Source organism: Streptomyces sp. NPDC006487 (assembly GCF_042870555.1).
Classification (GTDB): Bacteria; Actinomycetota; Actinomycetes; order Streptomycetales; family Streptomycetaceae; genus Streptomyces.
The window spans coordinates 169,554-226,565 of sequence record NZ_JBIAHN010000005.1; the positions used below are offsets into that span (position 1 = coordinate 169,554).

At 73.5% G+C, this 57,012-nt stretch carries 45 protein-coding genes (2 of these 45 running past the window's edge); 16 read left to right on the plus strand and 29 right to left on the minus strand.

What is annotated here, in order from left to right; all coding sequences use genetic code 11:
* The 3 genes in view from ACFYM0_RS10245 to ACFYM0_RS10255 are tightly spaced (each overlapping or abutting the next) and all read right to left on the minus strand, a layout consistent with a single transcriptional unit that may run on beyond the window.
* Positions 1–151, minus strand: partial view of an NAD(P)-dependent alcohol dehydrogenase gene (locus ACFYM0_RS10245; RefSeq protein WP_388498847.1) — the 5' end (the start) only. The gene continues 821 nt to the left of window position 1, outside the view; only the first 151 of its 972 coding nucleotides appear in the window; its start codon is at positions 149–151; its stop codon lies beyond the left edge, outside the window.
* On the minus strand, positions 148–435 hold the full coding sequence (locus tag ACFYM0_RS10250) for a helix-turn-helix transcriptional regulator (RefSeq protein ID WP_388498849.1): 288 nt from the start codon (positions 433–435) through the stop codon (positions 148–150). Before ACFYM0_RS10250 ends, ACFYM0_RS10245 begins: the two co-directional genes overlap by 4 nt.
* Positions 429–896 (minus strand): hypothetical protein, encoded by a 468-nt coding sequence (locus ACFYM0_RS10255; protein ID WP_388498851.1) that lies wholly within the window; start codon positions 894–896, stop codon positions 429–431. The genes ACFYM0_RS10250 and ACFYM0_RS10255 overlap by 7 nt, the downstream gene beginning before the upstream one ends.
* Positions 897–1,031: 135 nt before the next feature.
* Here ACFYM0_RS10255 and ACFYM0_RS10260 point away from each other — a divergent pair, with 135 nt between their 5' ends.
* The 4 genes from ACFYM0_RS10260 to ACFYM0_RS10275 all read left to right on the plus strand — a co-directional run bounded on the left by ACFYM0_RS10260 (position 1,032) and on the right by ACFYM0_RS10275 (position 4,703).
* Positions 1,032–1,676, plus strand: a complete 645-nt coding sequence (locus tag ACFYM0_RS10260) for a hypothetical protein (RefSeq protein ID WP_388498853.1) — start codon at positions 1,032–1,034, stop codon at positions 1,674–1,676.
* 110 nt (positions 1,677–1,786) lie between these two features.
* Positions 1,787–2,053, plus strand: a complete 267-nt coding sequence (locus ACFYM0_RS10265; RefSeq protein ID WP_388499352.1) for a ferredoxin — start codon at positions 1,787–1,789, stop codon at positions 2,051–2,053.
* On the plus strand, positions 2,046–3,440 hold the full coding sequence (locus ACFYM0_RS10270) for an NAD(P)/FAD-dependent oxidoreductase (RefSeq protein ID WP_388498856.1): 1,395 nt from the start codon (positions 2,046–2,048) through the stop codon (positions 3,438–3,440). The genes ACFYM0_RS10265 and ACFYM0_RS10270 overlap by 8 nt, the downstream gene beginning before the upstream one ends.
* A 24-nt stretch (positions 3,441–3,464) precedes the next feature.
* The gene (locus tag ACFYM0_RS10275) at positions 3,465–4,703 is read left to right on the plus strand and encodes a cytochrome P450 (protein ID WP_388498859.1); all 1,239 of its coding nucleotides are present in this window, start codon (positions 3,465–3,467) and stop codon (positions 4,701–4,703) included.
* A gap of 31 nt (positions 4,704–4,734) precedes the next feature.
* Here the strand turns inward: ACFYM0_RS10275 and ACFYM0_RS10280 are convergent, their stop codons facing one another.
* From ACFYM0_RS10280 to ACFYM0_RS10330, 11 genes are all read right to left on the minus strand, one after another.
* The gene (locus ACFYM0_RS10280) at positions 4,735–4,986 is read right to left on the minus strand and encodes an EF-hand domain-containing protein (protein ID WP_388498861.1); all 252 of its coding nucleotides are present in this window, start codon (positions 4,984–4,986) and stop codon (positions 4,735–4,737) included.
* A 158-nt stretch (positions 4,987–5,144) separates the two neighbouring features.
* Positions 5,145–6,284 carry a mechanosensitive ion channel family protein gene (locus tag ACFYM0_RS10285; protein WP_388498864.1) on the minus strand — a complete coding sequence of 380 codons (1,140 nt, stop codon included), beginning with the start codon at positions 6,282–6,284 and terminating at the stop codon, positions 5,145–5,147.
* A gap of 204 nt (positions 6,285–6,488) precedes the next feature.
* Positions 6,489–7,322, minus strand: coding sequence for an amino acid ABC transporter ATP-binding protein (locus ACFYM0_RS10290; RefSeq protein ID WP_388498867.1), 834 nt, complete (start codon positions 7,320–7,322; stop codon positions 6,489–6,491).
* A 7-nt stretch (positions 7,323–7,329) separates the two neighbouring features.
* A complete protein-coding gene (locus ACFYM0_RS10295) occupies positions 7,330–8,130 on the minus strand; it encodes an amino acid ABC transporter permease (protein ID WP_388498870.1) in 801 nt (266 codons plus the stop codon).
* A complete protein-coding gene (locus ACFYM0_RS10300; protein WP_388498872.1) occupies positions 8,127–8,975 on the minus strand; it encodes an ABC transporter substrate-binding protein in 849 nt (282 codons plus the stop codon). The genes ACFYM0_RS10295 and ACFYM0_RS10300 overlap by 4 nt, the downstream gene beginning before the upstream one ends.
* Positions 8,976–9,155: 180 nt before the next feature.
* The gene (locus ACFYM0_RS10305; protein ID WP_388498875.1) at positions 9,156–10,058 is read right to left on the minus strand and encodes an ABC transporter ATP-binding protein; all 903 of its coding nucleotides are present in this window, start codon (positions 10,056–10,058) and stop codon (positions 9,156–9,158) included.
* Positions 10,055–11,029, minus strand: coding sequence for an ABC transporter ATP-binding protein (locus ACFYM0_RS10310; protein ID WP_388498878.1), 975 nt, complete (start codon positions 11,027–11,029; stop codon positions 10,055–10,057). The genes ACFYM0_RS10305 and ACFYM0_RS10310 overlap by 4 nt, the downstream gene beginning before the upstream one ends.
* Positions 11,026–11,925 carry an ABC transporter permease gene (locus ACFYM0_RS10315; protein WP_388498880.1) on the minus strand — a complete coding sequence of 300 codons (900 nt, stop codon included), beginning with the start codon at positions 11,923–11,925 and terminating at the stop codon, positions 11,026–11,028. Before ACFYM0_RS10315 ends, ACFYM0_RS10310 begins: the two co-directional genes overlap by 4 nt.
* Entirely contained in the window at positions 11,922–12,902 is a 981-nt protein-coding gene (locus ACFYM0_RS10320; protein WP_388498882.1) for an ABC transporter permease, read from the minus strand. Before ACFYM0_RS10320 ends, ACFYM0_RS10315 begins: the two co-directional genes overlap by 4 nt.
* Positions 12,899–14,572 (minus strand): ABC transporter substrate-binding protein, encoded by a 1,674-nt coding sequence (locus ACFYM0_RS10325; protein WP_388498883.1) that lies wholly within the window; start codon positions 14,570–14,572, stop codon positions 12,899–12,901. The genes ACFYM0_RS10320 and ACFYM0_RS10325 overlap by 4 nt, the downstream gene beginning before the upstream one ends.
* A 102-nt stretch (positions 14,573–14,674) precedes the next feature.
* Complete coding sequence (locus ACFYM0_RS10330; RefSeq protein WP_388498886.1) at positions 14,675–16,357, minus strand: amidohydrolase; 1,683 nt, start codon at positions 16,355–16,357, stop codon at positions 14,675–14,677.
* A gap of 129 nt (positions 16,358–16,486) precedes the next feature.
* Here ACFYM0_RS10330 and ACFYM0_RS10335 point away from each other — a divergent pair, with 129 nt between their 5' ends.
* Complete coding sequence (locus tag ACFYM0_RS10335) at positions 16,487–17,182, plus strand: TetR/AcrR family transcriptional regulator (RefSeq protein ID WP_388498889.1); 696 nt, start codon at positions 16,487–16,489, stop codon at positions 17,180–17,182.
* A gap of 152 nt (positions 17,183–17,334) precedes the next feature.
* Positions 17,335–19,041 carry a flavin monoamine oxidase family protein gene (locus tag ACFYM0_RS10340; RefSeq protein WP_388498891.1) on the plus strand — a complete coding sequence of 569 codons (1,707 nt, stop codon included), beginning with the start codon at positions 17,335–17,337 and terminating at the stop codon, positions 19,039–19,041.
* 27 nt (positions 19,042–19,068) lie between these two features.
* Here ACFYM0_RS10340 and ACFYM0_RS10345 read toward each other — a convergent pair whose 3' ends face one another.
* On the minus strand, positions 19,069–21,108 hold the full coding sequence (locus tag ACFYM0_RS10345) for a prolyl oligopeptidase family protein (RefSeq protein ID WP_388498893.1): 2,040 nt from the start codon (positions 21,106–21,108) through the stop codon (positions 19,069–19,071).
* Between the two features lie 153 nt (positions 21,109–21,261).
* On the opposite strand from ACFYM0_RS10345, the gene ACFYM0_RS10350 reads away from it, so the two are divergent.
* On the plus strand, positions 21,262–22,509 hold the full coding sequence (locus tag ACFYM0_RS10350) for an MFS transporter (RefSeq protein WP_388499353.1): 1,248 nt from the start codon (positions 21,262–21,264) through the stop codon (positions 22,507–22,509).
* Positions 22,510–22,519: 10 nt separating this feature from the next.
* Here ACFYM0_RS10350 and ACFYM0_RS10355 read toward each other — a convergent pair whose 3' ends face one another.
* From ACFYM0_RS10355 to ACFYM0_RS10395, 9 genes are all read right to left on the minus strand, one after another.
* Complete coding sequence (locus tag ACFYM0_RS10355; RefSeq protein ID WP_388498896.1) at positions 22,520–23,788, minus strand: MFS transporter; 1,269 nt, start codon at positions 23,786–23,788, stop codon at positions 22,520–22,522.
* A gap of 11 nt (positions 23,789–23,799) precedes the next feature.
* Positions 23,800–25,083, minus strand: coding sequence for an alkaline phosphatase family protein (locus ACFYM0_RS10360; RefSeq protein WP_388498899.1), 1,284 nt, complete (start codon positions 25,081–25,083; stop codon positions 23,800–23,802).
* 81 nt (positions 25,084–25,164) lie between these two features.
* The gene (locus tag ACFYM0_RS10365; RefSeq protein WP_388498902.1) at positions 25,165–26,166 is read right to left on the minus strand and encodes a galactokinase; all 1,002 of its coding nucleotides are present in this window, start codon (positions 26,164–26,166) and stop codon (positions 25,165–25,167) included.
* Positions 26,163–28,181, minus strand: coding sequence for a methyltransferase domain-containing protein (locus tag ACFYM0_RS10370; protein WP_388498904.1), 2,019 nt, complete (start codon positions 28,179–28,181; stop codon positions 26,163–26,165). Before ACFYM0_RS10370 ends, ACFYM0_RS10365 begins: the two co-directional genes overlap by 4 nt.
* On the minus strand, positions 28,178–29,353 hold the full coding sequence (locus ACFYM0_RS10375) for a glycosyltransferase (protein WP_388498907.1): 1,176 nt from the start codon (positions 29,351–29,353) through the stop codon (positions 28,178–28,180). The genes ACFYM0_RS10370 and ACFYM0_RS10375 overlap by 4 nt, the downstream gene beginning before the upstream one ends.
* Complete coding sequence (locus ACFYM0_RS10380; RefSeq protein WP_388498909.1) at positions 29,350–30,252, minus strand: alpha/beta fold hydrolase; 903 nt, start codon at positions 30,250–30,252, stop codon at positions 29,350–29,352. Before ACFYM0_RS10380 ends, ACFYM0_RS10375 begins: the two co-directional genes overlap by 4 nt.
* 7 nt (positions 30,253–30,259) lie before the next feature.
* Positions 30,260–30,610: an acyl carrier protein gene (locus ACFYM0_RS10385; RefSeq protein WP_388498912.1), complete on the minus strand. Its 351-nt coding sequence runs from the start codon at positions 30,608–30,610 to the stop codon at positions 30,260–30,262.
* The gene (locus tag ACFYM0_RS10390; RefSeq protein ID WP_388498914.1) at positions 30,600–35,171 is read right to left on the minus strand and encodes a beta-ketoacyl synthase N-terminal-like domain-containing protein; all 4,572 of its coding nucleotides are present in this window, start codon (positions 35,169–35,171) and stop codon (positions 30,600–30,602) included. The genes ACFYM0_RS10385 and ACFYM0_RS10390 overlap by 11 nt, the downstream gene beginning before the upstream one ends.
* Positions 35,172–35,352: 181 nt before the next feature.
* Positions 35,353–43,323 (minus strand): SDR family NAD(P)-dependent oxidoreductase, encoded by a 7,971-nt coding sequence (locus ACFYM0_RS10395; RefSeq protein ID WP_388498916.1) that lies wholly within the window; start codon positions 43,321–43,323, stop codon positions 35,353–35,355.
* A gap of 954 nt (positions 43,324–44,277) precedes the next feature.
* Here ACFYM0_RS10395 and ACFYM0_RS10400 point away from each other — a divergent pair.
* Positions 44,278–45,171 carry a LysR family transcriptional regulator gene (locus ACFYM0_RS10400; RefSeq protein WP_388498918.1) on the plus strand — a complete coding sequence of 298 codons (894 nt, stop codon included), beginning with the start codon at positions 44,278–44,280 and terminating at the stop codon, positions 45,169–45,171.
* A gap of 149 nt (positions 45,172–45,320) precedes the next feature.
* Positions 45,321–46,619 carry a putative Ig domain-containing protein gene (locus ACFYM0_RS10405; protein ID WP_388498920.1) on the plus strand — a complete coding sequence of 433 codons (1,299 nt, stop codon included), beginning with the start codon at positions 45,321–45,323 and terminating at the stop codon, positions 46,617–46,619.
* 31 nt (positions 46,620–46,650) lie between these two features.
* On the opposite strand, the gene ACFYM0_RS10410 is transcribed toward ACFYM0_RS10405, so the two are convergent.
* On the minus strand, positions 46,651–47,976 hold the full coding sequence (locus ACFYM0_RS10410) for an MFS transporter (RefSeq protein WP_388498922.1): 1,326 nt from the start codon (positions 47,974–47,976) through the stop codon (positions 46,651–46,653).
* Between the two features lie 303 nt (positions 47,977–48,279).
* Between ACFYM0_RS10410 and ACFYM0_RS10415 the strand changes: the two genes are divergently transcribed.
* Together ACFYM0_RS10415 and ACFYM0_RS10420 are read left to right on the plus strand one after the other, a co-directional pair.
* On the plus strand, positions 48,280–48,435 hold the full coding sequence (locus tag ACFYM0_RS10415; RefSeq protein WP_388498924.1) for a DUF6131 family protein: 156 nt from the start codon (positions 48,280–48,282) through the stop codon (positions 48,433–48,435).
* A 47-nt stretch (positions 48,436–48,482) separates the two neighbouring features.
* Entirely contained in the window at positions 48,483–48,719 is a 237-nt protein-coding gene (locus tag ACFYM0_RS10420) for a DUF6213 family protein (RefSeq protein ID WP_388498926.1), read from the plus strand.
* Between the two features lie 119 nt (positions 48,720–48,838).
* On the opposite strand, the gene ACFYM0_RS10425 is transcribed toward ACFYM0_RS10420, so the two are convergent.
* Positions 48,839–49,162, minus strand: coding sequence for a plasmid stabilization protein (locus ACFYM0_RS10425; RefSeq protein ID WP_388498928.1), 324 nt, complete (start codon positions 49,160–49,162; stop codon positions 48,839–48,841).
* Between the two features lie 198 nt (positions 49,163–49,360).
* On the opposite strand from ACFYM0_RS10425, the gene ACFYM0_RS10430 reads away from it, so the two are divergent.
* The 4 genes from ACFYM0_RS10430 to ACFYM0_RS10445 all read left to right on the plus strand — a co-directional run bounded on the left by ACFYM0_RS10430 (position 49,361) and on the right by ACFYM0_RS10445 (position 50,904).
* Positions 49,361–49,540 (plus strand): CsbD family protein, encoded by a 180-nt coding sequence (locus ACFYM0_RS10430; RefSeq protein ID WP_327250800.1) that lies wholly within the window; start codon positions 49,361–49,363, stop codon positions 49,538–49,540.
* A gap of 65 nt (positions 49,541–49,605) precedes the next feature.
* Entirely contained in the window at positions 49,606–49,911 is a 306-nt protein-coding gene (locus ACFYM0_RS10435; protein ID WP_388498930.1) for an STAS domain-containing protein, read from the plus strand.
* A gap of 61 nt (positions 49,912–49,972) precedes the next feature.
* Positions 49,973–50,338, plus strand: coding sequence for an STAS domain-containing protein (locus tag ACFYM0_RS10440; protein ID WP_388498932.1), 366 nt, complete (start codon positions 49,973–49,975; stop codon positions 50,336–50,338).
* A gap of 17 nt (positions 50,339–50,355) precedes the next feature.
* Complete coding sequence (locus ACFYM0_RS10445) at positions 50,356–50,904, plus strand: ATP-binding protein (RefSeq protein ID WP_388498934.1); 549 nt, start codon at positions 50,356–50,358, stop codon at positions 50,902–50,904.
* Between the two features lie 7 nt (positions 50,905–50,911).
* Here the strand turns inward: ACFYM0_RS10445 and ACFYM0_RS10450 are convergent, their stop codons facing one another.
* From ACFYM0_RS10450 to ACFYM0_RS10460, 3 genes are all read right to left on the minus strand, one after another.
* A complete protein-coding gene (locus ACFYM0_RS10450; protein WP_388498936.1) occupies positions 50,912–51,832 on the minus strand; it encodes a SigB/SigF/SigG family RNA polymerase sigma factor in 921 nt (306 codons plus the stop codon).
* Positions 51,833–51,941: 109 nt separating this feature from the next.
* On the minus strand, positions 51,942–54,440 hold the full coding sequence (locus ACFYM0_RS10455; protein WP_388498938.1) for a SpoIIE family protein phosphatase: 2,499 nt from the start codon (positions 54,438–54,440) through the stop codon (positions 51,942–51,944).
* A gap of 50 nt (positions 54,441–54,490) precedes the next feature.
* On the minus strand, positions 54,491–54,721 hold the full coding sequence (locus tag ACFYM0_RS10460; protein WP_388498940.1) for a hypothetical protein: 231 nt from the start codon (positions 54,719–54,721) through the stop codon (positions 54,491–54,493).
* A 958-nt stretch (positions 54,722–55,679) separates the two neighbouring features.
* Here ACFYM0_RS10460 and ACFYM0_RS10465 point away from each other — a divergent pair.
* Positions 55,680–57,012, plus strand: the 5' portion of a protein-coding gene (locus ACFYM0_RS10465; RefSeq protein WP_388498942.1) for a hydrogenase maturation protein. The gene runs 461 nt beyond the window's last position; only the first 1,333 of its 1,794 coding nucleotides appear in the window; its start codon is at positions 55,680–55,682; the stop codon falls past the right edge of the window.

The window sequence follows — 57,012 nt, forward strand, 5'->3', positions numbered from 1 at the left end:
GCTTGCCGCTCATGAGGTGCCAGACCCCCGCGTCGAGCGCGGCGGCCCGGACGGCTATGAGCACCTCCCCCGCGCCCGGTCTCGGCGTTTCGATGTCCCTGAGCTCCAGCACTTCGCTGGAGCCGTACGCGTCCTGCACGATCGCCTTCACGGCGCCGTCCCTTCCTCGTCCGTCTGGTCCGTGTGGTCCGCCTCGCCTGCGCCGTCCGCGCCGTCCGCGCCATCGGCGTACTGGAATACCTGCTCGAGGGGCACCGCGAAGACGCGGGCGATCCTGAACGCGGTCTCCAGCGAAGGCGAGTAGCGGCCCTTCTCGATGGCGATGACGGTCTGGCGGGTCACGCCGATGCGCTCCGCCAGCTCCGCCTGGGTCATCTCCCCGCGCTCGAAGCGCAGGATCCTGATCCGGTTCGTGATGCCGGTCGGCTTCACCACGACTGGAACCCCCAGCGGTAGGCGGCGAGCTTGACGACCGAGCCGAGCACCGCCGAGAGGACGAATCCCAGGTAGAGGGCGTTCGAAATCCAGAAGCGGTCCGCGCCGGCCATCGAGAGGATCAGCGCGGTCACGGCGCCGATGACGAGGAAGGACTGCCCGGCGTGCTCTCCGAGGCGGCCGATCTCCTTGTCCCGCTGGTCCTTGACGTCGGCCTCGCCGGGCCCGGCCACCGCCACCGCGATGTTGAGGAGGATCGCGGCGGCGATGGCTCCCCCGACCGTCCAGAGCAGCGGCGTGACGTACGGGACCTCCGCGAGGGGCACGCCGTCGCCGGACCGGCCCAGCACGAGGGCCAGGTAGACCGCGTACCCGATGACCGCGACCACCCCCGTGATCCATGCGCGCTTCTCTTCGAACGCCACGACCGCACCCGCTCCCATGTAAAAGAACTTTGACATCACAAAGGTAAAAGGATCCATACCTGGTGTCAATAATTTCTTACATACCTTTCTCGGGTCCGGGGACCGCGACCCCTGTCACCCGGGCGCGCGGCCCCGCTGGCACCACGGCCGCACCCGGGGCTTGCTGGACGCATGAGACCAGAAGCTCCGGAGACCGCCCCCCGGCAGAGCCTGAGCACCCCCAGGGCGGCGGGGCTCGCGGGGATCCTCTTCGCCGCCCTCATGGCGGCGGCGATCGTGCTGGCCCGGATCGCCCTCCCGTCGGGGGGCGGCGCGGCCGAGATCGAGATCACCTCCGGGCAGCGGGACGCGGTGACCACGGCGCTGGAGCTCGTGCCCTTCGCGGGCATCGCCTTCCTGTGGTTCATGGGCGCGCTGCGGGAGCACTCCGGCGAGGCCGAGGACCGGTTCGTGACCACCGTCTTCCTGGGCAGCGGGCTGATCTTCGTCGCCAGCCTCTTCGGCGCCGCCGCGGCCGCCGGGACGGTGCTGGACGCCGGTCAGCCCCAGGACTTCGGCCGCCACTTCGCCTACAACCTGCTGACCACGTACGGGATGCGGATGGCCGCCGTGTTCGTGTTCGCGACCTCCACGATCGGCCGCCGGCTCGGTGTCTTTCCGCGCCCGCTGGCCCTGACCGGGTACCTCGCCGGTCTGGTGCTGCTCGTGGCGGGCTCCTCCCTGCCCTGGTCCGAGCTGGTCTTCCCGGCCTGGGCCCTGCTCGTGAGCCTGTACATCCTGCGGTCGGGCCGGGGCCGCCCCAGCCCGGCCCCCTGACGGGCGCCCCCACCCCTCACTCCAATGGCCGCCCCCTGCGAGCTTCCCGGTACCACCGCGCGCACGCTGGTGCGGAAGGCCCAGGGGGGCACCGAAAGGACCACACCTTGCTGAGGCTCGTCGTCGATCTCAACCGGTGCCAGGGATACGCGCAGTGCGCCTTCCTCGCCCCCGACGTCTTCGCGATGCACGGGGACGAAGGGCTGCTCTACGATCCGCAGGCCGAGGAGGCCCAGCGCGAGCGCGTGGCCCAGGCCGCCGCCGCCTGCCCCGTGCAGGCCATCCTCGTGGACGATCTGGACCGGTCGGACGGCGCCGCCCCGCGCACCCCGGCGACCGCGTCCGCCGGAGCCGGAGGGGAGGCCTCCGATGGCTGACACCGCCCTGGACCAGCTCAAGCGCTCCGGCCGGATCGTGGTCGTCGGTGCCTCGCTGGCCGGCCTGCGCGCCGCGGAGGTCATGCGGGAGAAGGGCTTCACCGGCTCACTGACCCTGGTCGGCGACGAGCGCCACGAGCCGTACGACCGCCCGCCGCTGTCCAAGCAGGTGCTGCTGGGCAAGGCCGACGCCGACCACACCCTGCTCCCCCGACGGCTCGACATCGACGCCGAATGGCGCCTGGGCGTCGCGGCCACCGGGCTCGACATGGCGGCCCGTACGGTCAAGCTCGCCGATGGCGAAGAGGTCCCGTACGACCGTCTCCTGATCGCCACCGGCGTCCGGGCCCGGCCCTGGCCGAACGAGGCCGAGGGCGAGCTCGACGGGGTCTTCACCCTGCGCACCCGCGAGGACGGGGCCGGCCTGGCCCGCGCCCTGGCCGCCGGACCGCGCCGGGTCCTGGTCATCGGCGCCGGGTTCACCGGCTCCGAGATCGCCTCGGCATGCCGGGAGCGCGGGCTGGACGTGACCGTCGCCGAACGCGGCGACGGTCCCCTGGTCGGCGCCCTGGGCGGGGTGATCGGGGCGGTCGCCGCCGAACTCCACCGGGAGAACGGCGTGGACCTGCGGACCGGGATCATGGTGACCGGACTGGAGGGCGACGCCACCGGACGCGTGCGGGCCGCACACCTCTCCGACGGCACCACCCTGGAATGCGACGTGGTGGTCGTCTCGCTCGGCGCCCAGCGCAACACCGAGTGGCTGACCGGCTCCGGACTCGGCGCGGGTCCGCGCGGCATCGCCTGCGACGCGGGCTGCCGGGCCTTCGACCTCCGCGGGATCGTCACCGACGACATCTACGTGGCGGGCGACGTGGCCCGCTCCCCGCACGCGCTGTTCGGCTACCAGTTCCTCTCCCTGGAGCACTGGGGCAATGCGGTGGCGCAGGCCGAGACCGCCGCCCACAACATGCTGAGCGAGGGCACCGACCGCCGGCCGCACCTGTGGGTGCCCGCGTTCTGGTCCTCGCAGTTCGGGGTGAACATCAAGTCCGTGGGCGTGCCCTCCATGGGCAGCGAGATCATGATCACCCAGGGGTCTCGGTCAGAGCGCCGGTTCACCGCGGTCTACGGCTACCAGGGCCGGGTGATCGGCGCGGTCACCTTCGACAACGGGCGCTGGCTGCAGTTCTACGAGAAGCAGATCGAGGCCTGCGCGCCCTTCCCGCCGCCGTTCACCACGGTGGACCGGCGCTCCGACGGGCACCGGCCGATCCCGGCCGACTTCCCGGACCCCTCCGTGCCCACGCACGGCCCGACCATCACCCTCAGCGGGTACTCGCCGGCCGACCGCCGGATCGCCACCTTCACCCCCGCCGGGCACTGACCCGCACGTACCCGGAGGACCCCCATGGCCCACGGCATCCTGAGCCAGATCCTGGACTATTCCAGCCGCGCGAACCCGTACCCGCTGTACGAGGAGCTGCGCAAGACCCCCGTCTTCCACGACGGGACCGGACCGTACGTCATCAGCACCTACTACGACATCCAGAGCCTGCTGCACGATCCGCGGCTCAGCTCCGACGCCCGCAACCTGGCCGCCACGGCCGGGGACCCACTGGCCGAGGGCGGGGAGGCGGAGGAGACCGCGCTGCCGCCGAGCTTCCTGAAGCTGGACCCGCCGGAGCACGACCGGCTGCGCCGGATGACCAACCGGCCCTTCGGGCCGCCGCACTCCCCGCGCCGCGTCGACGGAATGCGCGGCGGGCTGAAGGACATCGTCACCGGTCTCATCGACAACCTCGGGGACACCGAGAACATCGACCTCGTCGACCAGTTCGCGTACCCGTTCCCGGTGACGATGATCTGCCAGCTGCTCGGCGTACCGCGCGAGGACGAGCCCAAGTTCCACGTCTGGGCCGACACCCTCGCCGCGAGCCTGGACCCCGATCCGGACGCCGATCCCGCCGAACGGCAGCGCAAGACCCACGACTCCCGCATGGAGCTGGGCATGTACCTGGCCGGGCTGATCGAGCAGCGCCGCAAGGATCCCGGCGAGGACATGCTCTCCCAACTGGCCGTGGGTCACGGCCCGGACGAGTCCATGTCCACCATGGAGCTGCTGAGCACGGCGGCCCTGCTGCTGATCGCCGGCCACGAGACCACGGTCAACCTGATCACCAACGGGATGCTGACCCTGCTGCGCAACCCGGACGTGCTGGCGCAGTTGCGGCAGGAGCCCGGACTGGCCGTGCCGCTGGTGGAGGAACTGCTGCGGTTCGAGCCGCCGGTGCAGTTGCTGCCGCAGCGCACCCCGCTCGTGGACATCGAGGTCGGCGGGGTCACCATCCCGAAGGGCTCCTCGATGTGGCTGATCCTGGCCTCCGGCAACCGGGACCCCAACCGCTTCGAGAACCCGGACCGCTTCGACCCGTACCGCAAGGACATCCAGCACCTGGGCCTGGGCAGCGGAATCCACAGCTGCTTCGGCGCCCCGCTGGCACGGCTGGAGGCCCAGCTCGCGCTGAGCGAGCTCGCCCGGCGGCTGGAGAACCCGCGGCTGCTGGAGGATCCGCCGCCCTACCGGCAGAACGCGGTCCTGCGCGGACCCCGGCACCTGCGGATCGCCTGCGACGGGGTCCGCGACTGAGCCGGAACTGATCTCGGGGCCCGCCCCGCGGCTACCAGCCGAAGCGCCGGTCGACCTCGCGCTCGAACTCCTCGAAGGTCAGGACGCCGTCACCGTCCAGGTTCGCCTGGTCGAAGAGGGCCGAGGAGGCATCCGCGTCACCCACGGCCCAGAAGGGAAGGTCCCCGTGGGCGGCGAGGGTGGGGCCCTTGCTGCGCAGGGCCGTGATCACCTCGACGCGGGTCAGCACCCCGTCGCTGTTCAGGTCGAGCGCGTCGAAGAGCTTGCGGGCCTTCTCACTCATGAGGTGGTCCTTTCGATGGGCGGCGAGGTGCGGGAGACGAGGGGGCGCGAGCCCCCGGGCCGTCAGCTTATGACTCGCCCCCGCGCCACCCGCCTCCGGTGTCCCCCACTCCCCGCAGGCGGGTGGCGGCGCGGCGGGGTCCCGTCCCGCTCGCTCCGCTACCGCGCACCGTCCGCCAGGGCCGGGACCGGCGCCTCGCGCTGCTGCGGGACCGCCGCGACCGGCGGAGCCGGCTGTGCCGCGGCCGCGGTGAGCGGCACGGACCGGGAGTCCTCCTGGTGGAGCGCGACCGTCCGCGTGGGGGCCGGGATCGAGATGCCCTCCGTCCGGAACCGGCTGTGCAGGCGCTTGATGAACTCGTGCTTGATCCGGTACTGGTCACTGAACTCGCCGACGCCGAGGATCACCGTGAAGTTGATCCTGGAGTCCGCGAAGGTGTGGAAGCGTACGGCTCCTTCGTGGTCGGGGACCGCGCCGTTGATGTCCGCCATCACCCCGTCGACCACCTCGAGGGTCACCCGCTCGACGTGCTCCAGGTCGCTCTCGTAGCCCACTCCCACCTGGACCATGATCGACAACTGCTGTTCCGGCTGGGTGAAGTTGGTCATGTTCGTGCGCGCGAGCCGCCCGTTGGGGATGATCACCAGGTTGTTCGACAGGTTGCGGACCACGGTGTTGCGCCAGTTGATGTCGACGACGTACCCCTCCTCACCGCTCGTCAGACGGATGTAGTCACCGGGCTGCACGGTCTTCGAGGCGAGGATGTGCACGCCCGCGAAGAGGTTGGCCAGGGTGTCCTGCAGAGCCAGGGCCACCGCCAGACCGCCCACGCCGAGGGCGGTGAGCAAGGGAGCGATGGACACGCCCACGGATTCGAGGGCGACGAGCACGCCCATCGCGAGCACCAGGACGCGCGTGATGTTGACGAATATGGTGGCCGATCCGGCCACTCCGGTCCGCGCCTGGGCCACGGACTGGACGAGGCCGGCGATGACGCGCGCCACGCCGACCGTGGCGACGAGGATCAGCAGCGCGGTCAGCGAGTGGTTCACCCACCCGGAGACGCGTGCACTGAGCGGCAGCGTCGAGGCGGCCACGGCGGCGCCGGCGATGACGGCCGCCGCAGGTGCGAGGGTGCGCAGCGCGTCGACCATGATGTCGTCGCCGCTCCACCGGGTCCTGAGGGCGTGCTTGGACAGCCACCGCACGAGGGCGCGCAGCAGCAGCCCGGCGAGACCGCCCGCGACCAGCGCGATGCCGGCGATCAGCCAGTCGTGCAGGACGAGGTCCCGGCTCAACGGACGTCCTCCGCTACTCGCCGGACCAGGGAGGCGGGGGCCGGCCCGGCGGGCCGCCCGATGAGGGGTGTGGTCACCTTGTCACCTGTCAGTTCGTCGTGCGTGGGGCCGCGTTCGCGCATGCGTGCGCATCCGGAACGGACTGCCATCCTGCCCCATGGGCAGCGCGGCGCCGAGCTCGGGCCCGGCGGGTGCACGACTCGCTCAGGCGTCCGCGGCCCGGCCCCCTTCCTCGCCCCGGGGCCCGGGCGGCTCGGCCGCCGCCGGGTCCAGGATCCGGTTGAGGAAGCTCCTGGTCCGCTCCTGCCGGGGATTCCCGACCACTTGGGCCGCCGGGCCGTGCTCGACGATGACCCCGCCGTCCATGAACACGACCCGGTCCGCGACCTCGCGGGCGAAGCTCATCTCGTGGGTGACCACCATCATCGTCATGCCCTCGCCCGCCAGGACCCGCATCACCGCGAGTACCTCGCCGACGAGTTCGGGGTCCAGCGCCGAGGTCGGCTCGTCGAAGAGCATCACTTCCGGGCCCATCGACAGGGCCCTGGCGATCGCCACCCGCTGCTGCTGGCCGCCGGACAACTGGGCCGGGTACGCCTCGGACTTGTCGGAGAGGCCGACGCGGGCGAGGTTCTCCCGGGCCACGGCCTCCGCCTCGGCCTTGCTCCGGCCCAGGACGCGGCGCTGGGGCAGGGTGAGGTTCTCGCGCACGCTGACGTGCGGGAAGAGGTTGAACTGCTGGAAGACCATCCCGATGCGGCGGCGCACGGCGTCGATGTCGACGTCCAGGTCCGTGACCTCGGTCCCGCCGACGAAGACCCGGCCCTCGCTGGGCTCTTCGAGCAGGTTCACACAGCGCAGCAGCGTCGATTTGCCCGAGCCGGAGGGCCCGATGACGCACACCACCTCGCCGCGGGCGATGTCGAGGTCGATGCCGCGCAGGACGTGGTTGGCGCCGAAGGACTTGTGCAGTCCGCGGATCTCGATCTCCGGGCCGTCCGTGGCCGTCGTGTCCACCGCTGGGGTCTTCTGTGGCATGTCTTCCTCACACGGCCTTGTCCGCGCGGGCCTCCAGGCGGCGCACCACGAAGCTCAGCGGCACGGTCACCAGGAGGTAGCACAGGCCCGCGACCAGGATCGGGGTGGAGTTTGCGGTCTGGCTGGCGAGGTCCCGTCCGAACTTCGTCAGTTCGCGCTCGGACAGCGTCACGCCGAGGAACAGCACGAGCGAGGAGTCCTTGAAGAGCAGGACGAGCTCGTTGGTGAGGGGCGGGATGACGATGCGGAAGGCCTGCGGGATGACGACCGAGACCATGGCCCGGGCGTGCGAGAAGCCCAGCGAGCGGGCGGCTTCCATCTGCCCCTTGGGTACCGCCTGGATGCCGGCCCGAATCGTTTCCGCCATGTAGGCGGCGGCCACCAGTCCCAGGCCGATCGCGACCTTGCCGTACGTGCCGCCCGGGATCTCCGTACCGGGGAACGCCAGGGGCACCGCCACGCCCACGAAGATGAAGATCAGCAGGGCCGGGAGCCCCCGGAACAGCTCGATGTAGACGCTGGCGACCCACCGGTACGGGGCCACGGAGGAGAGCCTCATCATGGCGATGACCAGGCCGAGGACCAGGCCGAGGAGGAACCCGGACATCGTGTAGACGACCGTGTTGCGCAGGGCCGTGGTGATGATCTCCGGGAAGAGCCGCAGCGCCAGGTCCTTCTGGGCGAACTGGTTCTGCAGCCTCCCCCAGTCCGCGGAGACGGCGATCAGCACCAGCACCGCGGCGAAGAGCGCGTACTGCAGTCCCTGCGAGACCCGGCGGCGCTGGCGCCGGGTCAGCCGGGAGGTCACGGGGTGGTCTGGGGCAGCGGGCCGATCCACTGCTCGTAGAGCTTCTTGTAGGTGCCGTCGGCCTTGGCGTCGGTGATCGCCTTGTCGATCGCGGCCACCAGGGCGGTGTTGCCCTTCTTCACCGAGAAGCCGTACTGCTCGCCCGTCTCGATGTTCTGTCCGAGGGTGAACTCCGCCGCGTTCTTGGGGTCCTTGAGCCAGCCCTGGACCACGGGGTAGTCGATGACGACGGCGTCCACCTGGCCGGTGCGCAGTCCGTTGATGACCGCGTCCGAGCTCTCGAAGGCGACCGGGTCGAAGCCCTGGGCCTTGGCGTAGCTCTCGCCGGTGGTCCCGGCCTGCACGCCCAGCTTCTTCGCCTTCGCCTTGAGGTCGGCCAGCGAGGTGACGCCGCTCTTCTTGGTGGCGAGCAGTGCCTGGGTGGCGTCGAAATAGGGGACGGAGAAGTCGACGTTCTTCTTGCGCTCGTCGGTGATCGTCATTCCGGCGGCCGCGAGGTCGCACTCGCCGGAGTTCAGGAAGGCTCCGGTCTTGAAGTTTTCGAAAGGCGTGTCGAGGATCTTCTGCTCGACCTTGAGCCGGGTCGCCACCAGGTCGACCAGCGCCACGTCGAATCCGACGACCTTGCCGTCCTGCTCGAACTGGAACGGCGGATAGGGCAGGTGGGTGCAGGTCGTCAGTTTGCCCTTCTCCACGACGGGCACTCCGCCGGCCGCCTCGCTCGGGCCGTCATCGCCCGAGGAGCATCCCGCGACGAGGAAAGCGCCCGCCGCCGCGGCCGCGGCGGCGACACGGATTCGGGGACCTGCGGGGCGCTTGCGGTTTCCTCTGGCCGTCCGGAACACGGTTGACCTCCACGAGTGCGGGTCGAGCGGCGATCACGGGCGGGACCGTCCGCGGCGATCGTAAGCCACGGGCGGCGCCCGCTGAGGGATCTTCCGCCATGCGTTCCGGGGGCGCCAGGGCGGATCCCGGCCATGATCACCCGACTGCCCGGGGCGGGCTCGTACGAACCCGCCCCGGCGTCACGCCCCTGCTGCCGCCGCCTTCACCGCAGGAGCCGTCGCCGTCAGCGGGTCCAGCTCCCGGCGGCGCCGGCTGATCGAGTCGGGGTCCCAGCCCGGACGGGGTACGGAGGCCAGCAGCAGCCGGGTGTAGGGGTGCTCGGGGTCGGTGAGGAGCTCGCCCACCGGGCGGTGCTCCATCGTGCGGCCGCGGTACATGACGAGCGCCTCGTCGCAGACGTAGCGGACGACGGCGAGGTCGTGGCTGACGAAGACCAGGCCGATCCCGGTGTCGCGCCGGATGTCGGAGAGCAGGTTGAGCACCTGCGCCTGGACGGAGACGTCGAGGGCGGACACCGCTTCGTCGAGCACCAGGACGGCGGGTTCGACAGCCAGCGCCCGTGCGATCGCGGCGCGCTGGCGCTGGCCGCCGGAGAGCCTGCGGGGCAGGGCGGCGGCCTCGCGGTCGCCGAGGCCGACTTGGGCCAGCAGTTCCCGTACCCGTGCGGCCCGGGCCGTCCGGTCGGACATGCCGTGCAGCCTGAGCACGCCGTCGACGGTCTCACCGATGCTGATCCGCGCGTCCAGGGAGAGGTAGGGGTCCTGGAAGACGATCTGCACGGCCTTGGCGCGGGCCAGCCGGGCCGGCCTCCCCCGTACGGAAGCCGCCAGCGGCCGGCCCTGGACCAGGATCTCGCCCGCATCGGGGCGTTCCAGGCCGATCAGCATCCGGGCCGTGGTGGTCTTGCCCGAACCGGATTCGCCGACGATGCCGAGCGCCCCGCCGGCCCGCACGGAGAACGTCAGGTCGTCGACGGCGACGACCTCCGTCCCGCCCGTCCGGTAGGTCTTGCGCAGGCCGCTCACCCGGAGGAGTTCCGGAGAGAGGTCCGGGGTGGCGTCCTTGCTCGGAAGGTTGCTCAACTGTCCTCCTTCAGGCCGATTTCGGCGGCGCGGTGGCAGGCGACTTCGGCCGGTCCGTGCCGCACGAGCTCCGGCGCGGACCGGTCGCAGCGGCCCGGTTCGGCGAACCGGCAGCGGGGTGCGAACGCGCAGCCGGGGGCCGATTCCAGCAGGCCCATCGGGGCGCCGGGGATGGGAGTGAGGCGGGCCAGGGGGCCCGCGAGGGGCGGGGAGGATCCGAGCAGCCCCGCGGTGTAGGGGTGCCGGGGAGAGGCGAAGAGTTCCGCGACGGGCGCCGTTTCGACGATCCGGCCCGCGTACATGACGTAGATCCGGTCGCTGACGGAGGCGGCGAGCTCGATGTCGTGGGTGATGAGGAGGAGCCCGAGGCCGCGTTCGCGCTGGAGCCGGCCCAGGACCGCCAGGATCTCGGCCTGGGTGCTGACGTCGAGCGCGGTGGTCGGCTCGTCGCAGAGCAGGAGCCGGGGTTCGGCGGTGAGGGCCGCGGCGATCACGACGCGCTGGAGCATGCCGCCGGAGAGCTCGTGCGGGAACTGGTTCAAGTGGCGGACGGGGTCGGGCAGGCCGACCGCGTCGAGCAGTTCGGCGGCCCTGACGTTCGCCCGGGCCTTGGACCAGCCGTGCACCAGGCGCAGCGGTTCGGTGAGGAAGTCCCCGACCCGGCGTACCGGGTTGATGGCGGCCCGGGGGTCCTGGTAGATCATCGCCGCTTTGTCGGTGCGCACCTCGCGCAGGCTCGCGGGGGTGGCGCCGACGAGGTCGGTGCCGTCCACCCGGACCCGGCCGCCGATCTCGGCGCCCTGCGGGAACAGGCCGAGGGCGGCGCGGGCGGTGACGGATTTGCCTGAGCCGGATTCGCCGACCAGGGCGACGACCTCGCCGGCCGCGACGGTGAGGCTGACTCCGTCGAGGAGGGGGCGGGCCATCGCGGGAAGGGTGACGCGCAGGGCTTGGTAGTCGAGCAGTGTCATCGGGAGTCCCTCCCCGCGAGCCGGTCGCCGAGGTCTTCCCCGACGACGTTGAAGGCGACCACGACCAGGACGACCGCCACGGCCGGCGCGATCGCGGAGAGCGGCTGGCCCTGCAGGACGGCCGCCTGCCCCTGGTTGATCATGGCTCCCCAGTCGGGGGTGGGCGGCTGCACGCCGAGTCCGAGGAAGGAGAGGGCGGCGAGGTCGAGCAGCGCGTAGCCGAAGTTCACCGTCGACTGTGCGAGCAGCGTCGGGGCGATGTTGGGCAGCAGCCTGCGGACGGTGACGTAGAGGGGCGAGTGGCCCTGCACCTGGTAGGCGGCGATGTAGGGCCGGGACTTCTCCCGGACGGCCAGGCCCCGTACGAGGCGTGCGGTGTACGGCATGTAGGCGATGGCCATGGCGATCACCGGAGCCGTCATCCCCTTGCCGAACAGGGCCACCGCGAGGATCGCGAGGAGCAGCGCGGGGAAGGCGAACAGGACGTCGAGGACCCGGCCGACGGCGGTGTCGATCCAGCCTCCGCGCCAGGCGGTGAAGAGGCCGACGGCGACACCGAGGATCGTCGAGAACAGCACGACCGCAAGCGGTCCGGCCAGGCTGGTCCGGGTGCCGACGACGAGCGCCGAGAGGGTGTCGTGGCCGCCCTGGTCGGTGCCCAGCCAGTGCTGGGCGCTCGGCCCGAGGAGGGTGTCGCCGAGCTGTCCGAAGGTGGGGTCGTACGGGGCGATCCAGGGGCCCAGGATCGCGAGGAGCACGAACAGGACGAGGAGCGCCAGGCAGGTCCGCTGGAGCCGGCCGCCGCCGAGGCGTCGCAGCCGGGCCAGCGGATCGCGCCGGGCGCGGGGGGTACGGGGGGTGCGGGTCGTGACCCCCGTTTCGGGAAGGGTGCTCATCGGGCGCTCCCCGCCGCGGCCGTGCGCGGATCGATCAGCGGGTGGACCAGGTCCACGAGGGCGTTGACGACGACGAAGGCGCCCACCACGAGCAGCACGATGGCCTGGACGACCTGGAAGTCGAGCTGGTCGACGGACTGCACCAGCAGGGAGCCCACGCCGGACATTCCGAAGGCGGTCTCGACGATCGCGGTGCTGACCAGCATGCCGGAGACCAGGAGCGCGGAGACGGTGACGATCGGTCCGAGCGCGTTGCGCAGGACGTGCCGCCTGATGACGGTGCGCCGTGGAGCTCCGCGGCTCAGCGCGACCTCCACGTGGTCGCGGCTCAGCTCGTCGAGCATGGCCGAGCGGGTCACGCGGGTCACCAGGGCGGTGAAGGTGACGGAAAGGGCCGCCGCCGGGAGGATCACGTGGTGCAGCCGGTCCATGAGGCCTTCGCCGTTGCCGATGGTGGGGAACCAGCCCAGCTCCACCCCGAACACCGACCTGAGCAGCAGGGCGGCGACGAAGGCGGGGGCGGCCGCGCCCACCGTGACGAGCAGCATCAGGGAGCGGTCGGTGCGCGAACCCCGGCGCAGCGCCCCGATGATGCCGGAGCCTATGCCGAACACGGCGATCATCAGGCCGGATACGGCGATCAGCAGCATGGAGGAGGGCAGCCGCGACCAGATGACCGCGGAGACGTCCTGGTGGAAGAGGTAGGAGCGGCCGAAGTCGCCGTGCAGCACCCCTTCGAGCCAGTTCCAGTACCGGACCAGGAAGGGTTCGTCGAAGCCGTACTGGCTGCGGAGCGCGGCCAGGTCCTCCGGGCTGGGGCTCCGTCCCTTGACGAGGAAGCTCGCCGGGTCCCCGGGTGCCAGGAAGAGGGAGGAGAAGACGAGGAAGGAGGTGACGAGCAGGGTCGCCGCCATGCCGGCGAGCTTGCGCAGCACCCGTACGGCGCGTGTCTTCGCGGCCGTCGCCGCGGCCGTCATCCCTTGGCTCCGATCTCGGCCGCCCACGGGTAGTAGAGGTAGGCGATGGAGGGCTGGACGCCGGTGATCTTCTTGCCCATGAAGACGCTGACGGGGAGGGTGTAGAGGGGCAGCCAGGGCAGTTCGCGCGAGGCGATCTTCTGCGCCTCGGCGTTGGCTGCCGCGTGCCCGGCCGGGTCGTAGGACCCGACGGCCTTCTCGACGGCCGCGTCGAAGGCCGGGTCGGACCAGTTGCCGTAGTTGCTGAAGGCGCCGGTCTCCAGCGAGGCGAACATGTCGAGCGGGTCGGTGATGGACGTGTACCAGAAGGTGAGGAAGAGGTCGATGCCCTCGCGGGCCGCGGGGTCGGTGAAGAGGGTCGTGTACTTGTCCCCGGAGAGGGATTCGATCCGCGGCTTGAGCCCGATGGCGGTGGCGGCCTGGGCGACGCCCTGGGTGATGATCGTGGTCTGCGAGTCCAGCGGGCTGGTGGCGATCACGACCTCCTGGCCGTTCACTCCCGCCTCGGCGGCGAGCGCCTTGGCCTTGGCCGGGTCGTACGGGTACTTCTGCAGGTCCTTCAGGAGGGCTTCGCGGGCCGCGGGGGGTGCGTCGGCCCACAGGTTGTCGGTGACGAGCGAGTCGGAGACCTCGCCGACCCCGCCGGCCCCGGCCTTGACGATGCCCTTGCGGTCGATGGCCATGAGGAGGGCCTGGCGGACCTTGGGGTTGCCGAGGGGGCCCTTGAGGTTGGCGACGACCTCGTCGGCGACGGTGGTGTTGCGGCCGAAGTAGAGCTTTCCGGCCTCGGTGGAGCCGAGTTGGGCGTAGGCGTTCGGCGGGACCATCCAGCCGCCGTCGACCTCGCCGCTCTGGAAGGCGTTGACGCGGGTGGTGGTATCGCCGAGGAAGACGAACTTCACCTCGCCGGACTTGGCCTTGAGCTCCTGGTTCCAGTACCCGTCGAACCGCTTGAGGGTGAGGGACTGGCCGGAGGTCCAGGATCCGAAGGAGAAGGGGCCGGTGCAGTTCACTCCGGTCTGCGGATTGCCGTAGTCCTTGCCGGACTTGGCCAGGGTGGCGGCTGATTCCACGGTGCCGGGGCTCGCGGCCAGGTACTTGTTGAAGGTGGAGTCCGGCTTGGTCAGCGTGACGGTGACCTCCATCGGGCCGGTCTTGTCGATGGACTTGACGTTCTTGTACTGGTTCGCCCAGACGCTGCCGGTCCCGGGGTCGAGGTTGCGGCTCAGGGAGGCGACGACGTCGTCGGCGGTGAGCACCGTTCCGTCGTGGAAGTGCACGCCGGGGCGGATCTGGTAGACCCAGGTGGTCGGCGTCGGGTTGGCGTACGAGGCCGCGAGGCCCGGGGAGGTCGTCAGATCGGGGTTCCAGCGCAGCAGGCTCTCGCAGACGTTGGCGAGGATCTGGTTGGGCGGGAAGTCGAAGGAGTACGCGTAGTCGATGGTGGTCGGCTCGGCGTAGACGGACCAGGTGAAGGAGTCGACGTTGCCGGCGGCTGCGGGCGTCTTGTCCGTGATCTTGTACGCGGTGGCCCGGTCCGCGTCCTTGTCGGGTGCGGCGCCGCCGCAGGCGCTCGTGACGAGTACGGCGGCCGCGGCGAGGGCGGCCGCGGCGCCGTTGCGGATGCGGCGGCCGCGGTGCAGCGGGGATCCCGATCGGGTTGATGACATCGTCTGACTCCCTGAGGGATGAGCTCGGTGGGGTGGGTGACGCTCGGCCGTGGCGGATCGGCCGGTGGGGATGCGGGCGGTCGCGGCTCAGTCGGTCGCGGCTCAGTCGGTCGCGGCGAAGACCAGTTCGCCGTCGATGTACGTGCGCAGCACGCGGGTGTCGGCGATTTCCATCGGGGGATGCGCGAAGGGGTCCCGGTCGAGGACGACGAGGTCGGCGTACTTGCCCTCCTCCACCGTGCCGGTCACCTCGTCGAGGTGGTTCACCCATGCGCTGCCGGCGGTGTAGGCGGTGAGCGCCTGGGAGAGCGTGAGGGCCTGCTCCGGGAAGAACGGCGGCGCCGGCTCGAAGGTCCCGGTCGCGTTGGGGGCCTCGTCGGGTACGGAGCGGTTGACCGCGACGTGGATGCCCCAGAGCGGGTTGGGGCTGCTGACCGACCAGTCGCTGCCGGCGACCAGACGGGCTCCGGCGCGCTGAAGGTCGCCGAACGGGTACTGGAGGCGGGCTCGTTCCGGTCCCAGGAAGGGGATCGTGAGTTCGTCCATCTGGGGTTCGTGGGCGGCCCACAGGGCCTGGATGTTGGCGGCCGCGTCCAGGCTCGCGAAGCGCTCGATGTCCTCGGGGTGGACGAGCTGGAGGTGGGCGAGGTGGTGGCGGTTGTCGTTGGCCCCGTTGGCGTCGCGGGCCTCGGCGAGCGCGTCGAGCACCTCGCGCACGGCACGGTCGCCCAGGGCGTGGAAGTGGATCTGGAAGCCGGAGCGGTCGAGGCGGGCCACGGCCTCGGTGAGCACCTCGGGCTCGATGAAGCTGAGTCCGGAGTTGCCGGTGGCGCAGCCGCAGCCGTCGAGGTAGGGCTCCAGCATGCCGGCCGTGAAGTTCTCGGCGATGCCGTCCTGCATGATCTTCACGCTGGTGGCGTTGAAGCGGCCCACCTGTCCCCCGGCGCGGCGCTCCTCCAGTTCGGGTATCTGCTCCAGGCCGCGTTCGCGGTCCCACCACAGGGCGCCGACGACGCGGGCGCGCAGGGAGCCCTCGCGGGCTGCGCGCAGGTAGACGCCGTAGTTGTCGGGGTTGCCGGGGAAGGAGCCGATCATGGCGTCCTGCCAGCTGGTGACGCCGAGGGAGAAGAGGTGTTCCTGTGCGGCTAGCAGGCCCGCGTGTGCCTCGTCGGGCGTCGCGAGGGGCACGTGGTGGGCCACCAGCTCCACGGCGCCTTCCTGGAGGGTGCCGGCCGGGCTTCCGTCTTCCTCCCGCTCGATCCGGCCGTCGGCCGGATCGGGGGTGGTGCGGTCGACGCCGGCGATCTCGAGCGCCCTGGTGTTGACCCAGGCGCCGTGGCCGTCCCGGTTCGTGAGGAGGACGGGCCGGTCCGGGACCACGGCGTCGAGCATGGCGCGGGTCGGGGTGCCGCCGGGGAAGATGTCCATCGACCAGCCGCCGCCGCGGATCCAGGCCGCCTCGGGGTGGGTCCGGGCGAATTCCGCGACCACCGCGAGGTAGCCGTCGATGGTGCGCTCCTCGCTGAGGTCACAGCCGAGCATCTGGACGCCGGCCACCGCGGGGTGCACGTGGGCGTCCTGGAATCCGGGGACGAGCAGTCCTCCCGCGAGGTCGACGACCTCGGTGTCGGCGTCCGCGAGCGAGCGGACGGTGGCCGCGTCGGCGACGGCGATGATCCGGCCGCCTCCGACGGCGACGGCGGCGTCGATCGGGGTCGGAGAGGTCCCGGTGAAGACCCGCCCCCCTACGAAGACGATGTCGGCACGCTGCCTGGTGTTGCCCATCGACGCATCCTTCGGCTCGGCGGGTGAGCCCCGCACGGCTGGTTCGTTGAGGAGGAGTGAACGGGAGCGCAACAATGTTGTCAACGGTGTTGCGCTGGCTCTGTTCCACATCGTTACACTGGCCCCACCATGCCGAAGTCATCCGACACACCCGCCCGGTCCAAGCGCGCGGGCAGCCAGCTCACACCCGACGCGATCATCGAAGCGAGCCTGCGCATCGCGGCTCGCGGCAGCGAGGACGCCTTCACCGTCCGACGGCTCGGCGAGGAACTCGGCGCCGACCCGACCGCGATCTACCGGCACTTCCGCGACAAGGACGAGCTGTTGCTGTCGGTCGCCGACCGGATGCTCCGCGAGGTGCTCGACAGCATCCCGGCGGGGCTCGACTGGAAGGACCGGCTTCGGGCACTCGCCGAAGGTTCCCTCGAAGTCGCCCTCAGGTACCCGGTGGTCGGCTCCACCATGGCCAGCCGGACCACGCGCAGGCCCAACGAGTTCCGTGTCGTGGAGCTGATCCTCGGCGCGGTGACGGAGGCCGGCCTCGAAGGGGCCGAAGCCGCCGTCCACTACCGGATGGTCGGCGACTCCCTCCTCGCCTACGTCGGCCAGCGCGCCGCCTACCTGCTGTTCGACGCGGACGTACGGGCCGCCGACGAGTCCTCCTGGAACCGCGAGTACCGCCTGGTCGACCCCGATGGATTCCCCAACATCACCCGGCTCGGCGCCCAGCTGGCCGAGGTCACGGAGGAGCAGATCTTCGCGACCAGGGTCGAGGCGCTGATCAACGCGATCGAGACCCGGGTCCGGACGCTGCGCGGAGCCTGATCCGGGGCCGCCGGCCCCCGATCACCCCGTCCGCGGACATTCCTCTGCCAAAAGTGGCGCAACACCGTTGACAACGGTGTTGCGTCACCGCTCTACTCCCCTCTCAGTTCGACTCCTCGCCGTCTCCGCAGGATTCCGAGAAGAGGGATCACATGCAGTACGCGCACCAGCCGGCCCACCGCGCCGGCATCCCCGACCCGCTCCGCACCGCGTTCGCCGCCCACGCCGAAGCCCGCCGCCGCGGCATGCCCGTCGCCGAGGTCCTCGGCGAGCAGGCCGAGCACACCCGCCTCGAGGACACCCGCCGCGAACGCGCCCGCCGCGCCGGGGAGCAGCCCGCCTCCGGCAGCCGTACGCCCAGCCGCCGCCGGATGCTCGGCGCCGCGGGCGCCGCGGGCGCCGCGGCCCTCGCCGCCGCCCTCCCCGGCGGCCTGCTCTCCCCGCGCCGCGCCGCCGCCGCGACCGGCGCCACCGCCCCGCGCGTCGTGATCGTCGGCGCGGGACTCGCCGGGCTGCGCTGCGCGCACCGGCTGTGGAACCGGGGCAACCCGGTCGCCACCACGGTGTACGAGGCCGACTCCACCCGCATCGGCGGCCGCTGCTGGTCCCTGCGCGGGTTCTTCTCGGGCGGCGCGGTCCACGAGCACGGCGGCTCCTTCATCAGCTCCACCGACACCGCGGTCCTCGAACTGGCCCGGAGCCTGGGACTGCAGCGGGAGGTCGCCAACGGCGGCGAGCTGCACGCCGGGGACTACGCGGGCTGGGTCAACGGGACTTCCTACCCGGGGCTCCGGCAGCAGGACGACTGGACCGCCGCCGCCTACGACGCCTTCAGCGCCTCGTACGCCGCCGCCGGCACCGCCCGCTACGACGGATACACGGCGGAGGCGTACCGGCTGGACCACCTCTCCTGCCTGGACTACCTCGACGAGATCGGCCTCGCCCCCGGATCCCGCCTCGGCCAGCTGATCCAGTCCCTCCAGCTCCAGTCGGGCGGCGAGCCCGCCGAGGCCTCCGCCCTGGGCATGATCGGCTTCCTCGGGGCCTCGTCGGTCTTCGCCGGCGGGCGCGGCTTCGACGAGAAGTACCACCTCGTCGGCGGGAACGACCAGCTCGTCAGCGGGATGGCGGCCCAGCTCCCGGCCGGCACGGTCCGCCAGGGGTACGCGCTCATCGCCCTGCGGCGGGGCGGCGACGGCTCGTACACCTGCGTCTTCGACCACGGCGGCAGCACCGTCTCGGTGCCGGCCGATCACGTGGTGCTGGCCCTGCCCTTCAGCACGCTGCGCGACGTGGACCTCTCCGGGGCGGGCCTCTCCTCCCGGAAGCTGACAGCCGTCCGCCAGCAGGGCATGGGCCAGAACGCGAAGCTCGTCACCGAGCTCTCGGCCAAGACCTGGCCCCAGCTCGGTTACAACGGCATCAGCAACACCGGCCCGGCCGGCTACCAGACGGCCTGGGACGGCTCGGTCGCGGGCGCCCCCAACGGGACACCGGCGCTGCTGGTCGACTTCCCCGGCGGGAACACCGCCCGCGACGTGCTCACCGGGGCCGCGCACGGCCCGGCGCCCGCCGCCGACGTGAACTGGTTCCTCTCCCAGATCGAGCGCGTCTACCCGGGCACCACGGCCGCGTTCACCGGCAGGGCGTACGAGGACCACTGGTCCCGGGCCCCGTGGCAGCGGGGCGCCTACCACTACTACAAAGTCGGCCAGTACACCTCGATCGCCGGCTGCGAGGGGATCCAGGAAGGACGGATCCACTTCGCGGGGGAACACACCGACGTGGAGAACTCCACCCTGAACGCGGCGGTTTCCTCCGGCGAGCGCGTCGCGGCCGAGATCGGCTGCCAGATCTGATCCCGGGCCGCGCGCACCGCGCCGGGGTCACTTCTTCGGGGTCAGCCGCTCCCACAGGAAGGTGTGGACCAGCGCCTCGTTGAAGGCGGTCTGACCGTGGTCGGTGGCGCCCGAGTGGCCGCCGCCGAGGTGCTCGTGGAAGAGGACGGGATGCCCCGACTCCCGCAGCCGGGCGGCCATCTTGCGGGCGTGTCCGGGGTGGACGCGGTCGTCGCGGGTCGAGGTCAGCAGGAGCAGCGGCGGGTACGGGGGCCCCTCCGTCCGGACCTGGTGGTAGGGGGAGATCCGCTCGAGGTGGGGCCGGTCGGCGGGGCTGTCCGGGTCCCCGTACTCGGCGATCCAGCTCGCTCCGGCGAGCAGCTTGTGGAAGCGCAGCATGTCCAGCAGCGGCACGTGGGCGACGACCGCGCCGAACAGTTCGGGGTCGCGGGTGAGCATCGCGCCCATGAGCAGCCCGCCGTTGCTGCCGCCTTCGATGCCGAGCTGGGCGGGGGTGGTGACGTCGCGGGCGATGAGGTCCCGGGCCACGGCGGCGAAGTCCTCGTAGGCCCGGACCCGGTTCGCCCCGAGCGCGGCCTTGTGCCAGTCCGGCCCGTACTCGTGTCCGCCCCGGATCCCCGCCACCACGTAGGTGCCGCCGCGCGCGAGCCAGGCGCGGCCGGTGACGGCGCTGTAGCCCGGGACCATGGAGACCTCGAAGCCGCCGTAGCCGTAGAGCAGGGTGGGCCCGGGGCCGGTCCGGTCCTCGGGTCCCACGACGAAGTACGGCACCCTCGTGCCGTCCGCGGAGCGCGCGAAGTACTGGCGGACCGCGAGGCCGGCGGTGTCGAAGAGGGCCGGGCCCTGCTTGACGGTCTCGTCGGCGCCGGCCGGGGCCGTACCCCGGTAGAGGGTGGACGGCTGGAGGTGGCCGGAGACGTTCAGGAAGAACTCGTCGCTCACGTCCGGGTCGGTGCCGACCACGGAGGCCGTGGACAGCGGCGGCACGCCCGCGAGCGGGGTGCGGCTCCAGCCGTCGGGGCCCGGCCCGGGGGTCAGGATCTCCAGTCGGGAGGAGACGTCGGCGCTGGTGGTGAGGATCAGGTGGTGGCGGGTCCAGCTCCAGCCCGCGAGGGCGGTGTGCTCGTCCGGGGTGAAGAGCACGGCCGCCTCCCGCTCCCCCGCCCGGAAGGCCTCGAAGTCGAAGGCGAGCAGGCTGCCCGCGACGTGGCCGAGCCACGGCGACTTCGGCGCGACGAGCAGCCATTCGCGGTGGACGGAGGCACTTGCGTCGTCCGGGACCTGGATCTTCTCGGGACCGGCCTGATCCGGGGTTCCGTCCCCGGGGAGGAGGAGCATTTCCCCGTTCCAGAAGTCGATCTGCCGGTGGACGAAGTCCCGTTCGAAGCCGGGAGTGTCATCGTGCCAGCCGGAGGCGGACAGGTCCGTCGGCCTGCCCTCGTAGACCAGTTCCGCCTCCGCGAGGGGGGTGTCGCGCCTCCACCGGCGCACCTGGAGGGGATAGCCGGACGCGGACATCGAGGCGGGGCCGAAGTCCGTGCCGATCCAGACCAGGTCCCGGTCGATCCAGCCGATCCGGGTCTTGGCCTCGGCGACTTCGAAGCCGCCCGCGACGAACTCCCGCTCCACCAGGTCGAACTCGCGCACCACGCAGGCGTCCGCCCCGTCGCGCGAGAGCATGACCAGGGCGTGGCGGTGATCGGGGGCCAGGACGGCGCTGCCCGCCCAGGCCCACTTCTCCCCCTCGGCCTCGGCGAGCGCGTCCAGGTCCAGGACCGGCTCCCACTCGGGCCGCTCCTTTCGGTACTCCTCCAGGGTGGTGCGCCGCCACAGACCGCGTACGTGGTCGGCGTCCTGCCTGAAGTTGTAGAGGTGGCGTCCCCGACGGGTCGTGTACGGGATCCTGCCGTCGTCGTCGAGGACCTCGCGGACCTCCGATTCCAGCACCTTGAACGCGGGGTCCGAGGCCAGCGCGGACACCGTTTCTTCGTTGCGTTCGCGCACCCAGGACAGGGCGGCCTCGCCGGTGACGTCTTCCAGCCAGAGGTACGGGTCTTCATCGCTCATCCGCCGATTGTGCAGGATCGAACGGCGGCCGCGAATCGCCCGGACCGGCCCCGTCCACGACCGAAAACCGGTTGCCCGGGGACGAGCGGGCACGGACGATGGCCCGTCGTGAGCAGATCCCGTTTCGCCTCCGTACTGCCCGACCTCAGCCCGATGCGGTCCAGCCCCGATTTCCGGCTGCTGTTCTACCAGGGCACGGTCACGTACTTCGGCTCGTTCATGGCCATGATCGCGCTGCCGCTCCAGATCAAGCACCTGACGGACTCACCCCTCGCGGTCGGTGCGATGGGCGCGGTGGAGCTGCTCCCGATGGTGGTCTTCGGTCTCTACGGGGGCGCCCTCGCCGACGCCGTTGACCGGCGGCGGATGATCCTGCTGACCGAGGCCGGGCTCGGCGTGCTCGCCCTGATCCTCCTGGTCAACGCGGCCCTGCCGAGTCCCCTGCTGTGGCCGCTGTACGTGGTCGCGGCCGGCGTATCGGCACTGACCGGCCTGCAGCGGCCGGCCATGGACTCGCTGATGGCACGGATCGTGCCGCACGACCAGCTCACCGCCGCCGCCGCGCTGAACGGGCTGCGCTACCAGTTCGGCGCCATCGCCGGTCCCGCCGTGGCCGGTCTGGTCGTCGCGTACGCCGGGTACGTCAGCGCGTACGCGGTCACCGTCGCGGGGTTCTTCGTCTCGGTACTGCTGTGCCTGCGGCTGCGTCCGGCTCCGCCCGCGCGGGACGCCGAGCGGCCCTCGCTGCGGGGGATCGCCGAAGGGGCCCGGTACGCGTGGAGCCGGCCCGTGCTGCTGGGCACGTACGCCGTGGACATGGCGGCGATGCTCTTCGCCTTCCCGAACGCCATCTTCCCCTTCCTCGCCGACGAGCTCGACGCCGTGTGGGCGCTGGGTCTGATGTACGCGGCGGGCGCGGTGGGCTCGCTGGCCCTGGGGCTGACCAGCGGCTGGGCCTCGCGGGTACGCCGGCACGGGCTGCTGGTGGTGTGCGGGGCCGCGGTCTGGGGCCTGGCCGTCGCGGCCGCGGGCTGGTCCGGGAACATCTGGCTCGTGCTGCTGTGCCTCGCGGTGGCCGGCGCGGGCGACATGCTCAGCGGACTCGGGCGCGCCACCATCTGGAACCAGACGATCCCCGAGGAGCTGCGGGGCCGGCTCGCGGGCATCGAGGTGCTCTCCTACACGGTCGGCCCGCAGCTCGGCCAGGTCCGCGCCGGCTCCATGGCCGGCTGGACCGGCACCCGCCCGGCCTTCTGGAGCGGCGGGCTCGCCTGCGTGGCCTCGGTGGCGTTGCTGGCCGCCCTGCTGCCGAAGCTGATCTCCTACGACGCGGACACCGACGAGGACGCCCTGCGGCAGCGGGCCGCGAAGGAGCCGCAGCCGAGCGGAGCACCGGCCTGAGCCGATGACCTCACCCCGCGGGGGGCTCCTCCCCCGCGGCGCGGCCGCGGCCCGCGAAGGCGGACGTCGCCGCGGCGGTGGCGGTCACGGCCAGCAGCAGTCCGCCGGCCGCCGCGGCCAGCGCCGGGCCCGGTCCCCACAGGGTCCAGGCGGCCCCGAAGAGCAGGGAACCCGCGAACCGTGCCAGGGCCTGCGCCGTCTGGAGCACCGCGAGCCCGGTGGTGCGCAGCCCGGGGGGCAGCAGCGGCCCGGCGGCGGCCATCAGTACCCCGTCGGTGGCCGCGTAGAACAGACCGAGCAGGCCGAGGACCCCGCACACGAGCGCGGGCCCGGGCGGTACCGGGGCCAGGAGCAGCAGGCAGGCGCCGAGCAGCAGCAGGTGGCCGCCGAGGAAGACCCGGTGGCGGCCCAGCCGGTCGGCGAGCCGGCCCACGGGCACGGCGGCCAGCAGGAACACGGCCGCGGTGCCGACCGCCAGCAGCGGGAACCAGGCGGCCGGCAGGTCCAGGCGGCGCTGGAGCAGCAGGTAGAGGAAGGCGTCCCCGACGGTGAACAGGCCGAGCCCGGCGGCGGTCAGACAGAGCCTGCGCAGGCCCGGGATCCGCAGGAGGGTGTCTGCGGATGGCGTCCCGGCTTCCGGCGCCGGCGCGGGGCTCTCCCGTACGAACAGTGCCAGCACCAGGACGCCCAGCACCGCGAGGCAGCAGCTGACGGTGAAGACGGCCCCGTACCCGTCCACCGCCACCGAGAGCACGCCGAACGCGGCCAGCGGTCCCAGCAGGGCCCCGGTCGTGTCCAGAGCGCGGTGCACGCCGAAGGCGCGGCCCTGCTCCCCCGGCGGGCAGGACAGTGAGATCAGCGCATCGCGCGGGGCGGTGCGCAGCCCCTTGCCGGTCCGGTCGGCGGCGAGCACCGCCGCCACCGACCAGGGAGTGGTGACCGCGAGCAGGGCGGCCTTGCAGGCGGCGGAGATCGCGTAGCCGGTGCCGGCGACGAGCTTGCGGCGCTGCGTGCGGTCCGAGACCCGTCCGCCCACGAGGCGCAGCAGCGCGGTGGCGCCCTGGCCGAGTCCGTCCAGGGCGCCGAAGGCGAGCGGGGACATCCCGAGTCCGGCCACCAGGTACAGCGGCAGGACGGCGGTGACCATCTCCGCGGAGACATCCGTGACCAGGCTGACCATGCCGAGCGCGAGCACCGTGCCGGGGACGGCCCGCAGGGGGCCCTTCGGAGCCGGAGGGTCTGCGGCGATGTCCGCCGCTCGGCTGGTCGACAGGTACACGGGTGCCTCCTTTAGAACCAGGTGAGGGTGAGGGGGAAGGTGGTGGTGGCGGTGGCTGTGGTGGTGTCGGTGGCGGTGGCGGTGATCTGGAGGGTTCCGGTGGCCCAGGGTTTGCCGGTGATGCGGCCGGTGGCGGTGTCGAGGGTCAGGCCCCAGGGGAGTCCGGTGGCGGCGTAGCGGACGGGGGGCTTTCCGCCCGTGGTGGTGAGCTGGATGGTGCAGTTCTGGTTGAACTTGCAGCTCTGCGGGCCGGGGTTGGCCAGCTTCAGGTCGGCCGAGGTCGGAGTCGGGGTGGGGGTCGGGGTCGGCGTGGGAGTGGGGGTCGGGGTGGGCGTCGGGGTGGGTGTCGGGGTCGTCGAGCCGAACACCTCGCTGATCGGCTGCACGTTGGCGGCGTTCCCGGCGTGCGTCGCCGTGCCGAACAGGTCCTCGAAGGTGCGCAGCAGGTGGTGGTGGTTGAAGGCCGTGGAATAGGTGCCCGTCTTGACGTTCGCTCCGTAGAAGACGGTGGCGATCTGGTTGGAGCCGAGGTAGTTGTCCTCGTCCCAGGTCAGCACCAGCAGGCTGTTGTTGGCCTTGGCCCACTGTGCGTAGGCGTCGATGTTGTTCTTCGTCCAGGTGTCACCCGTACCGACCGAGCAGGAGTGCATGTCGTTGCACTGGTTGGGGACGACGAACGACAGGTTCGGCAGCGCCGCGAAGTTGTTCTGGGGGAACTGCGCCCAGGTCTTGCCGGTGTTCAGCGGCACGTTCTTGAACGCGAACCACGGGTTGTGCTTCTGGGCGTACTGGCCGTTGGTGCAGGCCGTGGAACCCTCGCTCGGCAGGTCCTCGTTGTACGTCGCGAAGGTCTTGCCCGCCGCGATCAGCTCTTGGCCCAGGTTGGGCGCGGTCATCGACTGCGGGGTGTAGCAGCCGTCCCCGGTGATGCCCTGGGTGGCGCCGGAGAAGAGGTTGAAGTAGTTGGGCTGGCTGGGGTGGGTCAGCGCCTTCATGCCGGTCAGGCTCGCGCCGCCGCTCGCCAGCTGGTTGATGTACGGGGCGTTGGCGCTGCCCATGATCTCGCCGTACTGCTTGTTCTCGTACACGACGACGACCACGTGGTCGTACGCGGGCAGGGCGGCCGTGGCCGAAGGGGCCGCCGAACCGCTCTCGGCGGCTTGGGAGTTGGCGATGGTGAAGGCGCCCAGCAGGCCGATGGCGCCGATGCCTGCGATCAGGGCGGACCGGTGGAGCCGGTGTCTCGCGCGAGGGGTCGCGCTCGCGCTCGGTGTGGTCGGGGGGCTGAGGGGCATGGGTGGTTCCTCCTCGTGATGAGTGGTGGGCTGCTCGGGGTCGGTTCGGGTCGGGGCGATGGCCGGTGTCGGGCCCTGGTGTCACGCCTCGCGGCGGGCCGGTCCGGCGACGGTGATGTTCAGGAACCGGGGCACGGGCAGCCCCCGGTCGCGGAAGTCCTCCGCGACCGCCGCCCGGACCGCCGTCAGGCGGGCCTCGGGCAACAGGACCAGGACGCTCCGCCCTGGCCGCTGCCCGGGCGGCCAGGCGCTCAGGGCTCCGGCCCGCCGGGCGCACCCGACGGCCCGGGCCAGGTCGGCCGTACGGTCCTGCTTGCCGCCGGGGTCCGGCCGCAGGGCCAGCAGCACCAGGCGCGCCCCCGACCCGGCCGGGTCGAAGACCACGTACCGCTGGCGTTGCCGCCGGGCCTCCGGCCGCGGCACGCCGTGGCCGAGCAGCAGGGCCCTGCCCGGCCGGGCGAAGAGGGCCCCCCGGCGCAGGGCGTCGTCGCCGTCCGGGAGCGCCTCCGCCATGAGCCGGGCCAGCCGCACCCGGTCCGGGTCCTCGCCCGGCCGCGTGTGGACGTCGGCCACCGCGAGCACCACCGCGCAGTCGGCCGCCTCCTCCGTGGCCAGCCCGGCGGCCGCGGTGAGGGAGCCCTGCACGTGCAGGTCGGTCCCGCCCCGGCCGTACCCGGCCCGGGCCAGTGCGCGCAGCAGTGCGTAGGGACGGGCGGCCCAGGCAGGGGTGGCCGGCGGCGGGCCGGACAGGGTCAGCGGGAGGTCGCAGCCGTCCGCCGGGTGGGCCAGGGAGCTGAGCCGCACCAGGCCGTCGGAGCGCGGGGCAGCCGCGGCCGCGACCGGCCAGCCGGCTGCCGCGACGAGGCCCGGGGAGCCCAGGTGGAAGGTGTACGGGGCGCTCCAGACGGCGGCCGGGGGGCGGCCGTGGGCGGCCTCCAGGGCGTAGGCGACCAGGCGCAGGAGGGGGTCGGCGGTGGCCCGGCGGGCAAGGTCGCCTCCGGTGGGAGCCCCCGGGCCGGCGGCGGGGACGAGGGCGGGGACGGCGGCGGCGACCGGGCCGGGCTGCGCGCCGGGGCCCGTCACAGCTCGTCCTTGCGGGCGAGCATCCGGTAGGCATTGCCGCCGTCCGTGCGGCGGGCGGCGGCGGTGCGCAGTCCGTCGAGCACCGCCGCGGCGGCGAAGCAGGGCAGCGAGGCCAGCCGTACGGCGCCGGTCAGAACGCGTCGGCCGGTGGTGGCCGGTGGTCCCCAGGGGCGGTCCGGGTCGGGAGCCAGCCTGGTCGCGGTCAGCGCCACCGCGCCGAAGAAGTCGTTGCCCTGGTGGGCCGGCCCGTGTTCCTCGGCGAGGACGGTGAAGCCCCGGTCGGCCAGCGCCTCGCGCAGGTTCGAGGAGGGGATCAGGTGCTGGTGCTGCGGCTGGAACCAGGGCAGCCAGGCCGGACCGAGCAGCCGGGCCATCCGGGACTCGGGGTCGGGGAGTTCGATGGTGAGGTAGCCGCCGGGTGCGAGGACGGCGGCCGCCGTGTCCAGTTCGGTGAGCGGGTCCCGGGTGTGCTCCAGGTAGTGGTACATGCTGACCACCTCGTACTGGCCGGCCAGTTTGACCGCGAACTCCGGGAACTGGCCCTGGTAACCCGTCTCCACCCAGCCGCGCCGCTCGGCCTCGCGGACCCCGTCGCCCATGTCCAGCCCGTCGAAGCGGGTGTCGGGCCAGACGGCGCGGGCCGCGTTGCAGAAGTGGCCGTGTCCGGTGCCCACATCGAGCCAGGACACGGGATCGGTGTGCGGCCGGAGCATTTCGGCCCGGCCGCGGTAGGCGGCGCCGAGCCGGCCGAAGACGGTGGCCGCGCCCTCGCCGCCGCGGCCGTCGTAGAAGTCGCGGTAGTAGAACTCCAGTCCCTCCAGGGAGAGCCGGGGGTTCTGGAACACGTGCCCGCAGGCTCCGCACTGCTCCAGGGCGAACCGGCCGGGCTTGCCCTGGAGCATGTCGGGCACCCGGACCCGGACGCCGAGCTGGAGGGAGCCGCACCAGGGGCAGTCCGGCCGGCGCGGTTCGAAGAACCGGTCGGTCCCGGCGGCCAGGTCGGCCCGGTACGCCTGGACGGAGGCGGCCGGGAGGGAGCCGGCCTGGACGGAGGCGGCCGGGAGGGGGGCTGCCGCCACGGACTCCGATCGGGCGGCCTCGGCCCGGACCGGGTCGGCCCGGACCGGGTCGGCCCCCGGCGTACGGGGCGTCGCGGCGACCGTGCTCAGGGCCGCGCCGAGGGAACGTACGGGCCGGGCGGCCGTGGCCCGGGCGAGGTCCGCGGGACGCAGCGGTGTGCCGGGCCGCCCGAGGGCGAGATAGGGCTGGATCCAGTAGAGCCCCGCCGCGGCGGCCCCCCAGCGTCCCTGGCGTACGGCCACCCCCGCCAGCAGGGCCAGCCCGGCGAGCTGCGCGGTGGCGAGGGCGAAGGGCGGCAGGCCTTGGGCCCGCAGTTCGGCCGCCCGCGCCGGTCCGCCGGCGCCGGCGAGTGGTCCGCAGCTCAGGGCGGGTGCGATCGCCAGTCCCGTGGCGTCGGCGGCGTACCCCTTCACGCGCCGGATCAAGGTCATGAGTTCCGCCGGTGTGGCGTCGGGCCCGGCCGGGTCCACCCCGGCGCGGGCGAGCACCTCCTCGGTGACGAGCACGGCGAACCCGGCGCCGCGCCCCTCGCCGAGCCGGTCCTGCCGGTATCCGGCCGGGTCGACCAGGCGCAGCAGGCTGAGCACCCGCTCGGCGGGCAGGTCTCCCGGCAGCAGGTCCAGTACCCGCAGCCCCTCCCGGTCGGCGTGCGCGCAGGCGGCGAGGAAGGTGGCCGCGTCGGGCTCCACCCCGGCGGCGGTGAGCAGCCGCCACCCGGCGGCGCGCGGTACCCCGGCGTCCGCGTACGCGGCCATGGGCAGCACCGGGACCGCCCGCAGCCGGCGGGCCGCGCGGACGGTGCCCGCGCCGAGGGCGGCGAGCAGCAGGGCAGAGGTCCACCGGAGGCCGGGCGGGAGGAGGGGCCCGGAGAGGCGAACGGAGAGACGCGCCGAGAGGGGAATCGGGGCGGGGGAAGGGAGCGGGGAGCGCGTCATACGAGTTCCTCCAACCGGTCGGCCGCGGCGGCGGCCCCGCCGGCCGCGGCGAATGAGGCCTGGATCCGCCGGGCGCCCCGACGGTGGCCGGGTTCGTCAAGGACGGCCGTCAGCGCGTCGCGCAGTTCCTCGGCCCTGGTCCTGCCGAACCGCACCCGCACCCCGGCCCCGGCCTCCACGACCTGCCGGGCGACGATCGGCTGGTCGTCGCGGATCGGGGCGACCACCAGCGGCAGTCCGTGCGCGAGGGCCTCGCAGACGGTGTTGTGGCCGCCGTGGCAGACGACCGCGTCCAGGTGGCGCAGCAGCTCCAGCTGCGGGACGCTGTCGCGCAGCAGTACGTTCCCGGGGACGGCCCCGACCAGTGCGGCGGGGGCCACCAGGACCAACTGGACTTCCTTGTCCAGCCGTTCGGCGGCTCCCAGCACCGCACCGTAGAACCGGCCCCCGGCCTCCTGGTTGAGGGTTCCCAGTGAGACGAGCACCCGGCGCCGCTCGGGGTCCAGCCGCTCCCAGGGGAATCCGGGAAGGGACGGCCGGGCCCCGAAGGCGGGACCGACGAAGGCGTAGTGCGGCGGGAACTTCCTTTCCCAGCCGACCAGTTCGCGGCTGGAGAAGACCAGGACGAGCCGCTCCGAGAACCGCGGATCCCACGGCCCTGCGGCCGGCTCGGGATCGGCCCCGCACTCCGCCAGCAGTCCGGCGATCTGCGCGGCCACCCACTCGCCGACCTTCGGGAAGTCCGCGAAGGGAAGGGTGAGTTCGGCCGAGGTGCTGGCGGAGGTCACCCAGGGCACACCGAGCCGCCGCGCGGCCACCGGGCCGGCCAGGGCCTGCTGATCGGCTACGACCAGGTCCGGCCGGAAGGCGCCGACCGCCCGCACCACGCCGGGGAGCATCGCCCTGGCCAGGGGGACCAGCGCCTCCTCCCAGAGGAACCGCAGCGCCCCGACCCCGCGCAGATCGCGCCAGCGGGCGTGCATCATCGCGTAGTCGCCGCCCGCCTCCGCGCCCGCGGAGAGGATCCGGGCGTGCTCGGGCAGCAGCCGTGCCAGCGCCCCCGGCGGGCCGGTCCAGGCAACCTCGTGGCCTCGGGCGGCCAGTTCGCCGCCGACCGCCACGGTCGGATTGACGTGCCCCGCGAGCGGCGGCACCGTGAAGAGCACCCTCATCGGACCAGCGCTCCCGCCCGCGGTCGCACCGTCGGCGTCGTGGCCGCCGCCGTCGCCGTGCGCGCCCCCGCCGTGGCCGTGTCCGTTGCCGTGTCCGTGTCCGTCGCCTCGAGGTGGGCGAGTACGGCCGCTCGCAGCGCTCCGCTGTCCTCCTTGAGCACGTCGTGCCCGAGGCCCGGCAGGATCTCGACGGCGGTGACGTGCGGGGCGTGCCGGGCCAGTTCCATGGCCCCCGGGACCAGTTCGGAGTGTTCGCCGCAGACGATCAGGACGGGGCAGCGCAGTGCGGCGTAGTCGGCCGGGGTGAAGGTGCGGCTCGCGGCGATGTCGTCGATGAGGGTGGTGCGGTTGAGCAGGTCGTCGGCGATGGCCGTGAGGTTGGCCGCCTTGCGCAGCCGCAGGGTGAGCAGCTCGGCGGGTACCGCGCTGTCCTCCAGGCTGAGGGCGGCCGCCGACAGGGTGTCCACCATGTTGTCCACCCAGGCCCCGCTGAGCGGGGGTTCGAGCAGGGTGAGCCCGGCGACCAGGTCGGGCCGGGCGAGGGCGGCGTGCAGCGCCAGGGTGCCGCCGTAGCTGTTGCCCACGAGGTGCACCCTGCGGTGTCCGAGGCCGAGCGCGCCGAGCAGGGCGAAGAGGTCCCGTACGGCGGTGCGGCTGTCGTATCCGGCGGCCGGGCGCTCGGTACGGCCGTGGCCGCGCAGGTCGTAGAGGACCGCCTCGTGCCCGCCCCGGGCCACCGGGACGGCCAGGGGGCAGTAGAAGGAGGAGAGGTTGTCGACGACCAGTCCGTGCAGGAACACGACCACGGGGCGGTCGGCGGCGTCGGGGCCGGCGGCGTGCACGGCGGCCGGGAGCTGTTGGACGTGGAAGCGGACGGTGCCCGCGGTGACGAAGGCCATGGCGGGATCAGCCGTCCGATCCGGTCGCGGCGGAGGCGCGGGCGGCGCTCGCCGGGGCACGGGTGCGGGTGGAGTGCGTGAGGGAGGCATGGGTGATCCGGCCGATGTGCGTGACGAGTTCGCCCACGGACATGGCGAGGATGCCGTCCATGTCCTTCTCGGACAGGAAGCCCATCAGGTCGACTTCGGCGCCGTAGCGGTGGTGGAGGAGTTCGGCGAGGGCGACGAACTCGATGCTCTCCAGGGCGAGGTCCTCGTTGAACGTCGTCTTCATCGTGACCTCGTCCGCGAGGAGGTGCTCGTCACCGACGATCTCCACGAGCATGCCGGTGATCTCGGCGAGGATGTCAGCTGCCATGACTGGTCTCCGTGAGGTGGAAGGGGGCGGGGGACGGGGTCGCGGGCCGGACGGTCCAGGCGACCGCGTGGTCGGGGTGGGCGAGTGGCGCGTCCGCGAGCGCGAGCAGGGTGGTGCGCACCGGATACGGGTGTCCGTCCGGGGAGAGCACCCTCAGCTCGCCGGAGCCCGGGTCGCCGGTGGTACGCCAGTCGCGCGGGCGTCCCGCGAGTCCGGTTCCGGCGGCTTTGGCGGCCGCCTCCTTGGCGCACCACAGGGCGGTGAGCGCGGCCGGGAGTCCGGTGCCCTCCTGGGCCGCCAGCCGCTCGGCGAGGGCGAGTTCGCCCGGTGCGAGGGCGATGCGGATGAGCGCGTCGGGGTCGGTGGTCACCTGTTCCACGTCGATCCCGACGGGCAGACCGGGGTGGGCGAGGGCGACCGCGATCCGGTCCTTGTGGGCGATCGTCAGGTGGATTCCCCCGGCCAGGGCGCCCCCTGCGAAGGGCCGCCCGGCCGGGTCGTTGCCGATCGGCACCTCGGCGGGGAAGACCGGCCCGGCTCCGCCGTCCCAGAGCAGGTGGCGCAGCGCGTCCTTGGCGGCGATCCGGCCCAGCAGCCAGGGCGCCCGGGCGCGCGGCCCCAGCCGCTCGTAGGCCGCGCGCTCGGCGGCGCCGAGGTAGCGGCGCATCACCAGCTCCTGCGAGGCGGGGTCGGTCCAGCGGCGGCGGGCCAGGCACCAGCCCTCGGGGCGGGGTTCGCCGATGCCGCAGACCTCCGGGGTGAACTTCATCGGCCAGACCCGCTCGTCGGCGCCGAAGCGGCGGTACGTCCAGCCGTCGATCCGGGCCCACACCCGGCCGTCGGCCCGGAGCAGCTCGATGTCACCGCGCACGGTGACATCGCGCACTTCGCGGATCCGGGCCGTGGCCGCGACGAGCTCGTGGGGGGCGGGCGGGGGCCCCGAGAAACGGATGCCGTCCACGGTGGCGGGGAACACCAGCCGGTCCACGGGGAGCCGCAACTGCATCCAGTGCCCGAAGAGCTGTCCGGCGGCGTCGAGCAGCGCCCCCGGGTCGGGCAGCGCCCGCAGCACGCCCCGGATGCCGTCCGCGGCGACGGCCCGCACCTCGTGCACCCCGGCGAAACGGGGGCCGTGGAACATCCACCGGTCCCGGTAGAGGGCCTCGGCGCTGACGGGGGCCGGCCCGGGATCGTGCAGCGGGGTGGTGTCGGGGCCGGGCAGGGACGCGTAGCGCTCGCCGAGCAGGACGAACACGTCGGCGTACTCCCCGAGGGTGACGCGCACCCGCCCGGAACCGGCGGGCCGTACGGTGACCTCCAGGTCGAGGGCCGGCTCCACGGGGAGCCAGCGCAGGGCCCGTACCCGCTCGTAGCCGATGACGGCCAGGCCGGGCGGGGCGTCCCGCAGCGCGGCCTCGGCCGCCAGCTCCAGCGTCGTCGTCATGGGGACGACGGGGAACCGGTCGGAGTCCTCCGTCCATCCGTCGGGCTGCAGGTAGACGCAGTGGTCCCGTACGTAGGGCAGCGTGTCGAGGGAGAGGCGCAGGGTGTGGGTCCGGCTCCGGGATTCCGGCTCGGGTTGGGGCCGGGGCTCCGGCTCGGGCTGCCCTTCGGTGGGGATCGCGTCCAGGGCGGAGAGGAGCACCGGCCGGGGTTCCGCCGGCACCGGGGCGGCCGGGGTGGGGGCGGTCGGGGTGGTGGCCTGTGGCAGGAGGCCGGTCAGGGTGGCGCGCGCTGCCTCGCCGAGGCGGACCAGCGGCGAACCGAGGTCCAGGAGCACGGCTCGCCCGGCCGCCTGCGCCGCCGGAGTCCCGGCAGGCCCGGCAGGCCCGGCAGACCCGGCAGGGTCAGCGCAGGCCCGGTCCGGGCCTCCCGTTCCGCCGGCGGCCAGGCGGTCCCAGCGCGGGGCGTGGCCCTCGGTCCACAGGGCGGCGCAGGTGCGCCGCAGGGCGGCGAGGCCGGTGAGCCGCGGTGAGGAGGCCGCCACCGAGAAGTGGGGGCGGTCGCGCAGGGTGTCTTCGACGAAGCCCGGCAGGCTGCCCGGGCCCAGCGTGACGAAGCCCCGGACGCCCGCGTCCTCGTACAGCCTCCTCGTCAGCTCACGGAAGCGGACCGGCTCCAGCAGATGGCGGACCACGAGCTCGCGCACTGCTTCCGGTTCCGGGGGGAACGGCGCGCACGTGGTCGCCGACCAGAGGGGCAAGGTCCCGGGCTGGAGGGGCAGCCGGGCGAAGGCGGCGCGGACCTGGCCGAGGTAGGGCTCCCACATGGGCGTGTGGAAGCCCGAGCGGAAGGGGAGTTCCTGGCCGAGGACACCCTCGGCCTTCAACCGCTCGAGAACGGTGGCCACTTCGGCGGGAGCCCCGCAGACGACCGACTGGTGCGGACAGTTGTCGTGGCTGACCACCACGCCGTCCAGTCCGTGCAGCGCGGCCTCCGCCCGCCGGGTCCCGCATCCCAGCGCCGCGTAGACCAGGTCGGGCACCTTCACCGAACCGGGTCGCAGCGAGTCCAGGAAGGTGTCGGCCGCGTCCTGCCGGTACATCCCGGCGGACACCATCGCGGCCCACTCCCCCAGGCTGTGGCCCGCCAGCACATCGGCCCGGATGCCGAGTTCGGGCAGCACCCGGGCGAGGAAGCGGCCCGTCGCGATGGCGTCCAGGGCCCGCTCCGTCAGTTCCTCGCCCCGGGTCAGCCGGGGCCGCTCCAGCCCGAGCCGGTCCGCGACGTCGTCCAGCGCCGGGGCGAACTCGGGCTCCAGGCCGGGGAACAGGAAGGCGAGCCGGCCTCCCAGCGGCTCGGGCGTGAACCACACCTCCCCGCGCCCCCGCCACGGCCTGCCGCGCGCCACCACCTTCGCGGCGAGCGCGAGCCGCTGGGGCGTGGGACCGACGACGGCGAGCCGGCAGGGCCCGTCGCCGCCGGACACCGGGGAGCCGGATGCGAGCCGGGCCGACAGCTCGGCCGCGCCGGAGGCGGCCAGCAGCAGCACCTCTTCCCGCGCGGGCGCCCCCACCGGGGCGGCCGGGCCGCCCACGGGCAGGAACCGGCGTACGGGCGCCGCCGGTCGAGCGGGCGCCGACAGGCCCGGGGCCGTGGCGCGGCGCGCGGCGCCCGGAGCCTCCTCCAGCACCACGTGCGCGTTGATGCCGCCGAAGCCGAAGGCGTTCACCCCGGCCCGGCGCGGCGCCGGCCCGCGTTCCCACGGCTGGGCCGCCGTCACCGGCCGCATCCGGGTCCGGGCCAGGCCGGGGTGCGGCTCCTCCAGGTGCAGGGTCGGCGGCAGCACGCCCTCGTACACCGCGAGCGCGGCCTTGATCAGCCCGGCCATGCCGGAGGCCTGCATGGTGTGGCCGAGCATGGACTTCACCGAGCCGAAGCCGATCGCGTTCCCGCTCGCGTTCCCGGCGTCGAGGCCGGCTTCGGGGCCGGAATCGAAGCCGGTGCCGTGGCCCGCGCCGCCGCCGCGGGACAGTCCGAAAACCTGGGCCAGGGTGTCCAGTTCGGCCGTGTCCCCCACCGGAGTGCCGGTGCCGTGCGCCTCCAGCAGCCCCAGTGCGCCGGGCGCCCGCGGATCGAGACCCGCTTCCCGCCAGGCCCGTTCCAGCGCCCGTACCTGGCCGGCGACGAGCGGGCTCATCAGGCTCGCCGCCCTGCCGTCCCCGGCCACGCCGGTGCCGCGGATCACCGCGTAGATCCGGTCGCCGTCCCTCTCCGCGTCGGCCAGCCGCTTCAGCAGCACCACCCCGGTGCCCTCGGAGAGAAGGGTTCCGTCGGCGCGCCGGTCGAAGGGACGGATCCGCTCGCTCGGGCTCAGGGCTCGCAGCTGCGTGAACACGCTCCACAGGGTGGCGATGTGGCAGTGGTGCACCGCTCCGGCGATCACCGCGTCGCAGCGCCCGCCGGCCAGCAGCCCCACCGCCTGGTCGACCGCCAGCAGGGAGGAGGCGCAGGCCGCGTCCAGGGTGTAGGCCGGTCCGTGGAAGTCGAGCCGGTTGGCGGTCCGGGCGGCCGTGAAGCTCGGCACGAGTCCGATCGAGGCGTCGGGCCGCTCGGGACCCAGCGCCTCCTGGAATGCGGAGCGCACGGCGGCGATCCGCCGCTCGCCGAGCTCCGGCGCCAGCTCCCGCAGGGTCTGCGCCAACTGGTGTGCCGTACGCACCCGTTGGTCGAGCCGGGCGGTGGCCACGCCCATGAAGCCGCCGCGCCCCAGCACGATCCCGATCCGCGAGCGGTCGGCGGGAAGGCGGCTCTCTCCACCCGCGTCGGCGATGGCCTCGGCCGTGGCGTGCAGGGCCAGCATCTGGTCCGGCTCGGCCCCTTCCACGGTGGCCGGCATGATGCCGAACCGGGTCGGGTCGAAGGCCGCGAGCCCGTCCACGAATCCTCCGCGACGGCAGTAGAACCGGTCGCCGGAGACCGGCCCGGCGGCACCGCCCGGGTCGTAGTACACCTCTGGATCCCAGCGCCCCGGCGGGACGTCGCCTATGCAGTCCGTGCCGGCCAGGAGGTTGCGGCGGTAGGCGGCGAGGTCCGCGGCGCCCGGGAACACGGCACCCATCCCGACGATCGCCGCATCGGTGGGCCGCGGGCCGCGGTGATGCCGCCGCTGCCCCAACCTCTGACCCTGACCCTGACCCTGACCCTTGCCCTGGCCCTTGCCCTGGCCCTTGCCTTGGCCTTCACCTTGACCCTGGCCCTGGTGTTGGCCCTGGCCCTGGTCTTGGCCCTGCCGATGGCGGTCAGTCACGCCGTCCACTCCCCTCGTGCCCGTCGGCCGCCATCAGGACCACCTGTACGTCGGTCCCGTGCGCGAGTTCGGCGAGGAACGCGGCGCCGCCCGCCTCCGGGTCGATCAGCGCGATGCCCCGGCGGGTGTACGCGCGCGCCAGTTCGGGGCTGACCATGCCGCCCGCCTCGGCGGACCAGGGGCCCCAGTCGAGGGACAGCACGCGGCCCGGGAAGTTCTCCGCCCAGATGTGCGCGAGACCGTCGAGGGCGTCGTTGGCGGCGGCGTAGTCGCTCTGCCCCCGGTTTCCGTACACGCCGGCCACGCTGCCGAACAGGGCGAGGAACCGGGGCGCGGGCGCCGTGCCGTGCTCGGCCGCAGCGGCGGCGAGGTGGCGTGCGCCGGTCACCTTGGTGGTGAACACCTCGGCGAAGACCGCCGGTTGCTTGTCGCGGAGCAGTCCGTCGTTCAGGGTCCCGGCTCCGTGCACGATCCCGTCCAGCCGACCGTGGCGGGCCCGCACGGCGGCCACGACGCCTCGTACCGCCTGCTCGTCCGTGACGTCCGCGCAGTGGTAGCCGACGGACGCCGCCACGGTCCCGAGCGCGGCCAGAGTCGCCCGCACCTCGCGCTCGGCGAGGATCCGCGAGGCCGCGGCCTCGATCTCCGCGGGGGTGCGCAGGCCGGTGGCGATCAGTGCGGCGCGCAGGGCGACGCGGTCGGCCGCGTGCCCGAACTCGTCTGCTTCCGCTGCTGGTTGAGGCGTGCGCCCCATCAGCTCTACGTGGCACCCGGTGGCCCGGGCCACCGCCAGGGCGGTCCGGGCGGTGATCCCGCGGGCCCCGCCGGTGAACAGGACCACCGAGTCGGCATCGAGGGGCGGCGTTCCGTCCCCGGGGGCGAGCGGTGCCGGTACCGGCCGGGGGGTGACCCGTAGGCCCTCTGCGGTGTAGGCGACGGAGGCGGGGGCGGGGGCCTCCTCGGACGTGGTGGCGGCAGCCGGCTCGGCCGGCCGGCAGCTCAGCTCGGCGAGGAGCTGCGACGCGATCCGCTCCGGGTCTTCCTTGGAGTGGACCTCCACGGCGCGGATCAGCCTGCCCGGGTATTCGAGGGAGGCGCTGCGGGCGAAGCCGTGCACTCCCGCTCCGGCGGACCCGCCGCGGACGGTGACCAGCAGGAGCCGGTGCACACCGCTGGTCAGGGCCCGCTGCAGCCCGGGAAAGCGCTGGGGCAGGACGGGGTCCGTTCCCGGTCGCAGGGCGTCGAGATCCAGGACCGCGTCGAACCCGGCCTCGAACCCGGCGTCGTCTTCGGCCAGTTGCCGGACGTCCGCCCCGTGGGCCCGCAGGGCCCGGTAGAGAGCGGGCAGTACGCCCTGACCGTCCCCGGTCTCGCCGGCCTCCCCGACGACCCCGATCCGCAGACCGCGCAGGGCCTCCGGGTCCCCGGGCGCGGGCGGCAGCGCGTGCGGCTCCACCCGGAGGCGGCCGAGCGCGGGCGGGGCCGACGGCGCTCCCGTGGCCTCCGCTTCGGCGGGCGGGGGCTCGGGGTGGGCGGTGTGGCCGGAGACCCAGTCCACTATGCCGCGCAGGGTTTTGATCCGGGACAGCTCCTCGATCGCGGACTCGGCGGAGCCGCCCGCATCCCGGGGCAGGCCGATCCGGTCGGCCAGGGCGCCGATGATCTCGACCCGCTTGATGGAGTCGATGGACAGGTCCGCTTCCAGGTCCAGCTCGGGAGCGAGCATGTCCCGCGGGTACCCGGTCCGGGTGTGGACGATCTCCACGATCACGTCCATCACCTCCTCGGCGGACCGAGCCCCCGCACGGGCCGCGCCTCCGCCGCCGCCCACGCCCCCGCGGCCGTCACTCCCGGGCACCCCGTCCGCCGGGGCCCCGCCACCGGGCATCCCCGATGCCGAGACCACACCGACGGGCATCCCACCCCCGGGGGCCGCACCACCGGAGGCCGCACCACCCGGGATCCCTGGACCCACCCCCGCCCCGCCCGGCATTCCCGCACCCGGGAACGCGCTGCCGGGCGCCCCGCCCCCCAAGGCGACGCTGCCGGGCGCCCCGGAAGCCGCGTCGAAGCCGCCGGGCATCCCGGAGCCCGCGGCCCCGCCGCCCACCAGCCCGGAACCCGGGACCACACCGTCGAACGCCGGCCCAGCCGGAGCCGTCAGCCACGGTCCGGTCCCTTGGGGACCCGCGGCCTGGCCCCCGACCCGGGCCGCCGACCAGGAGGCGTCGTAACCAGTGACCGCGCCATCGGCGGCCGCACCATTGGCGGCCGCCCCACCAGCAACCGCCGACCACGCACCGAACCCCCCGACACCGGCATCCGCGCCCACCGGGGCCACTCCATGGGCACCGGGCCTCGCCCCATCGACGCCCCCGGGCACGCCTCGGCCGTCCGGCCCGGGCTCGGACCAGAGGCCGGCCGCAGACGCGCTCCGGAGCCCCGGGACGCCCTCCGCTCCCTGCGGAGGCGTGAACCGCTGTCCGGGGCCCCGGTCCCGGGGCGCTCCCACGTCCTGCGGGTCGACGAAGTCACGGGTGGCACCCAGGAGAGTGGGCGGGATCGCGCGGGACGGGCCGGTGGTGACCTCGACGTGCCCGGCCGCAGCCGGGTCGGGGCCGCTCCAGGGCGGCGCCGTCGCACTCGACGCCAGGTAGCCGATCATGACGTCCCGCTGCGCCTGGACCAGTTCGCGCGATCCGCGAAGGTACTCCAGGACCGCCTCCTCCCGGCGGTCCGCCGGCGCGGGTGCGGTGGGCTCGGCCAGGTGACCGGTGCGAGCACCCGCCAGGGCGGTCGGGCCCGCCGGCCGCTCAAGGCCTGCGCCGGGGCCGCCGTTCGCGGTCCAGAAGTGCCGGCCATCCGCACCCCCCACCGACCCGGCCGCCGGAGTCCAGGCCCGGCCGTCGCGCGGGTCCGCGTACCCGCCCACCGGGCCTCCCACCGGAGCGGAACCTCCACCCGAGCCACCGCCACCCGGACCCCCACCCGGCAAGCGGTGTCCGCCCCCGACGGGACCCCCACTCCCCGAACCGCCCGCGCCCGGGCCCGCGCCCTGCGACCAAGGGCCGCCCCCGCCGGGAGCAACGCCGTGCCCGTTGCTCGTGAAGCGGCCGTTCTCGCGGCCGTCCACCACGGCTGCCTCCCGGGCGGAAGTCCACGCCGAGCCGGTCTCGGCAGGGCTGCCGGCAGTCGGCCAGTGCCCACCCCCGGCAGGAGCCGGCGGGCTCGCAGGGCTCCCGTTCGCGTGAGCCTCCGGCTCGGCGGAACTCACCACCTGACCGGTGCCGTTCTTCGGCTGCGCCATCTGATGGGCTCCCTTTCCCTCGGATACCGCGACGTGGACCCGGCGCGCCGGGCGGAGGCCGCCGGGGACGGGGTTGCCGTCCCGGGTGCGGACCAGGTGGCCGTCCACCAGCCAGCCCGGGCGGCGTGGAGCGCGCTCGGGGAGCCGGGAGGTTCGGCCGCGGAACAGGGCTTCGGGCTCCACCGGGACGCCCGCCGCGGCCAGTTCGGCCAACGCCGTGACCAGGCGGAGCAGCCCGTGCTCGCCGGGCACGTCCAGCGGCACCACCGTGTGGGGCCGGTCGCCCAGGATGCGGCCGACGAGGCCGGACAGGACCCGGCCCGGCCCGGCCTCCACGAAGGTCCGCACTCCGGCCGCGTACATGTGCTCCACCTGCCCCACGAACCGGACCGGCTCGGCGACCTGACGTGCCACCAGGTCTCGTACCGCATCGGCGGTCAACGGGTACGGGCCGGCCGTCGTGTTCGACCAGACCGGGACGGTGGCGTCGGCCAGTTCCGTCCCGGCGAGTTCCTCGGCCAGGGCGGTGGCCGCCCCCGCCACGACCTCGCTGTGGAACGCGCAGGCCACGGGGAGCGGGGCCGCCGTCAGGCCCGCCTCCCGCAGTGCGGCCACCGCATCGGCCACGGCTGCGGCCGGTCCCGAAATCACGCACTGCCGGGGCGCGTTGTGGTTCGCGATGACGCATCCGGCACGCGCGGCGATCTCCCGCACCTCTTCCGGCGCGGCCGTCACCGCCGCCATCGACCCCGGATCCGTCCCCGCGGCCGCGAGGATGGCTTCGGCCCGGCGCGCGCTCAGCCGCAGCAGGCTCTCCTGGTCCCACACCCCCGCCGCCCACAGCGCGGTGAGCTCGCCGTACGAGTGCCCCGCCACGCAGTCCGGCCGTACGCCCAGCTCCCCCAGCAGCAGGTGCGCCGCCGAGCCCGCCAGCCCGAGGGCCGGCTGGGCCACCCGGGTGTCGGTGACCGCGGCCCGCTGGGCGGTCCGCCCCTGTGCTGTGAAGGCCGCCGGGGGGAACATCGCGGAGACCACCCCGCCCGGCGCCGCTTCCAGCAGCTCGCGCAGGGGCGGGAAGGAGGTGAACAACTCCCCCAGCATGCCGGGGCGCTGGCTGCCCTGGCCGGGGAAGAGGAACGCAACCTGGCCGGGCTCCGCCCTATCCTCCCGTACATGGACCCCCTCGGCCGGGGTGAAGGCCCGCGCAGGCTCCAGCCGGGCCGCCAGCTCGTCCAGGTCGGCGGCCACGACCGCGACCCGTACCGCACCCGCCCCGGCCGCGGCCTCCGCGGCGAGGTCCCGCAGCGTCCACGGACGCCCGGCCGCGTCGTTCTCCTCCAGTCTGGCCGCGAGCCGGGCGATCGCCCGTCCCGCCGCACGCCGGTCCTCGCCACGGAAGCAGAACAGTTCGGCCGGCCATTCCTCCACGCCGTGCCGGGGCTCCTCGGCTCCCGCGTAACCGGTCAGCACCGCGTGGTAGTTGGTACCGCCGAACCCGAAGGCGCTCACTCCGGCGATCCGCCGTTCGGCGGGCGCCGCCCACGGCCTGGCCCCGGTGTCGAAGGAGAAGGGGCTGGTCTCCGCGTTCCAGGCCGGGACCGGCGCGTCGAGGTGCAGGGTCGGCGGCCGTACGCCCGAGTGGACCGCCCGGACCGCCTTGATCAGTCCGGCGAGCCCGGCCGCGCACTTGGTGTGCCCGATCTGCGATTTCACCGAGCCCATGGCGCAGGCTCCGGTGGCGGCGCCGGACTCGGTGAACAGGGCCGTCAGTACGGACAGTTCGGTGGTGTCGCCGACCACGGTGCCGGTGCCGTGCGCCTCGATGAGGCCGACCTCGCCGGGGTTGATCCCGGCCCGTGCGTAGGCCCGGTCCAGAGCCCTGCGCTGCCCCTCCGGCCGGGGTGCGGTCAGACCGAGGGAGCGTCCGTCGCTGGCGGCTCCGACCGCCTTGATCACGGCGTACACCCGGTCGCCGTCCCGTTCCGCGTCGGCGAGCCGCTTGAGCACGAGCGCCCCCACCCCCTCCCCGAGGGCGATCCCGTCGGCGGCCGAGTCGAAGGGCCGGCAGCGGCCGCCCGGGGACAATGCGCGGACCGAGGAGAACAGCAGGTAGTCGTTGATGCCGTTGTGGACGTCGGCGCCCCCGCACAGCACCATGTCGCTGTCCTTGTCGCGCAGTTGGCGGCAGGCAAGGTCGAGTGCGGCCAGCGAGGAGGCGCATGCGGCGTCGACCGTGCAGTTCGCACCGCCGAGGTCCAGCCGGTTGGCGACCCGGCCCGCGATGACGTTGGCGAGCACACCGGGGAAGGAGTCCTCGGTGAGTCGCGGGAGCTGCTCGTCCAGTCCGGGAGGGAGCTCGCCCAGGTATCCGGGGTACAGCGCGCGCAGCCCGTACGCGCCCGCCAGCTCGGTGCCTGCTTCCGCGCCGAACACGACCGAGGTCCGGGACCGGTCGAACTCCCGGTCCTTGCCGTACCCGGCGTCCGCCAGGGCCCGCGCGGAGATCTCCAGGGCGAGCAGCTGCACCGGTTCGATCCCGGCCAGCGAGGCCGGCGGGATGCCGTGCGCGAGGGCGTCGAAGGGCATCGGGCCGAGGAAGCCGCCCCAGCGGGACGGGGTGCGTTCGCCCGCCCGTGCCGGATCGGGGTCGAAGTGGATGGCCGGATCCCAGCGCTCGGCCGGGACCTCGGTGACGGCGTCGGTCCCGTCCAGGATCCGTGCCCAGTAGGCGGCGAGATCCGGCGCACCGGGGTAGGCGCACGCCATGCCGACCACGGCGATGTCCAGCGGCTCGGGCCGTGCGGCGCCGGCGGCAGCGGCCGTCGCGTCCGCCGTACCGCCTTCGGGGTCCGGGCCCGCGAGTTCCTGGGCGCGCTGTCGGAGCAACTCGGTGGCGCCTTGGGTGACTTCGGCGTGCAGGCTGGCAATCGTGGTGGTACCGGAGCGCAGCGTTGCGGCCTGACCGAGCATGAACAGCCCCTCGGAGTCCTGCTGTTCCTCGCCCACCGACTCCAGTCCGGAGCCGTCCGCCCCGCGCCGCAGGCCCTTGCTGGCGATCCGGAGCCGTCCCAGGTTGAGCCGCTCCAGCTCCTCCCACACCTCGCGCGGCTCGGCGCCGCCTTCCGCGAGACGGTTCCGGGTGGCCTCGAAGGTGTCCACGTACGGGGTGACCGCGCAGCGCGTGGCATGCCCGGGCGCGGTGTGCAGCAGTACGGTGTCGGCGCACTCCAGCGCCGCCCGCTGGAAGCCGGCCAGGACCGCGCCCGCGGCCACCGCTTCCTCGGTGAACAGGTACGCGGTGCCCATGAGCACCCCGATGCGGGCACCCCGTTCCGCCAGCGGAGCCGCGGCGGCGGCGGCCATCGCGGCGGAGCGGGCGTCGTGGATTCCTCCTGCGAACAGCACGTCCAGCGCAGCCGGTTCGGGGCAGGAGAGCAGCAGCTCGATCTGCTCCTCCCACAGCGGGAACGAGGCGCGCGGCCCGACGTGGCCCCCGCATTCCAGCCCCTCGAACACGAACCGCCGTGCCCCGTCGGCAAGATACCGCTCCAGCAGGCCCGGCGAGGGCACGTGGAGATGGGTCCGGGTTCCGGCTGCCTCCAGCGGGGCCGCCTGTCCCGGGGTGCCGCCCGCGATGATCGCGTACGGCGGACGCACCTCGGCGACCGCCGCGAGCTGCTCGGCCCGCAGCTCGGCCGGGGCGAAGCCGAGCATCCCCACGCCCCAGGGCCGCTCCCCGAGCCGCTCGGCGGTCTCGGTGAGGAGCCGGCGCACCTGCGGCCCCTCCATGACCGCGAGCGCCAGGTAGGGGACCCCGCCCCCGGCGGCCACCGCTTCGGCGAAGGCCGCCTGGTCGCTGACCCGGGTCATCGGCCCCTGCGCCACCGGGAGCGGCCGCCCCGGGCCGTGGCCGCCCCCCAGCGGCCGGGCCCGTACGACGGCCTCCAGGTGTCCGGCGACGGCCGACCGGACGGCTCGGAGGATGCCTCCGGTCGTCCGGTGGCGGGCGGCCAGCCGGGCCGCCGAGGCCCCGTCCTGGCCGACCGGAAGCAGTTGTGTCCGCAGGTCCCGGGCGCCCAGCAGGCCGGCGGCCGGCCCCTGCGGCGGGGTCAGGTCGGGGCGCGCGTAGACCCGGTGGCCCTGCACCAGCTTCGTTTCGGAGCCGTCCATGGCCCGTACGGCCGCGGCGACTTCGGCGGGCAGCCCGGCCTCACCCTCGGGCGTGAGGGCCAGTTGTACGTCGACCAGCACGCCGGCTGATCCGCCCGCGACCGCCGCGGCCGCGGTGTGCGGCCCGATCCCGCCGTAGGCCCGTACGGGCAGCCCGAACGCGGGTTCGCCCAGAAGCTGTTGGAGGAGTACGAAGGTGGTGGTCCCGCCCACCCGTCCGCCCGCCTCGTGCCCCTTGGCCACGAGCGCCTCCACCCCCGCGGCCACCGCGACCGCGGCTTGCGCCGGATCGGTGACCTCGGCCCACACCCGGGGCCGACCCGCGGCGGCCGCCCAGCCGGCCACCCCGTCGGGGGTGTGGTCCGCGGGGTCGGCGAGCAGCACGGTGTCCACCTCGGCCGGCAGCCCCTCGGGGCCGACGGGGCAGCCCGCGGGCACCCGTACGCCGTAGCGGCCGGCTCCGAGACGGCGGGCGATCTCGGCCAAACCGCGCCGCGCCGCCCCGGCGTCCCGGCCGAGGTCGAGCAGGCCCAGGGATCCGGCGCGCTCCGCGGCGGTGACGATCCGCGGGTTGGGCTCCCCGAACGGGCTGACCGCGACGACGAGGTCGCGGTCGGCGGCGCGGAGGCGCCCGGGCCGCCACGCGGAAGGCGACGGCTCGAGCGGCCCGGGAGCCGACCGCTCGGCCCGCTCTGTTCGCCCTGCCCGCTCTGTTCGTCCTCTTGGCCTTGTCCGCTCGGAACCCGTCGGCCCGGTCCGCTCCCCCGGCGGCGCGGGCTCATCCCCCGACGGCCCGGTGGTCGCGGATCGTGCGGGCCCGGCGGGCCGGACGGGACGCGGAGGCCGCGGAGTGCGGGAGGGCCGCGCCATACGCGGAGCCGGCGGGGGCTGCTGGGGCGGAAGGGCACGCGAGGGCTGGGGGGACGGCTCGGGTTGGGGGGACACGGACGCTCCTCTTCCAGTGCTGTGTGACATGGCGCAGTGCGGGACGGAAGACCGGGAAGGCGTGGGAGAAAGGTGGCGGACGAGACGCCCTCCCGCCGGGGATCCGGGGTGGGCGGCACGCGAAACGGCCGGGCGATGCGTCGGGGCAGGGTTGAACGGTGGTCAAATTCCCTGGCGCCGCGATGCATCGTGCGGTGACGGCCTCGCACTGTCAACGGCCATCCGGAGCCGTTCACTTCGCACCCCCGATGACCTCCGCCCACCCGAACGGCCCCCCGGGCACGCCGTCGGCACACTCCTGCCGAGGCCGTGGCCTGCGGCGTTGCGCCGGGACGGCCCGCCTCCGGCCCGCCGGCCGGTGCGCCCGCGCCGCCCGGGGTCATGCCGCATGGGTATGAGTTGTCACCAGTCCGGCATGAACACCTTTGCGGAGTCTGATGGTTGTTCACCCTCCGCGGTCTTACAGGTACACCCTTGCCCGGTTACCGTCCGGTCATGACCCCCACCCTCGCCCAGCTCCGTTACCTCGTCGCCGTCGCCGACTGCCGTTCCATCACCGGCGCGGCGGCCTCCGTGTTCGTCGCCCAGTCGGCCCTCTCCCGGGCCGTCCAAGCCATGGAGCGCGACCTCGGCGTCGATCTCCTCGCCCGCCGGGGAAGGGGGGTGGACCTCACACCGGAAGGGGCCCGGGTCGTCCGGCTGGCCCGTACCGTGCTCGACGCGGTGGAGGCGATCGACGACATCGGCACTCCCCACGGGCTGGGCGCCAGGGCCGCCCTGGCCGTGGTGACCACTCCCACTCTGGCCCTCGATCTGGCCTCCGACCTGGTACACACCTTCACGGAGCGACACCCCGGCCTCGACGTCAGACTCCACCAGTACGACAGCCGCGAGGCCGTGGTCCAGGAATTGACCCAGGGACGGGCCGAGTTGGCGCTCGTGGACCTCCCCCTCGACGGGGAACTCTCCACCCACCACATCCAGGAGCGCGAGGTGGTGCTCATCTCCCCCGTCGGGTCCGCACTGCCCGACCCGCTGCCGTTCCGGGCACTCGACGGGCTGCCGATGGTGCTGCCCACCCCCGGGACGGGCCGGCGCACCGAGATGGAGGCCATGTTCAGCTGCCTGGGCGTGCGCCCGGTGCCCTGCCTGGAGGTGGACGAACGCCTCGGCTGGGTGACCGGGGTGACCGACGGCCGCGGCTCCCTCATCTGGTACCGCGACGTGGTCGCCAGGGCCTTCGGCAGCAGGGCGGAGATACGTTCCTTCACCCCGCCGCTCCTGCGCCCGGTGGGCATCGCACACGCCCGCCGGCCGCTGAGCCGGGCCGCCCGCGCCTTCATCGCACACGCCCGGCACAAAGCACCCGTACGCGAGCCCTCCCGGTGACCGTGCCGGTCATGGGCGCGGCACGTCCGGGGCGGGCCGCCCGGAGGCCCCGCCCGGCGGCCGGACATGCCCGCCCGGCATTGAACGATGCTCAAACGGGAGGCGATTGACCCTGGCGCCACAACCTGGCTCCCCCTCACATGGTGGGCATGCCCCGACTACTCCTCACACCTCCGCGGGCCGCCGCCCTCACCACCGCGGCCCTCGCCATGGTCCTGCCGGCAGCCGCCTGGCTGACCGGACCCGCCGCCGGGCCCGCGGACGCCGCCCCCACCGTCGCGATGCCCGCGTCCGCACCCCTGTCCGGTGCCGCCGAGGCTGCCGCCGCTCCCGAACGCCAGTGCACCCTCCCCGGGGGTCTGGCCGAGATCAGCGGACTCGCCATGAGCCGCAAACACCCCGGCGTCTTCTACGCCGTCAACGACAGCGGCAACACCAACCAGGTCTTCGCCATCGACTGCAGTGGCGCCACCGGCCTGCTCAAGGCCACGTACACGGTCACCGGGGTCGGCAACACCGACTGGGAGGGGTTGACCATCGGCAAGGACTCCTCCGGCCGCCCCGCGATCCTGGTCGGCGACATCGGCGACAACTTCGGCAGCCGCGCCGAGATCACCGTGCACTCCTTCACCGAGCCCGACCAGCTCGCCAACGCCTCGGTGACGCCCGTGACGTACCGCTTCACGTACGCCGACGGGAAGCACGACGCCGAATCCCTGCTCGCCGATCCCGTCACCGGCAGAATCCACATCGCGAGCAAACTCATCGGAGCCGCGGGCCAGTTGTACCAGGCGCCGCTGCCGCCGGTACCGGGGCAGCCGGGCACCCTGACCGCCGTCCGGCCGGGCCCGGTGTTCGCCACCGACGGCGCTTTCTCCCCGTCAGGCGCCTCGTACACCCTGCGCAGCGGCGGTCCCCTGGGGGCCAACACCGCCTCGGTGTACGACATCTCGGGCACCAAGCTCGCGGACGTGGCCCTGCCAGCACAGTCACAGGGCGAGACGGTGACCTACCTCGACTGCACCACCCTGCTCGTCGGCTCGGAGAACGACACCCAGATCTGGCGCGTCCCCCTCCCCCCGGAGGCCACCCCGGGCTGCGGCGGCACGCCGACACCCACACCCACACCGACCCCGACACCCACACCGACGCCGACCCCCACCCCGACTCCAACCCCCACACCCACCCCCGGTGACCTGAAGCTGGCCAACCCCGGCCCGCAGAGCTGCAAGTTCAACCAGAACTGCACCATCCAGCTCACCACCACGGGCGGAAAGCCCCCCGTCCGCTACGCCGCCACCGGACTCCCCTGGGGCCTGACCCTCGACACCGCCACCGGCCGCATCACCGGCAAACCCTGGGCCACCGGAACCCTCCAGATCACCGCCACCGCCACCGACACCACCACAGCCACCGCCACCTTCCCCCTCACCCTCACCTGGTTCTAAAGGAGGCACCCGGGATCAGTCCCTCGCCGTGTCAGCCGGTCTGCGCGGCGGACGGCGAGGGCGCGGCGGGAGCGGGGCCGGGGCCGGGGCCGGGTGCAGCGAGAGCGGAGTCGAGGCGGCGGATCGCGGAGCGCCGCTGGAGCACCGACAGGGCCGCGATCCCCGTACCGAGGGCCAGCCAGCCAGCGGGTCCGGCCGTCATCACCACTCCGGTCAGGAGCAGCGGCCCGGCGGACTTCTGAACGGACTGGGCCATGCCCGCCACCCCCAGGTACGACGCCCGCGCTTCCCCGGGGGCGAGCGAGACCGCCAGCTCCCAGGAACTCACCGACCGCAGCAGTTCCGCCACCGTGACCAGCACCGCCGCGGTGAGCAGTGCGACCGTCGCGGCCACGGTCCCGGCACCGGTGGTGAGGGCCAGGAGGGTGCAGCAGGCGAGCATCGTCAGCCCGTACACGGAGACCGCCGCCGCGGCCTGGCGGGGTTTCTCGAACCTTGCGGAGACGCGGAGTTGGAGGACGACGACCAGCACGGTGTTGATGACGAGGAAGGCCGGGACCAGCGTGTGCGGCGCGTCGGTGTGTGCCACGAGCCAGAGCGGCAGGCCGACGGCCAGGACCGAGTCGTCGAGGTTCATGGGGATGTCGAGCAGGACGAAGCGCAGGTAACCGCGGTCCCGCCACGGGCTCGGCACCCGTGCCCGGCCGGGCACGGCATCCCCGGGTACGACGTCCCCGGGCGCAGAATCCCCGGACACGGCATCCCCCGTCGCCGCGCCACCCCCGGACGCCGCGCCCCCCGCGCCCGCGGCCACCCGCCCCTCGGCCCGCTGCTCCCGGGTACGCCGGACCAGCGCCGCGGCGGCTGCGAACGAGAGCGCGTTGCCCAGGATCAGCGCCTGGTACGCCGCCGGCGTCCCGACGGCCAGACCGGCGGCGGCGATCCCCGCGCCCACCGCGTAACCGGCGTTCGCCGTACTGCGCGACAGGGCCTGATAGGTGCCGCGCCGTTCACCCGCCACCCGTGTGGCGAAGAGCATCTCCAGCGCCTTGGCCGCCCGGTCGCCGAGGTAGGTGACGGCGACCAGGGCCAGCAGCACGTCGAAGCGGGTGACCACGAGCAGCGCGCCGAGGGTTCCGAGGCGCAGCAGGTGACAGCCGATCAGCAGGGAACGCACCGGGAAGCGGCCCGCCAGGTGCCCCGCCAGGGGCGATCCGGCGATGCCCGCGACGGCCGCGGCGCCCAGGAGGAGGCCGATCCGGCCCGCGTCCAGGCCGATGACGAAAGTGAAGTAGAGGACCGAGGAGGCCGACCAGACGCCCGTTCCGGTGCGGTCGAGGAGCTGGGCGAGCAGCATGATGCGAGCGTCCCGGCCACCAGGCGGCCGCCTCAACTGCGCCACCAGTCCGGGCTGTCGCTCCCGCTTCCGCACCAGTCGCCCCTGCTGCCCCATCCCGGTCCCCGTACCGCGCCACCGCATTCCATGCCTCCGAGCCCCCGCGAAAGTATCTCGATATCGAGATACCAGCGGAAGCCTGCCCGATATCAATCTTGACGTCAAGATACTTTTGAAGGCGGCGCACCCGCCGGACCGGGCCACCTCCCACTGCATTCCGGCAGCGGATCGGGGAAGAAGCAGCCTGCGAGATGGGAGAACATCATGATCGCGCTTGGAATCGTCCTGTTGATCCTCGGCTACCTCCTCGGCATTTCGATCCTGTGGACGTTGGGGATCGTCCTCGTCGTCATCGGGGTCGTCCTGTGGGTTCTCGGCTCCGTCGGGCACGCGGTCGGAGGACGGCGGCACTATTGGTAGCGCGGACGCGGTGGAGCGGACGCGCACGGACGCTCGGGAGACGGTCCATGATTCAGATGTCCATACCGCTCATACCCGCGGATGACGGTGCACTGCTGATCCCCGCCGATCACGTCACCGCCCTCCTGCGCGGCCTCGCGGCCGACTGGCTCGAATCGGAGCACACCGGAGAGATGCGCGGCGACGAGCCGGCCGTCCGGGACCTGGCGGGCGTACTGACCGAACTCGCCGATCAGATCGACGTCGAATGCATCGGGTTCACTTCGGCCGCTCCACGTCCGTAGGACAGCGGCTGCGCGGAAGGACCGGCAGGTGAGGGGCTTCTCCGCCATGGACGGCCCCGAGCTCTCGTCACCGTTCCCCGCGAAGGCCGGAACGGAGCCGGAACGGAGCCGGACGGCCGTCAGTAACCGAGCTCCCGCTTCAGTTCGGCCTTGTCCATGGAGGAACGGCCGTGCAGATTGCGCCGCTTGGCCTCCGCGTAGAGCTGGTCGTACGTCGGCCCCTGCGCGCCTTGGTGCGAGCGCAGTCCGCCGCGCCTGGCCGAGGAGATATCCTCGATGGAGCTCTTGCTCGCCGTCTCGGACTCACCGGCACGGGCCCGCTCCTTGTTCACGGTCCGCGCAGCGATCTCCTTCGCCCGCTCGGCGCTCTCGCCGCGCTGCTCGGCGCTCTCCTTGATGTGCTCGTACTGACGCTCCCGTTTGGCACTGGAACCACGAGGCATGATCGCTCCTCGGACTGGGGGACACGGGCATACGGGACGCCTACCCGAGGCCCCGTACCGCATTCCTCGCCGGACTCCCATAGGTCCTGGCAGCCAACCAGGCAGCCCCAATATCGGGCAATTCGCTACATATTGCAGACCGCCGCCCCCTGACGCATGGTGGCAGCAGCACCCCCCCTCAGGAAGGAAGAAATCGTCATGGGCAAGGCAAAGGGCAAGGCGAAGCAGGCCAAGGGGAAGCTCAAGGAGAACCTCGGCAGCGCGATGGACGACAAGCGCATGCAGGCGGAGGGAAGCACCGAGCGGATGGCCGGCAAGGCCGAGGAAATGGCGTCCGACGCCGCGGACAAGATGAAGAAGGCCAAGGGACAGCGCTGAGGATGCCGGACGAGCACGGCGCGCACGACCCTGCCGGCCCGCCTCCCCCTGCCAGGGAGGCGGCCGTGGTCCGCCTGTCGGGCGAGATCGACCTCAGCCGGGTCGACGAGGTGCGCGCCCTGCTGCTCGAAGCGGTGACCCGCTTGGGCGGCCCCGCCGACATCGTCGTCGACCTCAGTGGTCTCACCTTCTGCTATTCGGCCGGACTGAACCTGCTGCTCCAGGCGCGCCTGCAGGCAAGGGAGTGCGGCCACACGCTGCGCCTGGCGGCGCCGAGCGCCCAGATGCTGCGGCTCCTGGAGATCACCGGCTCCCTCCCCCTCTTCCCCATCGACGCCGTCCCGCCCGCGGCCGGGTTTGGCGACCCGTGACGGGGTAGGCGCGAGACATATCCGGTGTCGAAACCCGAACCACCGGGGAATGGGGTACGCGATGCCCTCGGCGGACGAAGACCGCTTCGCGGTCGACGTGCGACCCCTCGACGGGGCCACCGTCCTGACCTTGGCCGGAGAGCTCGACCACGACACCGCAGAGCCCCTGCGCGCGGCCCTGGAAGCCGCCCGGGCAAGTGGCGGTCGACGCCTGCTGGTCGATGTCAGCGAGCTGGCGTTCTGTGATTCCACGGGACTGAACGTGTTGTTGCACAACCGGCTCGCGGCCCGGGAGACAGGGGGCAGCCTCGAACTGATCGGCCTGCACCGCCCGGTCGCACGCATGTTCCACGTCACCGGCGCCGACGGGCTCTTCCCGCAGCACCCCGATGTGCAGGCGGCCCTGGCGAGCCACCGGCGCACGTAGCGTAGCGAGGAGCGAGGATGGGCGAGCGCCGGTCATCGGAGTGGACCCGGCGTCTGCTGTTGCACGGCACCACGGACGTCGTCGGCCGGTGCCGCGACTTCACCCGCCGCGCCCTCACCGAGTGGCAGTGGCTGCCGGAACCGGAAACCGACAACGACAGCGACAGCGACAGCGACAGCGGCGACAGGGATGGCCGCGCGAACGCCGGCGAGGACGACACCACCGAAGCCGCGGACGACGTACTGCTCCTGGTGTCCGAAGTGGTGGCCAACGCCTGCATGCACGCGGGCGGGCCGAATTCGCTGCTTTTGCGCTACACCGCCGAGCGGCTGCGCATCGAGGTCACGGACGCCAGTCCGGCCCTACCCGTCCACCGGCTCCCGACCGATCCGGCCCGGCCCGGCGGCCACGGGCTGCTCATCGTGAGGCGGCTGGCCCGCGCGTGGGGGGCGGATCCGGTCGACGGCGGTAAGTGCGTGTGGGTGGAGGTCGCCACTCCACCGGCCCTACGGGAGCACGGAGAAACCCCCCTCCCGACCGCCGGCCGGGCCTCCCCGCCCGGCTGAGCGCTTCCTAGTCCCGGCCCGCGCCCCCGCCCCGGCCCGCGCCGCCCTCACCCTCGCCCTGGCCCTCGCCGTCGCCGTCGTCCTCCAGCATCCCGGTCCGCAGCCTGGCCATGATGCGGCTCAGCAGTCGTGAGACGTGCATCTGGGAGAGGCCCAGCCGGTCACCGATCTCGGACTGGTTCAACTCTTGGCCGAAGCGCAGCGAGAGGATCTGCCGATCGCGGTCACTGAGCGTCGCGAGCAGCGGTTTCAGGGTCTCCAGGCACTCGATGCGGTCGTAGGCCGCCTCTTCCTCCCCCACCGGCCACGCCCTGGTGCCACCGTCCGCCTCGGGTCCCACCGGGGCGTCCAGGGATCCCGCCATGTAGCCGTTGGCCGCCCGGCGGCCCTCGTCCAGAGCCTCCGGGGTGATCCCGAGGCACTGCGCGAGCTCCAGGTCGGTCGGGTGGCGTCCCAGTCGCTGTTCGAGCGCGTCGTTCGTCTTGGCGATGTCGAGACGGAGTTCCTGCAGGCGGCGCGGGACCTTCACGGACCAGCTGGTGTCGCGGAAGAACCGCTTCATCTCGCCGGTGATGGTGGGAATGGCGAACGTGGTGAACTCGACCCCGCGCTCGACGTCGTACCGGTTGATGGCCTTGATGAGGCCCACCGTGCCGACCTGGACGATGTCCTCCAGTGGCTCGGACCGGTTACGGAACCGGCGTGCCGCGTATTTCACCAGGCTGAGATTGAGCTCGACGAGCGTATTGCGCACGTACGAGTACTCCGGCGTCCCTTCGCTCAGCTCCTTCAGCCGCCGGAAGAGCGCGACGGACAGGGTCCGCGCCTCGCCGGTGCTGACGGTGAGCGGATCCTCCGGGACAACGGGCATCTCGGTGCGGAGGTCGATGCGGAACGGATCCTTGGTGTCGCTGGAAACGGCTGCCATGAGCTTCCTCCGACGGATTGGTGGGCACCGGCCGACCCCGAGCCGGGCGGCGGGAACCGTCGTGGTCCTTCCGAGGGGATATACCCACATGGGGGAAGGCTGACCCCTTTTACGGAACATCACCGTCCGCTACCCCGTCCGGGACGTGGACGTCCAGGACGCAGATGTCGTCGCGATGCGCCGTCGACAGGGAGGCGAGGGTCCGGGCGAGGGTTTCGCCGCGGCCCTCCCGGAGGAGTCGCACCGCCGTCTCCGCGAGGCGGTCGAGGCCGGCCTCGATGTCCTCGCCCGGCTCCTCCACGAGCCCGTCGGTGTAGAAGAGCAGGTTGTCGCCGGGCATCAGGTCGATGGCGGCCTGTTCGTAGGAGGCTTCGAAGGTCGCCCCGAGGAGGGCGCCCCGGGGCTGCTCGAGGAACTCCGCCCGGTCGCCGCGGATCAGCAAGGGCGCCAAGTGGCCTGCCCGTACCCAGGTCAGCCGCCGGTCCCAGGGCTGGTAGCGGGCCATCACCATGGTGGCGGTGGCACTGCCCGACGGGTCCGAACCGGTGTGCATCAGCAGGGTGTTGAGCCGGCGCAGGACGTCGGGCAGAGGTGAGCCGGTGACGGCCATGCCCTTGGCGGTGAACCGGAGCTGGGCCATGGTTCCGACGGCGGCCAGCCCGTGGCCGGCCACGTCTCCGATGACGAACAGGGCGCTTTCGTCGGGGAGTTCGATGGCGCTGTACCAGTCGCCGCCCACGTTGATCCCGCTGTCGGCGGGGACGTAGGCCACGTCGATGCACAGGCCGGCCAGTTCCAGGGACTGTTCGGGGATCGGCAGCAGGGTGTCCTGGAGGCGCGCCGCGAGCGCGCGCTCTGCCTGGAGCATGCCCCGCTGGAGCAGGACGGCGCGCTCGCTCTCGTGCAGCGCGACTTCGACGTCGTGCTGTGTGGTCAGGTCCTGGAAGAAGCCGTGCACCTCGACGGGTGTGCCGTCGGCGTCCGTCTGGGCCTCGGCGACGATCCGCAGGTGGCGCACTCCGCGCCGGGTGGTGATCCGGAACGGCTGGTCGACGGCCTGCCCCTCGCTCAGCAGCCTCTCGACGGCGGCGCCCAGTCGGTGGAGGTCCTCGGTGACGACGTGGCCCGGCAGTTCCTCCAGCGGCATCGGCCCCCGGACCGGATCCCGGTCGAAGATCGCATAGACCTGATCTGACCAGGTGACGGTGTCGGTGACCAGGTTCCAGCCCGCCCAGCCTAGGTTGCCGAGGCGTTGCATGTCGGCCAGCCTCCGGACCTCGCGCTGGCTGCTGTCATGGCAGATCCAGGACACGACCAGGTGGTCTCCGAGTCTGGACGCCCGGACGGAGTAGACGGACTGCCGGGGGACGCCCGCGACCACTTCCTCGTAGGTGAAGGGGTCCCCCTCGTACCTGGTTCCGGTGGTGAGCGTCCTGAGGTACCCCTCCCACAGGGCAGTACCCGCCACGGTGGGGTACGTCTCCAGGATCCGGCGGCCCACGAGTTCCTTGCCGCGCCGGCCGGCGACGTCGACGGACTCGGGCGCCGCCGCGTCGATCCGGTAGTCCTCCACCTCACCCGTCTCCGAGCGCAGCGGGGTGAGCAGGGTCGCGGGGCCGGCCATGGTGTCCAGGATGAGCTGGACGGCCTCCGCGTAGCCGCCGACGGCCGCTCCCGTGCCCTCCGGGGCACGAGGTGCCGACGCCCCCAGGGGCCCCGCGCACAGCCGGGTCGCCTGGCGCAACAACGCCCGGGTGCCGGCGGCGAAGGGGCCCGGCCGGGTGCGCAGGAACCCGATGGCGGCCTGGGGAGGGCCCTCACCGGGCACGGGGACCCAGGCGCGCGCCGGCCACCGCTCCGGCGGGTCCCCGATCAGCAGATAGCGCCGGGCGTCCTGTTCGGGGTCCTCCAGCCAGAGGGCACGGCGGGCGGCGATGGCTTCGAGGGCGGCGACCCCGCTCAGCGGGGGAATGTGGCGCCACTGCTCCGCCAGGGCATCGGTGATTCCGGCGCTTCCGGTCAGGTCCAGGCTTCCTGCGGCCGCGACGGTGTAGATCATGACCGCGTCCACGTCGACGGCCGACCCGAGCACCGTCACCAGCAGCTCCGCGATGTCATCACCGCCGTGTGCGCCTGCCAGACCGTCGGCGATCCGCGCGAGCAGGCCGTTCAGCTCGCCGTCACCGTCATGGTGACCGGGGAGATGGCGGCGACGGCTGAAGTCCGGGGTCCACGGCTCGTTCCCCGGACCCGTGATCGGGGCGGTGGCCGGGGCCGGGGCCGGGGCCGGGGCCGGGGCCGTGATCAGGGAGATCCGCGCGGTCCCCGGCGATTGTCGAGGGCGGCGAACCTGCCCCAGCGTGAGCCAGCACTCCTCCAGGACGGAGCGGCCGCGGCGTACGGCCCGTTTCAGGAGCAATTCGTACGCCGCGTCGGCGGAGACCCCCGACTGCGCCATGAGGACGCCCTTGGCCCGCTCGACCACGGCCGTGGTCGCGGCGACGCCCTCCAGGTCGACGATTTCCGACCTGAGTCTGGCCACGACCCTGGCGAGCGCCACCACCTCGGGTGCGGCGCCCTCACCCACGGGTGCGGCATCGCCCTTCACTCCTTGAGCATGGCACGCCCGCTCCCCGCCCGCCCGGGTGCGGTCGGGCTTCATTCATCGCGCGGGCCCACCCACCGCGCCCCCTTTCGGCCCGGCTTCCCGGGCTGCTGCGGACGGTCCAGACGGCTGGCTTCGTCCGTGTCGGCCGCCGGCGTGGTCCCGTCGTCGTGGAGACCGGTCTGCGCCTTGTCATCGCGGCGGCCGGCCCGTGCCTTGCCGTGCCCGTCCGGTTTCCGCCGGTCCTCCAGCGGCACTCCTCCGGCGCCACCCTGCTCGTCCATGGCCGTCTCCTCGCTCGAGCTCTACGGGAGCCCCGCGGGCCGCGGCAGCCCCGCACGGGCGGCTTCCCCGGTCCGGGCCGTGCAAACCGGTGTCAGGGCCCGGTCCTGTGGTCACGGTCCTGCGGTCGGGTCCGCATCGGCCGCGCCCGGCTGGGTAGGCGCCCGGTGCGGGGTGCGGCCTCGGCCTCATGGCTGCGACGGGGGTCGCACTCCGTCGTCGAGGATGACGCTCCGACTCAGGTCACGGGCTCCGGCGCCGGCACCGGTCCCGGGAGGGGCCCCGGCCGGGGATGCCGACCGGGACGCGGTACGGGCGGCGGGTCGGGCTCGGGCTGCGGCGGCGCCGGCGGTACCGGGTCCGGCCCGGGGGCCGGCACCGGACCCGGCAGGGGCCCGGGTTGCGGCCCCGGGCCGGGGCCCGGCGCGGGGGTCGGGTTGGGCGGCACCGGATCGTTGGGAGGCGTCCCCATGGACGCCTGCCCTCCCGGTACCGGTTCGGGTCGGGTGGGCGCGCAGCTCTTCGGATTCGTCACAGTGCGTCCGATCGTTCGTCCGGATACCGGCGGCCCGGGCCTCCGGGCCGTCCGGCCGGGCACAGTCCGGGTGCCCGTACCGCGCGGGTCGCCGCCTCCCGGCAGCGCGCGGCGTACCGCGCCTACCCGCGCCGCCGGGCCCTAGACACATCGAGTGCGGCGCCGCGGAGGCCGGGCCTCGGGCGCCCGGCCGCAGGCCCCGGGCCGGAGCAGGAACGGGGACCGGGGCCACCGCGGGCCCGTTCTCCGCTGCCGCCGAGCGGCCCTGTGCTGCTGCGCGTACGGGTGACACGGACAGCGGGGTGCGCGCGCTCGCCGACGGACGTCGCGAAACATCTCTGGCGGCCGGTCACGCGCCGGCCCCGCACCGCCGATGCGGCCGGGCCACCCCGTGCCGCGGCACCGGTCCGTCGCAGGGAGCCCCCGTGCACGTCCTGCTCGTCGCGAGCGCCTTCAACAGTCTCACCCAGCGGGTCCACGCCGAGCTGCGCGATCGCGGCCACAGCGTCTCCGTGGAGCTGGCCCTCCCCGCGGCCGACCTGGCGGCGTGCGTACGGCGCCACCGCCCCGAGCTGATCGTCGCACCGATGCTGACCTCGGCGGTGCCGGAGGAGGTCTGGTCCGCCCACACCTGCCTGATCGTGCATCCCGGTCCGGTCGGGGACCGGGGTCCCTCCTCGCTCGACCGGGCGGTACTGGACGGGGTCCCGCGGTGGGGCGTCACCGTCCTGCAGGCCAATGCGGAGATGGACGCCGGCGACGTGTGGGCCTCGGTGGAATGTCCCGGACCGGACCCGGGCGAGTCGAAGAGCGCCTGGTACCGGGGCGAGGTGGCCGACGCGGCCCTGGAGGCCGTCCTGCTCGCCGTGGAGCGCTATGCCGGCGGAACGTACGTCCCCGCGCCGCAGACCCAGGGCCTGGCCCGCCCCCTGCTGCGTCAGGAGCACCGGCGGATCGACTGGCTGCGGGACGGTACCGAGCAGGTGCTGCGCACCTTGCGCGCCGCGGACTCACGGCCCGGCGTACGGGACGAGCTGCTCGGCTGCGCCTGGTACCTGCACGGCGGGCACCCGGAGGACGGGCTGCGCGGCCGCCCCGGCGAGCTGCTGGCCACCAGGGCGGGGGCGATCTGCCGGGCCACCGTCGACGGAGCCGTGTGGATCCCGGAGCTGCGGGCCCACCGCGCCCCGGGGCAACCGGCCGCGCCCAAGCTCCCCGCCACCCTCGCGCTCGGGGCCCTGCTGCCGGAGCTGCCCGAGCTGCCCGCCCCGGCGGCGGCCGGCCGGGGGCCGCGGCCCCGCACCTGGTCCGACATCGGCTACCAGGAGGTCGGCGGGGCCGGCTTCCTGTCGTTCTCCTTCCCCGGCGGCGCGATGAGCACGGCCCACTGCCGGCGCCTGCTGGACGCGTACCGTGCGGCCTGCGCCCGGCCGACTTCCGTGCTCGTGCTCGGCGGTGGGCGGGACTTCTTCTCCAACGGGATCCACTTGGGCGTCATCGAGGCCGCTGTCGATCCCGCCGAAGAGTCCTGGGCCAACATCAACGCCATGGACGACCTGGTGGAGGCCGTCCTGACCACCACCGACCGGCTCGTGATCTCCGCGCTGGGCGGCAACGCCGCCGCCGGAGGCGCCATGCTGGCCTTCGCCGCCGACGAGGTGTGGTGCCGCTCCGGTGTGGTCCTCAATCCGCACTACCGGCTGATGGGCCTGTACGGATCGGAGTTCTGGACGTACACCCTGCCGCGCCGGATCGGCT

Excerpts from the sequence above, each read along its gene's own strand:
- ACFYM0_RS10385 (WP_388498912.1), bottom strand. The coding sequence starts at position 30,610 with ATGGCAGCTGACATCCTCGCCGAGATCACCGGCATGCTCGTGGAGATC.
- ACFYM0_RS10260 (WP_388498853.1), top strand. The coding sequence starts at position 1,032 with ATGAGACCAGAAGCTCCGGAGACCGCCCCCCGGCAGAGCCTGAGCACC.
- ACFYM0_RS10445 (WP_388498934.1), top strand. The coding sequence starts at position 50,356 with ATGGGCGAGCGCCGGTCATCGGAGTGGACCCGGCGTCTGCTGTTGCAC.
- ACFYM0_RS10320 (WP_388498882.1), bottom strand. The coding sequence starts at position 12,902 with ATGACGGCCGCGGCGACGGCCGCGAAGACACGCGCCGTACGGGTGCTG.
- ACFYM0_RS10345 (WP_388498893.1), bottom strand. The coding sequence starts at position 21,108 with ATGAGCGATGAAGACCCGTACCTCTGGCTGGAAGACGTCACCGGCGAG.
- ACFYM0_RS10270 (WP_388498856.1), top strand. The coding sequence starts at position 2,046 with ATGGCTGACACCGCCCTGGACCAGCTCAAGCGCTCCGGCCGGATCGTG.
- ACFYM0_RS10460 (WP_388498940.1), bottom strand. The coding sequence starts at position 54,721 with ATGGACGAGCAGGGTGGCGCCGGAGGAGTGCCGCTGGAGGACCGGCGG.
- ACFYM0_RS10410 (WP_388498922.1), bottom strand. The coding sequence starts at position 47,976 with ATGCTGCTCGCCCAGCTCCTCGACCGCACCGGAACGGGCGTCTGGTCG.
- ACFYM0_RS10450 (WP_388498936.1), bottom strand. The coding sequence starts at position 51,832 with ATGGCAGCCGTTTCCAGCGACACCAAGGATCCGTTCCGCATCGACCTC.
- ACFYM0_RS10340 (WP_388498891.1), top strand. The coding sequence starts at position 17,335 with ATGCAGTACGCGCACCAGCCGGCCCACCGCGCCGGCATCCCCGACCCG.
- ACFYM0_RS10420 (WP_388498926.1), top strand. The coding sequence starts at position 48,483 with ATGATTCAGATGTCCATACCGCTCATACCCGCGGATGACGGTGCACTG.
- ACFYM0_RS10280 (WP_388498861.1), bottom strand. The coding sequence starts at position 4,986 with ATGAGTGAGAAGGCCCGCAAGCTCTTCGACGCGCTCGACCTGAACAGC.
- ACFYM0_RS10375 (WP_388498907.1), bottom strand. The coding sequence starts at position 29,353 with ATGAGGGTGCTCTTCACGGTGCCGCCGCTCGCGGGGCACGTCAATCCG.
- ACFYM0_RS10315 (WP_388498880.1), bottom strand. The coding sequence starts at position 11,925 with ATGAGCACCCTTCCCGAAACGGGGGTCACGACCCGCACCCCCCGTACC.
- ACFYM0_RS10255 (WP_388498851.1), bottom strand. The coding sequence starts at position 896 with ATGTCAAAGTTCTTTTACATGGGAGCGGGTGCGGTCGTGGCGTTCGAA.
- ACFYM0_RS10310 (WP_388498878.1), bottom strand. The coding sequence starts at position 11,029 with ATGACACTGCTCGACTACCAAGCCCTGCGCGTCACCCTTCCCGCGATG.
- ACFYM0_RS10390 (WP_388498914.1), bottom strand. The coding sequence starts at position 35,171 with ATGGGTGCCGTGTTCCCGGGCGCCGCGGACCTCGCCGCCTACCGCCGC.
- ACFYM0_RS10325 (WP_388498883.1), bottom strand. The coding sequence starts at position 14,572 with ATGTCATCAACCCGATCGGGATCCCCGCTGCACCGCGGCCGCCGCATC.
- ACFYM0_RS10370 (WP_388498904.1), bottom strand. The coding sequence starts at position 28,181 with ATGACGCGCTCCCCGCTCCCTTCCCCCGCCCCGATTCCCCTCTCGGCG.
- ACFYM0_RS10415 (WP_388498924.1), top strand. The coding sequence starts at position 48,280 with ATGATCGCGCTTGGAATCGTCCTGTTGATCCTCGGCTACCTCCTCGGC.
- ACFYM0_RS10335 (WP_388498889.1), top strand. The coding sequence starts at position 16,487 with ATGCCGAAGTCATCCGACACACCCGCCCGGTCCAAGCGCGCGGGCAGC.
- ACFYM0_RS10405 (WP_388498920.1), top strand. The coding sequence starts at position 45,321 with ATGCCCCGACTACTCCTCACACCTCCGCGGGCCGCCGCCCTCACCACC.
- ACFYM0_RS10430 (WP_327250800.1), top strand. The coding sequence starts at position 49,361 with ATGGGCAAGGCAAAGGGCAAGGCGAAGCAGGCCAAGGGGAAGCTCAAG.
- ACFYM0_RS10425 (WP_388498928.1), bottom strand. The coding sequence starts at position 49,162 with ATGCCTCGTGGTTCCAGTGCCAAACGGGAGCGTCAGTACGAGCACATC.
- ACFYM0_RS10400 (WP_388498918.1), top strand. The coding sequence starts at position 44,278 with ATGACCCCCACCCTCGCCCAGCTCCGTTACCTCGTCGCCGTCGCCGAC.
- ACFYM0_RS10380 (WP_388498909.1), bottom strand. The coding sequence starts at position 30,252 with ATGGCCTTCGTCACCGCGGGCACCGTCCGCTTCCACGTCCAACAGCTC.
- ACFYM0_RS10440 (WP_388498932.1), top strand. The coding sequence starts at position 49,973 with ATGCCCTCGGCGGACGAAGACCGCTTCGCGGTCGACGTGCGACCCCTC.
- ACFYM0_RS10275 (WP_388498859.1), top strand. The coding sequence starts at position 3,465 with ATGGCCCACGGCATCCTGAGCCAGATCCTGGACTATTCCAGCCGCGCG.
- ACFYM0_RS10360 (WP_388498899.1), bottom strand. The coding sequence starts at position 25,083 with ATGCCCCTCAGCCCCCCGACCACACCGAGCGCGAGCGCGACCCCTCGC.
- ACFYM0_RS10330 (WP_388498886.1), bottom strand. The coding sequence starts at position 16,357 with ATGGGCAACACCAGGCAGCGTGCCGACATCGTCTTCGTAGGGGGGCGG.
- ACFYM0_RS10290 (WP_388498867.1), bottom strand. The coding sequence starts at position 7,322 with ATGCCACAGAAGACCCCAGCGGTGGACACGACGGCCACGGACGGCCCG.
- ACFYM0_RS10350 (WP_388499353.1), top strand. The coding sequence starts at position 21,262 with ATGCGGTCCAGCCCCGATTTCCGGCTGCTGTTCTACCAGGGCACGGTC.